Below are 57,537 nucleotides of genomic sequence, written 5' to 3' on the forward strand. Positions count from 1 at the left end.
GGCAGTACCAACAACAATGGCGCGCCCATCAGCTACACCGTGGTGGCGACCACCAATGAAGGCACGGCCAGCAGCAGTGGCACGGTCACTATCGGAGTGGAAGGGGATATCAGTGTCAGCGCCACCAACCTGGTGCTGGCAGAAACGGATGCACCGGTGTCGGTATCGCTGGCGGCGCAGCTGGGTGTCAATGCGACCGACGCGGATGGTTCGGAGCAGGTGACCGGTGTGACGGTGACCCTGAGCAATGTGCCGGAAGGTGCGGTGATGGGGGCAGGCTGGGTGGCTGGCGCGGTGGCGGGCAGCTACAGCTGGAGCGGTGCGAGCACAGCAGGAGTGCCGGCCTTCACCTTGCCGGCGGACTGGAGCGGGGTTGTGAATGGCAACGTGGCGGGGACCACGGACGAGGGCGGGGCAGACAACAAGCCCTTCACCGTGACCGTCAATGCGACCAACGACGCGCCCATGCTGACCGTTTCGGATCTGCGCATATCTGAAGAGGGTTTGCTTGGAGCCAATCCGGATAACTCACCCAATCCGAGCGATACCACTGATAGCACATCCGCAGAGGCCACGGCAGGTGTGACGGATATCGACAGTAGTGCCTTTACCTTCACTCTCTCTGCACCATCAGGCTTGAGCTCCGGTGGGCAGCCTGTTGTGTGGAGCGGTATGGGATCTACAACCCTGGTAGGTTCTGTGGGAGGTAATCCTGTTATTCAAGTTTCTGTGGATCTCACAGGCAAATATACAGTCACCTTGTTGGGCCCTGTCGACCATGCGTTTGGAGACGATCAGGAAGGATTGAAGACATTTACCTTCAATCTGTCGGTCAGCGACGGTGACTTGAGTGATACCAAGCAGGTCAACGTGGTGATTGAAGACGATATGCCCGTGATTACCGGCATTGAAAGTCTGGAGGTGATGAATGTCGCCGCCATCACCACCGGTGGGCTGTTTGGCGTTTCTTTCGGTGCAGATGGTCCCCTGGCTACCGGTGGATTGAAATTGACCGGATGGCCTGATTTGGTAGGGATCACCGAGACCTTGTCAGCAGATGGCAAGACTCTGGTGGCTACTATCGATGACAGCGGGCTGCCACCTAAAGTGTTCTATACCTTGACACTCAATGAGAACAATACCTACAGCTTCAATTTGGTTACACCCCAGCCAACGCAAACATTTGCGATCGGCTCACAGTTTGGTGCCGGTGGGCCGGTCGAGACTATCGGGGTGACTGCTGGCGGCATTGGAGTTCTGTTTGATGGTTTGCTGTTCAATGGCAGTGTGAACAACCCCCAGAATCTGCCGAGCGGTGATCTGGATGATCTTAATCCGAACAATAACGGGTTCGGGATCAAGAATGGCAATCTGGACAATAACGAAGGGTTCAAGGTATCCACCACAACGGCTGTTGACGGGCTCTCTTTCAATGTCTATGGGGTCGGTAACACCAATACCAGCACCATACAGTGGGTAGCTTATGCCGCCGATGGAGTGACCGTCATTGACTCCGGCGAGCTTGTCCTGTCGGGACTCAAAGGAGCTATGCAGTTGGCCAGCATAGAACCAGATGGAGAGTTCAGTCAGCTCTATGTGCGCTTTGTGCTGGATGGCAATGACTCGGTGCGCATCGAAAACTTCGGGGTGATAGACAAGATAACTCCCCCCGACATTGAACTCGACTTCAGCGCTACCTTGACGGACGGTGATGGCGATCAGGCCAGCGCCAACTTCACCGTATCGGTCAATAGCAATGAGCCCCCTGTTGCCTCAAACATTCTGGTGGTTGGCAGCAATACCTCGGATATCCCAGACAGTACGGGGACGCCGACGACCGGGGATGATCACAAGGTACCCAACTCGGATGGTAGTGTTGATGGTGTTGTGGCTGGCGGTGCAGGTCACGATATTCTGGTAGGAGATGTGGGTGGTACCACCACCAATTTCATTCCAGGTCAGAACTACAATATCGCCCTCCTGGTCGACGTATCTGGCAGCATGGCTGGGGCCCGCCTGAGCATGCTCAAGGCATCCCTGACCCATCTGGCCAATCAGCTTAAGGAGCATGATGGCGAGATCAATGTCACCTTGATCAGTTTTGCCACCAATGCCAGTGAACGAGTGACCATTGTAGGTCTGGACGCCAGCAACGTGATCAATCTGACCAATGCCATTGATGCCCTGGTTGCCAACGGCGGGACCAACTATGAGGCAGCCTTCAATCAGGCCGTGCAGTGGTTCAACAACGGCACTCAGGCAGATCCCGACTATGAGAATCTGACCTTCTTCGTCACGGATGGCAATCCGACCTACTACATCAACGACAGCAATCAGGTTGCCGGTCCGGGCGATAGCACGACCTACACGGTGATCAAGGAGTCTGTCGATGCGTTTGAATCGCTAAGTGGCATCAGTCAGGTCAATGCCATCGGGGTAACCAGCAGCGTCAACCAGGAACTGCTCAAGTTCTTTGACAACACAACGGAAACCGGCTCACAGTTCTACTCTGCCGGCAGTTACCTTGATTTGGCTACTTTTGGTTCTGGAGGCAGTGGCATCAATGCGGCTGCTGGCTGGGTGCGTAGCGGTGATCAACAGGGAACGCACACGGTTACCGACGGTTATTTGCGAATCCGTGAGGATCGCACAAATTCCGATACGGATCGCACTGTGCTGGCGCTGGCCGTGGCCAATGCGATCCAGATTTCAGCTGCGCAAGCCGGAGCAAGCCTGCAGTTCCAGTACGCATTGAGTTCTGTCAATGCGAGTGACAGCTTCACATGGAAACTTGTAAGGCTGAATGGCGGGGTCTGGGATCTGGCCAACCCTCTGCAAAGCGGTACTGTCACAGGTATCAGTAATTCTGGTACTACCTCTTCCAGCACCATTACTACCAATGGGTTGGAGGTTGGGCAATACGGGTTTGTGTTTGAGCTGCTCGATAGCTCCAGCTCACGGACTGCTGAAGTGCGGATAGACAACATCCGGATCGAGCAGGGATTCAACGCCCCGATTGGAGAGGCCCAGATTGTGACCAGTGCAGAGCAGCTGACGGCAGCTCTGACCGAGGGGGATCAGATCACTGTGTTGCTGGGGGCTGGCAATGATGTAGTCGATGGCGGTGCAGGCAATGACATCCTGTTTGGTGATGTGCTCAATACAGACGCACTGGCTACCCAGCTTGGTTTGAGTCTGCCAGTTGGCTCCGGTTGGCTGGTTTTTGAAACCTTGGAAACCAATCATGGCTGGACGCGAGCACAGACTGTGGATTACATCCGAACCCATCTTACCGAGCTGAGTGAGGAGAGTGGTCGTAGTGGCGGCAATGACACTCTGTCAGGAGGCAGTGGCAATGACCTTCTCTTCGGTCAGGAAGGGAGCGATATCCTCGATGGGGGTGATGGAGATGATTACTTGGATGGTGGATCAGGAAATGACTCTCTGATTGGGGGCGCGGGCAACGATATCCTGATCGGTGGGCTGGGGAGTGACATCCTGCTCGGCGGTCTGGGAAGCGATATCATGACCGGGGGGGCTGGCAGCGATACCTTCAAGTGGCTGGCTGGGGATGTGGGGGGGACCGATGTGATCAAGGACTTCACCACTGGAACTGGAGGAGATGTGCTGGATATCAGTGAGTTGCTCACTGGCGAACATGCCAGTAAGGAGTCGCTAGATGCCTATCTCACTTTCACCAGCGGTCCGGGTACTGGCAAGTCTACGCTCACGATCGACCTTGATGGCGCGGGTAGTGGCACAACGACCCATGTTATCCAGTTTGACAACATCGATCTGACGCTGGGAGGTACACGTAATGATCAGACTATCATTGAAGACCTGTTGAATCAGGGCAATCTGAAGGTCGATCCGTAACCTTGTCTCGGGGCCGGGCTGGCCTGGCCCCTGTTTTTTCTCAAGGTGGATGGATAAGATAGCGGCTGTAGAGGAGAGGGTAATCATGCAGTCATTCAACTGGGTCGACATTGATGGCATCCGTTATAGCTGGGATGGACAGGGGAATATTACCTGCGCAGGCCAGTTTGGCTATCAGGCCTCGATCGCGGGAGACAGGCTGGATGGGATGGAGATAGAGAATGATGCCGGAGATGTAGCCGGATCACTCTATGTTGATTTTGCCTCTGCATCTATTTCCTATGTGCCCTTGATGGGGGCCGAGTCAGCTCAGAACATGATTCTGGTTGGCCATGATCTGGGGCAGCAGGAGTATCCATTGAGCAGTTTTCATGCTCCTTTGTTGCAGGATTTGCTGGGCCAGTCAGATACCATTGCTTGGTCCACAGAGGGATATCGCGGTGAAGGCCGTGACTGTAGCGCAGGGGGACAGGGACATGTTCTGTCGTGGGATTCCTTCCATTTTGATGATGAGGTGCTGGTCTGTGGTGCGACATCACCACTGGATAAAGTAGAGCAGACCCCAGATACCGGCAGCGTGGTCACCATCAGTCTCGATTTGACCAATCAGATACTGGATCAGCTCCCGCCCTTGCACGATATATGAATCCATTGGCTGCACGGGCATAATGACCTCAATCTTTCCGATAGAGGTTTTTTCTATGTGGCGTCCCCTTCTTACTCTTTCCGCTCTGATTGTCAGTGCTCCGGTGCTGGCGATTGAAGTTCCGCAAGCGCCCCATCTGGTGGTGAGTGGTTATGCTGAACAGAAGACCGAGCCCGATATGCTCACCCTCAATGTGGCTGTGAGTGCGTTGGACAAGCAGGGCCTCAAGGCCAAGCAGCAGGTTGATACCAAGGTGGCCGCCTTTTTTAGCAAGCTGGAAGGGTTGGGCATCAAGCGCAACGATGTCGAAGCTGGTAACCTGATGGTCTCGCCGGAATATCAGTATGGTGATAACAAAAAGCCGGTCTTGCTGGGGTACCGTGCCCAGCGACAATTGGCGGTGAAGCTCTATCAGCTCGACAAGTTGAGCCCCTTGATGGACACCGCACTCAAAGCTGGGTTGGAGTCCGTATCCCAGATTGAATACGGGTTGAAATCTCCACAGGTTATCAAGGAACAGGCTCGACTTAATGCCGTTGAGGATGCAAAAATCAAGGCTGAATCTCTGGCCAAGGCATTCGGGATGAAGCTTGGCAAGGTGTACAGCGTGGAGTATCGCAACACATCGCCCATCACCGGCTATAGTCGCAACTTCAAGATGGCACAACCCATGGCAATGGCGGCTGCTCCGGTGCCGGATATGGCGGATAGCAGTTATCAGCAACAGCAGATTACGGTCATTGACAATATCGAGGCTGTTTTCCTGCTGGAGTAACCCCTTCCCTCTTCAGCAGATGAACACTGTAGTGGGACAGAGCCATAAAAAATCCGGCCAATGTGCCGGATTTTCATTTTACAAGTCAGAGATCGAGTTTATGGACAGGGTACGGGAGTGAAGGAGTGATCTCCCAGGCAACGCCAACCCATTTCCGCTCCTCTCATTTGCCAGAGATTATCGCTGCGATAAAGAGTCAGAATATAGAGCATGTCGCTTTTGCCTCCATCGAGCGCAACCGAGAGCACCAAGTCATTATCCAGTTGCTGTGCATGGATGCGACTGGGGATGTCGCTATGGCCGACAAAACGGAGCGCTACCTCACGGTAGTCATTGACCCATTTTTGATGTTGCTCGCTCGCCTGACGTATCTGCTGGTTGAACTGCTGCACTGGCGCCGAGGCTAGTCGTCCAAAAACGGCTTGTGCTTCGGCATGTGCTGCTGTCACGTTCGCCAGGAGGAGAGTGGTAAGCATACCGATTTTGTACATGAGAATATCCGGCTAACAACGACTGCTTCTATGACAACAGAAAAGCCCATTTGGTTCAACGCACAACCCACGGAGGCATATGTCCCTGTGGGTGTGCTTTTTCAGTTGCGTTGCAGCGAGAAGGTGGGCAGTGACAGGTGCCAGTAGATGGCTGCCACCCGCAAACCGAATACGGCCGTCATGCAGATGAGCATGGCTGTTACCCTGTCCATGTTTGCCTCTAGGGCCAGAGTGTAGAGGATTCCACCCAGAATACAGGCTGTTGCATAGATCTCTTTTTGCAGCACCATAGGCACTTCACGTGCCAATACATCCCGGATCATGCCGCCAGCTACTCCAGTCATGGTCCCCATCAGCACCGCGATTAGCCCCGAGGTGCCAAAATTGAGAGCTTTTTGGGCTCCGATCACCGTAAAGAGAGCCAGCCCGAATGCATCTGCGACGGGCAGTACATACCAGGGCATTCTTCGGGGCAGTTTGACCATCCACATCCCGATCAGCGCCGTTGCAATGACCACCCAGATATAGAGAGGATCCCGAACCCAGAACACCGGTGTTGCTCCCAGGATCATGTCACGTATGGTGCCACCGCCTATGGCGGTAACTGCGGCTAATACCATGACACCAAACCCGTCCATTCTGAGCCGGCCCGCCACCAGAACCCCTGAAAACGCGAATACCGCAGTACCAAACATGTCGCTGATGTAAACAATCTGCTCAACCAGTGTCTGCATGGAAAACAACTCACGCCAAATTGTTGATGGGGCCGCGATTTTAGGGGCTGGAGAGCCCAATCGCCAACTGTGCTCGACAAAATTGAGAGTCGACACCGCTTTTTTCTCGCATCATGGACAGGGAGGGGCTCGAGTGTGCCTGTTTACCTCCTTGTTGGAGGAGGGGCGCGATGAGTTTCTGCCACGTTTTAGTGGGCGTTTTTTTCCTTAAGTTTATCCCCGACCTGTCGATATATAGGGTAAGCGGCGTTAATGCGATGAAGCGTTGAAAAAAATGCTAAAGACATCCAAAAACGAGCCGTTAAATAAGACGCATCGGGCACAGAAAATAATAAAGCCTGAGCAAATAGAAGAGTAAATTTAATAGCTTAGGAGAATAGTCATGGGCCTTTATATCAACACTAACGTTTCATCACTCAACGCTCAGCGTAACCTGATGAATACGACAAAATCACTGGATACATCCTACACCCGACTGGCATCCGGTCTGCGTATCAACAGTGCCAAAGATGATGCTGCCGGTCTGCAAATCTCAAACCGATTGACCTCCCAGATCAACGGTCTGGATCAGGGTAACCGTAATGCCAACGATGGCATCTCTGTGGCGCAGACTGCTGAAGGGGCCATGGAGGAGATCACCTCCATGCTGCAACGGATGCGGACGCTGGCTCAACAATCAGCTAATGGCTCTAATAATACTGATGACCGAACCGCGTTGCAGCAAGAGTATACCCAGTTGATGACAGAAATTGACAGGGTAGCCAAAGATACCACTTTTGGTGGTCAAACCTTGCTTAATGGTGGTTATGTTGGCTCTTTCCAGGTGGGGGCTGATGCTGGTCAAACAATTACTTTCAGGATGACCACCGCTTTTAGTATCTCCGGTATGGCATCGGCTACGAAAGGTAATGCTACGGTAACAACAACTACAACGGGTGAGCCCTATTCGATAGCGAAAAATGCGAGCGGGACAGTGACGACCACAAGCATTGGTACTATTACCACAGCCAAAGATGCACAATCCGCCATGGCTAACCTTGACTACATGATCAAGGTGGTGGACAGCAAGCGTGCGGAACTGGGTGCTGTGCAGAACCGGTTTGATTCAACTATTCGCAACCAAGCGAACGTCTCTGAAAACGTCAGTGCTGCGCGTTCACGTATTCGTGATGCGGACTTCGCCACCGAGACTGCAAACCTGACCAAGCAGAACATTTTGCAACAGGCTGCCTCGACAATCCTGTCACAGGCGAACCAGCGTCCCCAGTCAGCCCTTTCGTTGCTGCAGGGCTAACAAAAGAAAACAGGGCGGTTGTTCAGGCCGCCCTGGTCAAGAGATGGAACAAAGGGGTGTTCGGTTCGCACTCTGTTCTATCGGGAGAGATATAATTCTCTACTAGTAATGCCAAGTGTTGTCCAGCTGTTCAGTTCTGTCACGCTTGGTCATATTCTCCTGAGCATATGCTCATCTTTAGGCCGGTTTACCGGCCTCTTTTTATTGTGTCGCCAAATTGACGTCACTCTACACAACCTAAGCACAAACCGTGCCACATACATAATTCGGTCATGCCATCCGGCAATTCCTCTCTCTCCTCTTATGCTGTGTTGGCCATCTGGCTTTTCCTTGCCATATACCGGAGAAAAATTGCCGCGTTAGGCAACAATTTTCCTAAAGCTTGTCTCTGTACTGCCGTTAAACAAAGTGAAGCAATCGAGGGGTGTTCGGAATCCAACGTTTGCACTACTGCGGGTGACCTGTCCGTTCAAACAGACACCCGCCAGAAGGATCAGGCTTGTTCAACCTGTTCTTCTAACGGTGGGATGCCGCTTTGCTGGCGCAACCCGCAGTCGCATGTTCTTCGGGAGAATATTTTATGGCTATGTACATTAACACCAACGTTTCATCACTGAACGCCCAGCGTAACCTGATGAACACCAACAAGTCGCTGGACACCTCCTATACCAGGTTGGCATCCGGTCTTCGTATCAATACAGCCAAGGATGATGCTGCCGGTTTGCAGATTTCTAACCGTTTGACTTCACAGGTTAACGGGTTGGATCAAGGTAACCGTAACGCTAACGATGGTATTTCAGTAGCACAAACTGCAGAAGGTGCGATGGATGAAGTGACCACCATGTTGCAACGGATGCGCACTTTGGCTCAGCAATCGGCGAACGGTTCAAACAACACGGATGATCGTGTTGCTTTGCAGCAGGAATATGACCAACTGACGACTGAGATAAATCGTATCTCTGGCGATACCACTTTTGGTGGTCAAAAGCTGCTTGATGGTACTTATAAGGGGTCCTTCCAGGTCGGTGCAGATGCAGGACAAACAATTACCTTCAAGATGACATCGGCTTTCACCATCAAGGGTATTGCATCTGCGACAAAAGGAAGTGCAACAGTCACGACCACTACCACAGGTGAGCCGTATACGATTGGCAAAGCAACTTCAGCAGTTACTACAACTAGTGTCAGCAGTATTAAAACCGCTAAAGATGCTCAGACAGCCATGGCCAACCTTGATTTCATGATCAAGGCTGTGGACAGCAAACGGGCAGAGCTGGGTGCTGTGCAGAACCGGTTTGACTCCACCATTCGCAACCAGTCCAACGTCTCTGAGAACCTGAGCGCAGCTCGTTCCCGTATCCGTGACGCAGACTTTGCGACCGAGACAGCCAACCTGACCAAGCAGAACATTTTGCAGCAGGCCGCCTCCAGCATCCTGGCCCAAGCCAACCAAAGACCGCAATCAGCCCTGTCCCTGTTGGGTTAACAGGCTGTGATGAGATAAAAAAGGAGCGACGATATGGCCAATGAAATTGGAATTCCGTCATCGGTCACTCCTTCTTCTCTTCAGTCAAGTAGCAAGAGCGGCCAATCGGCCGCTCAAGTGCTATCTGGCACAGCAGAAGAGCAGCGGGGGGCGGCCAAGGATATTGAAAAGCAACAGGGACTGCCTGAGCAGGAGAAGGCGGGCAAGCCGAAGATTTCAGACAAGGAAATTGAGAAAGGGGTACAAAACTTGCAAGAGTTCAGTCAGTTGCAAGGATGGACCGTCAATTTTAGTGTCGAAAAGGAACTGGAGCAGGTTGTTATCAAGGTAATGGATGCCAATACCAAATCAATGATCCGTCAGATACCAAGCGAAGAGTTGCTGGCTATCAGCAAACGAATCCAGGATCTCCGCGAAGGGGATGTGATTGGTGGCGGCTCCCGAGTCGGGTTATTGCTTGATAAAGAGATTTAATAGTTACGTTTGCGAGGAGAGTGAGTATGGCCACTATTACGTCTGCTGGTGCGGGCTCTGGACTGGACTTGGAGTCTGTCATCGCTGCAAGTGTTGATGCCAAGAAAGCGCAGCTTTTGCAGCCAATTACCACCAAAAAGACCAACGCCCAGATCACTCTCTCAGGGGTAGGACAGCTGAAGTCAGCAATCGCGACTTTTGTCACCACTCTGAAGGCGATGTCAAAGGATGATGCGTTTAACAAACGTGCGATAAACATCACCCAGGATAAAGATAATCCGGTCCTGAAGGTGGAGAGTAAGAGCGGCGCTTCAAACGGGCAATATGACATCAGTGTCGAAAAATTGGCGAAGACCAGCAAATTTGAAGGCAGTTTCGCCTCTTCGACCACATCTATGATCACTCAAGATGGCACCCTGACATTTAAGGCTGGCGACAAGACCTTTGATGTAGATGTTAAAGCAGGAGATTCACTCCAGTCCATTCGCAAGCGCATCAACAATGATAGTGACAACTTTGGTCTTAGCGTCAATATCATGAATACCTCCGATGGCAAGGCGGCACTTGTGATTGACTCTGGTGTCAGTGGAACAGGTAAGGATCTGCAGATAACCGGCAGTACACCAGAGCTGGCTGACAATTTCATCTCCAAGCTGACCCAGAAGCAACAAGCCCGTGATGCTGAGATAAGCGTGGATGGCAATAAATTGACCAGTTCGACCAACACCTTCGATGGCACCATTGTGGGTCTCAAAATTACGGTGTTGAAAGAGTCTGATAGCACCACTACCACGAGCCCGAGTGATGGTACCGTGACGACCACTTACAAGCCAAACAGAGTGGATGTGACGACAGACAAGGCTGGCATCAAGACCATGGTGCAGAGCTTTATCGATGGCTATAACGCTCTGGTGAAGAAGAGCAACGATCTGGGCAAACGCAGCTCTATCGTAGCCGGCATCAGTCAGAATGATGGTGGCGCCTTGGCGGGGGATGCAACGACCAAGGCAGTGACCAACCTGATGAGTGGCACCGTCACTGAGCCTTCGAACAACTCCTCAACCTTCTCGACCATCTTTCAGTTGGGGGTCAAGATGGACAACAAGGGAGTGCTCTCACTTGATTCGACGAAATTCGATGAAGCGGTCGAGAAGAACTTCGACCAGGTAGTGGCTGTGTTTGGTGGCAAGGACGGAGTTGCTGGTAAGTTGGCTAGCCAGCTTGAGACCTACTCCAAGACAGGGGGGCTACTTGCCAAGCGGGAAGAGACGCTCAATTCGGACCTGCGTGATGTCAACCGCAAACAATCAGATGTTGCGGCGCAGCTCACCAAATATGAAGAGACGTTGAGGGCCCGCTACGGCAGTCTGGATACCTTGCTGGCCAAGATGAACAAGTCTGCCTCCTATCTCAACCTGCTCAATACCAACACCAAAACCAGTTAATTTGTAGTCAGGAGCGGTGTCTCATATGTATCGAAAAACGATCAAGGCCTATACAACCCAGAGTTTGCAGTCTGAGCTGGCTGTGGCGGATCCCTATCGCGTGATCCAGTTGTTGATGCAAGGGTGTCTCGAGCGTCTCGCTCAGGCCCGCGGTGCAGTCGAGCGTCGCGATTTCGAGGGTAAGTCCCAATCTATCTCCAAGACGCTGGCCATTATCAATGGTCTGCAAGATTCACTTGATCTCTCTTATGGCAAGGTACCCGAAGATCTGTTCGCACTTTATGACTATATGAAAGTGCGCATGATGGATGCCAGCCGTGACATGGATGTAGGCGCTATTGATGAAGTTATGAACCTCATGCTGACGGTCAAGAGCGGTTGGGATGCCATCCCTGTCGATGAGCGCGACAAGGCGCTGGCACAGCAAAAGGTAGGCAGACCGGCATGAATGAGGTCAACGACACTTCTGTGTCAGCCTTGATGAGACTGGGCGAACAGTTGCAGTCTCTACTGGTACAAGGTGAGCTGGTTGCTGCAGAACAGCTGGCTGAACGTTATCTGCATGATCTGGAAGAGGTGTTCGGGTCACTGCCTCGGGAAGAGGCAATCAATGTGGAACAGCGGCAGGCACTGCTGCAGTTCCAGCTTATTCATGATTGGGTGGGTCAGGAAAAGCAGCAGGCTGAAGCACAATTACGACAATTCTCCCAGGCTGGACGTGCATCCGGTCTCTACAAGCTGAATGCAGGTTAGTTTGACATGGATATCCATCACAAAATTCATGATGTAGAAAGTGAACTGGCACGCCTGGCTCTGCAAAAGCAGCAGGAAGCCGCCATGCTGGAAGTACTCCCTGTTCGTTATGATCTCAATATGGCTGCATTTGCCAAATTCATGCCCGCCATTCATGACTTTTTCAAAGCATACCAGCCTGCCAGGCCTTTTCGTTTCTTCTGTAATGAAAATGGCGTTCCCAATATTCTGTGGCTTGACGAGGGCGTCTCGCTTTATGGGGACGATCCATTTAGCGAGGTTCAGTCGCAGATTGCCGAGGTCATTGAACAAAGCGTTTTGCAGTGCATCGATTTTGTGCCTCAGTGGTATATCGACGGCCAAATCCATATCAAATACAACAATGAAATCTCCAAATTAAAAGAGAAGTCAGCGCTGGAAGGATTGCGTCTCAACGCGGCATTACATTCCGATATTCCTCTGGCACTGATGTATGGCATTGGTTTGGGCTACCAGCTCGGTTGCTTGTATGAACAGTGCAAGATCAAGAATCTGTTTGCTTTTGAGCCCGATCTTGACATGTTTTATGCCTCGCTTTTCTGCTTTGACTGGCATCAGCTGCTCGCCTACATGGATGAGGAGTCGATCAGCCTTCATCTCTTTATCGGTGTTGACGAGCAATTACTGGTCGCTGACATGATGGAGGCGCTGCATCGCAAGGGCGCATTCTGGTCGGCAAGCTATTTCTCCTTCTGCCATTACCACTCTCCCAAGCTAGACGCCTTGATAACACAGGTAGAAAGGGAGTTTTATCTGCTCAAGACGGGGTGGGGGTTCTTTGATGACAACATCTATGCACTTGCCCATAGCCACACCCATCTGCAAGATGGCACCCCCTTTTTGAAACGCTGGCGGGATAGCAGCCCCTTCGAACAGGTCCCGGTCTTTGTGGTTGGCAATGGTCCCTCACTGGATCAGAGTATCGAGTTCATCCGGCAGCATCAGCAGCAGGCCATCATCATCGCATGTGGTACGGCGGTCAGTGCGCTGTATAAAGCTGGCGTCAAACCGGATATCTACGTTGCAGTGGAGCGAACTAAAAGCTCTGCGGATTTTCTGAATATTCTCAATGCCGATGACTTTATCAAGGATACGGTGTTTCTGAGCGTTGATGTCATCCATCCTGAATGCAAGCGTTTTTTTCGCAAAACAGGATTGGCATTCAAGCCCAATGAGCCGATGTTCTCCATGCTGATTAGCGCGTTTGGTCAGGCATTCGAGTACGATAATATCGAATTTTCCAATCCGTTCGTTGGTAATACCGGCCTCAATTATGCGGCCTTGCTTGGCTTCAAGCAGGTGTATTTGTTTGGTATCGACAATGGCTATAAAACAGCCGGACAGCATCACTCCAGCCTGAGTCTCTATTACAACGACAAGCAAGAGGCTAAATACCAGGAAAACTTAAAGAATACTTTCCCGGCACCGGGTAACTTTGGCGACGAAGTGCGTATCAACCATCTATTTGGACTGGCCATTCATAATATGGCCCGTGTATTGCGTGATTATCCCGAGATGCAGTGCGTCAACAGTAGTGACGGCGCTTATATCGAAGGGGCGATCCCTCGCCGTGTTGAATCGTTGCAACCAGAATGGCCGGTACTTGACAAGATCTCACTCATGGATGAAGTGATGGCGACTTGTTTCCAGCCTTTTGACATGGCCAGTTTTGATTTTGCCGCTGCGTTGCAGGTGCCGCTGTTCGTTGAGCTTGTGGACAAGTTCCGTGATGACTGGCGCCAGGTAGCCTGTGAGCACAACGCGGTGCTGGCGATGATGCAACGCCATCACGACTATCTGCTTTATCTGTTGATGAGCCGCGAATCCCATCTCTATCGGGTCTTGATCGGTTCAATGAACTATTTCTACGCCAATATCATCAGCCTGATGATGTCGCAGGTGACAGCAGAACCCGAGGTACTGGCGGTCAAGATAAAAGAGGCGCAGGCAATCCTGGAGTTATTTTTCGAGGACAGCAAAGTGATGTATGCCGATGCGTTCGATGGCCATGATACCACCTACTTTACCGGCCTGGATGTGTTCAAGCGCTAGTCCTTGAATCGGATGGGGATGACTCTGTTCATCTCCATTCCCTAACAGTATGATATAGAAGTATTTAATCCTTTCAGGTGCATATATGGCCACCCTTTCCCTGGCATCCACCGCATTTCTCATGCCCGGTAATGTGGCATGGGCTCCTTTGGCCCGACATGCACAGTTGCAATTTTGTCCTCAAGGTCAATGGCAGCCGATGGCCGCTTGTGACGGACATCTGGTGCTCTGGTTTTGGGAGCAACTGCTGACCGACAGCGAATGCCAGCATTGGTACACCTTGGCTGAACCCGCATTGTCCGAGACCATCGACACCTGGTTGGAAGCATTGCTCTCGCCACTGCGGGGGCTCCCTCATCTTTATCTCGGTGCCTGTTCACTGCAAGGCGGCGGTGTGAGTAGCGCTCTTCATCCCTGGATGATGCAGCTGGATGTCTGCTTTACCCGAGCGCTTGCACGTCACCACATTAGGGATTTGGGGCTGGGTCGCTGGCTCTCTGAGCAGGGGCGAGCCCATTGTGTGGACGAGCGTAATCGTTACCTTCTTTCTTGTCCTCTCTCGATGCACGGCTTGACCAGCCTTGCCGACTGGATTGCCGCGCGTTGGATGCTTGATCAGGCGCCAATACGCAAGGTGCTGGTGCTCGATTGTGACAATACCCTGTGGGGGGGGGTAGTGGGTGAAGAGGGGTTGACTGGCCTTTACCTTGGTCAGGACGGTCTCGGCAAACTCTATCAGTCGTTTCAGGATGCGGCGCTTTACTGGTATCAGCGCGGCGTGTTGTTGGCATTGTGCTCTAAAAACGAGCCTGCAGATGTTTGGCTGGTGTTTGAGCAGCATGGCGCCATGAGACTCAAAAGGCGAAATATTGCAGCATCTGCCATTGGTTGGGGCTCTAAATCTCAAGGTTTGCGACATATTGCTGCCAGCCTCAATCTGGGGCTTGAGGCCTTGGTCTTCTGGGATGATTCCCCCCTGGAAAGGGCTGAAGTTCGCCATGCCCTGCCACAAGTCGATGTCATTGAACCACCAGCAGATATTTGGGCATGGCCTACAACCTTGCTCACTTATGGGGGGTTCTCGCGCATCTTCAGTGGTGATGACGCTCTTCGTCAGGCCTCCTATCTGGCATTGGCAGACGCCGCCCGGTTACGTAGCGAGGTTGGCAGTGAACAACATTTTCTCGCCTCCTTGTCGTTGCGTGCGGCGATACAGCCGTTGGCGATGGATAACCTTGCTCGTGCCGAGCAGATCATCCATAAAACCAACCAGTTTAATCTCTCCTGTCAGCGATATGAGGCGAGCGAGCTCAAACGGCTGGCGCAGTTTGGCTGGTGCTGGCTAGTGTCGTTGCAGGATCGCTTTGCCGATCATGGCTTGGTTGGCTTGGTGCTGATCATAAACATCACGCCCAAACTGGCATTGCTCGATACGCTGGCTCTGAGTTGCAGAGTGTTGTCCAGAGGACTCGAATATTGGTTACTGGATAGAGTCTCGGCTGCATTGCGCGAGGCGGGGATCGAGCGTCTGGTTATTGGCTCGAATCGTTGTGCACGTAATGAACCTGCGCTGACATGGTTGGCATCCCTGCCGTTGACCCCCTGTGATAATCCGGATCCCGCCCGTTTTTCCCATGAGCATTACCATAGTCTGGCGCTCGAACAGCTGAATTTGCCTTTTTTGGAGTTTTATCACCATGACTGATCTCTTCACTCTGTTGGAACAGCAGTTTCCTTCTGCAACCGTCACGCGAGACGACTATCAGTTGGGACTTGGGGCCTTTCCGGAATGGGATTCGCTCGGCCATTTCAATTTTCTGTTACTGGTTGAACAGACGTTCTCGGTACGCTTCGAGCCTGAAGAGCTGGCGACGATGAAACAGCTTCAGGATATTCGTGAGGCGCTGTTGCGGCGTGGTCTTGTGCTGTGATTGAAGCTCTCTCTCATGTTCTTGGCTCCCTTGGGATCGCGCGAGGGAGCGCTATAATGGTTCACTCTGACGCCATGGCTGTGGCCCAGTTTCCAGGACGGGGCAATGAAGCCGGCATACATGCTTTTTGGCTCGGAATGCAGGAGTGGCTTGGAAACGAGGGCACTCTGCTGGTGCCAACATTCACGTATAGCCTGACTCGTCAGACCTGTTTCGACAGGGCGACGTCTCCCAGTGAAGTGGGCCTGATGACGGAGCTGTTTCGCACTCTGCCAGGGGTTGCGCGGACCCGCGATCCTATCTTCAGCGTTGCGGTATGGGGAGCGGGGCGTGACCAGGTGGTTGCAGCAGGGGGTCATGACTGCTTTGGTGAAGAGAGCCCCTTCGCCTGGTTGGCGGCTCACGATGGCTGGATTGCCGGTTTTGCCTGTCATCCCGATCGCATTACCTTCACCCACTATGTCGAGCAGCAACTAGGTGTTGATTATCGCTTTATGAAACGTTTTGAGGGGGATGTCCGCGAGCAGGGAATGGTGCGCCCCTGGTATTGTGACTACTTTGTGCGAAGACTCGATCTGGCCAGCGAGATAGATCTTTCCCGTCTGGTTGAAGCCCTTAAAAATCAGGACAAATGGCACCAGGGGTTATTTGGCCGGTTACCTGTCTGGGCAGTTCGCTGCGCCGACTTTGCCGCGGTGGCAAAAGAGCTGATCGCTGTCCATCCCCATGCGCTTATCAGGGAGGGGAGATGAAACTGCACCATATTGGACTGGTGGTGGCCGAACTGGATCTTGGCGTACGTTATTGCTGCGAGACCCTCGGGCTTTCCCGCTTTAGCGAGCCGGTGCTCGATCCTTTGCAGCGGGTGCATATCTGTTTTGCCTATGATGATGCGGGGATTTGCTATGAGCTGATTGCTCCTGCCAGTGATGATAGCCCGGTTAGCCAAGCGTTACGCACGCGCCATAACCTGCTTAATCATCTGGCTTATGAGGTGGCAGACCTGGCAATGGCTGCCGAAAAACTGCGGGCCCAGCGTCATCTTCCCCTCGGGCCCAGCCAGCCGGCCATCGCGTTTGGCGGCGCCCACGTCCAGTTTTTCCTGAGCCCCCTTGGCCACATTGTCGAATTGATCGAGGCACCCACCCCATGAGTTTTCTACCCAAGAGCGGCTATCTGCCCACCGACTGGGACGACCAGGCACAGGTCGGTGAACAGCTGCATCGACTGCTCACCCTGCTGTTTCCGCTCAACCGCAGCCTGACCGGGGACGGGGTTCGACAGTCGTTGGCCCTGTGGCGCGAGCACTGCCTGCCCGGGCTGCAGATCCATGAAGTGGCCAGCGGCACCGAGTGTTTCGACTGGACCGTGCCTGACGAGTGGAACGTGCGGGAGGCTTACATAGTGGGGCCGGATGGACGCAGGGTGGTAGATTTCCAGGACCACAACCTGCATCTGGTCGGTTACTCGGAGCCGGTGCGCTGCACCCTCTCACTGGCCGAGCTGCAGCCCCATCTTCACTCTCTGCCCGAGCAGCCGGACGCCATTCCCTATGTGACCTCCTACTACAAGCGCCGCTGGGGCTTCTGTCTGCCCCATCGGCTGCGAGAGGCGCTGCCGGAGGGGGAATATCAGGTGGTGATCGATGCCACCCTGGCACCGGGCTCGCTCACCTATGGCGACTGGGTGCTGCCGGGGGAGAGCGAGCAGGAGATCCTGCTGTCGAGCTACACCTGCCACCCCTCCATGGCCAACAACGAGCTCTCCGGCCCCTGCGTTGGCGTCTTCCTGATGGCCTGGCTGGCGTCACTGCCAACACGTCGCTACAGCTACCGGCTGATGCTGGTCCCTGAAACCCTGGGGGCCATCGTCTATCTCTCCCGCCATCTGGACCAGCTCAAGCAGCGTACTCTGGCCGGGTTCAATCTGACCTGCCTTGGCGATGATCGTGGCTACTCCTTCCTGCCTTCCCGCCAGGGCAACACGCTGGCGGATCGCATCGGTCGCCATGTGCTCGGCCATCTGGCACCGGGCTATAAAGCCTACAGCTTCCTGGAGCGGGGCTCCAACGAGCGGCAGCTGTGCGCGCCCGGCATCGATCTGCCGGTCACCTCGGTGATGCGCAGCCGATACGGCTGTTATGCCGAGTACCACACCTCGCTCGATGACCTCTCGCTGGTGACGCCGGCCGGTCTGGCGGGCGGCTTCATGGCGCTGCGCCGGGCCATCGAGTGTCTGGAGCTGGACGAGCGCTGCGAGGTCACCGTGCTGGGCGAACCCCAGCTCGGCAAGCGGGGGCTCTACCCGGATTTGTCGACCCGCTATTCGGGCTGGCAGGTGCGGGAGATGATGAATCTGCTGGCCTACAGCGACGGCAAGCTGACCCTGTTCGAGATCGCCGAGACCATAGGGGCGCCGTTCTGGCGGGTGGAGCCGCTGGCGCGGATGCTGCTGGAGGCCGGGCTGCTGCGTCGCCTCAGCCCGCAACCGGACTACTCGATCACCAGATAGGCCGGTCCCGGGTTGTGCGGGGTGCGACGGATGGCGTAGCGATCCAGCCCCAGCACCTCCTTGAGGGCCAGGGTCTCCCCCGGGAAGGCGGGCCAGTTGAGCTCATCGAATGCCAGCACCGATCCCTTGGTCAGGTGCGGCTTGATGAGCTCGAGGCAGCGGCGGGTCGGCTCGTAGAGATCAAAGTCAAAATAGGCCAGCGCAACCATGGTCTCCGGCTGACGAGCCAGATAGGCCGGCAGCGTCTCGGTCACATCTCCCTTCACCAGCTCATGCTTGACGATATGGTCCAGCGGACTTTCCGCCTCATGGGCGGCGAGCAGCCGGGCCAGATGCTGCTCATAGCCCGGCGTCACCCCGTAGGCACCGGGCTGGATGGCGGCGTCGCTGCCATCTTGCGGGGCGTGGGAAGGGAAGCCGCTGAAGGTATCGAACCCCACCAGCTTGCGGTTGTAGTTGTAGGGTTCATACATGCCGCGAAACGAGGAGAAGAGCGCCAGGTTCTGACCCCAGCGGGTGCCGAAATCCATGATGACGCCGTGGACCGGCACGATCTTCTGATACAGCTCGTGCATGAACAGGATGCGGGAGAGCGACTGGCGCTTGAGGTAGAGGCCCAGGTTGTTCTGCAACTCGGCCGCGGGCAGCGGGCTGGTGTGCAGCAACTCGCTGAAGGTCTGGCGGCGTGACAGCTCTTCATCGGAGGCGTTGGAAATGGCCTTGATCATCAATGGTCTCCTGTGGTGGTGTCGCCGGCCGGGGTCGACAGGCAGTGCACCACTTCATATTCGAGGTAGTCGGCCAGCCCCAGCCAGTCCTGGCGTTCCTGGCACTGCAGCAGGGCGGCTACCAGTCCGGGCGGCAGGTTGCCCTGCTCGGTGAGCACCTCTTGCAGCAGTTCCGGCAGTGCCTGACTCGCGGCGACCGACTGCCCCAGCCGAAACTGGTGCGCCAGGGCGGTGAGACGGGTGATCTGGCCGTTTTTCATTGCACGTACTCCGGGTGATAGTGGCAGCCGGCGATCTCCGCCCCCTCCCTGCTGCAGTTCCAGAATTGCACCTCGGGGTGGCGCGCTATGTAGCGCTCGAGCTCGGTGCGGTAGGCGGAAAAGTTCGGATTGGTCTTGACCCGCCGGCCATGGCCGTCGAGGGCCCAGCTGAGTGCCAGCGCGGCGCTGGGGCCGAGGGCACCGTCGGCCCAGCCCGAGTGGGTGAGCTCGCCGGGAAAGGCGAAGTCGGTGCCCAGCAGGATGACCTGGTGGCAACCCATCTGCACGGCGAGATCCACGGCTGGATGAATGACGCTGCCGCCCGAGTGCAGCACGCCTTTGGGGAGCGTCTGCCGCAGTTGCTGATACATGGGGCTGCGGGAGTAGGCGGTCTTGCGCGGCCCCTGCCAGGCCAGCAGGGCTGCCGTGGGAACCGTGGGGTAATAGACCAGGGTGGTCTGGGCCGACTGGGCGGCGGGCAGCCGGTTGCCGTGGATGGCGTCATCGATGGTGACGACGATGTCGGGCCGGATACCGTGGCTGAGCAAAAACGCCAGCGCGGTATCGACGCTGATCAGCAGGTAATCCTGCCGACGGCGCTGCAACTGGGCCTGCAGGGTGGCCAGGTTGTGCTGCAGGGTTGGGCCACTCGCCACGATCAGCGCCTGCTTGCCCTGAGCCAGACCGAACAGGGAGGCCACATCGCCGTCGCCGGCCAGGAGATCGCGGTTTTCGGCCAGCCGCCGGGTGATGTCGGGGTGCTCGGCGTCGAACCTAGCCCGGGCGAACGGCAAGTCGATTTCACTCACCAGCCGGTCGCGGATGCGGGCGGCGGCATCTTCCACCAGCAGCAGCTCGGGCGGCAGGGCGAAGAAGGGCAGCCGCACCTCCCCTTCGTCGCCGGCCATCATCAGCTCGACCCTGGGGTCAGTCAGCCAGTCCTGCTGGTCTAGCAGCCGCAGTACCAGGGCAAACAGGGCGCCATTCATGATCTTCACTTCCAGCCGCTTGAGGCTGCTGCGCCCCAGCAGAGCGCGCGGCAGATCGCCGAGCCCGGTGCCGTAGAGGTGCAGCACCGGCTGCTCGGGCAGGCTGGCGGCCTGCTGCTCGGCTTCTTTCACCCGATCGTGCCGGCTGGTGAGCTGGATGCCGTGGAGGCTTAGGGTGGAGCCGAGCCCTTCGGTCAGCTCGGCCGGCAGGCTTTCAACGTCCTGTGCCAGCAAGCGGGGCCAGAGGGCGGGCCAGCGCTGGCTGATGAGCCTGCCGTGCTGGTTGAAGAGATCATCACTCATCGTTATCTATCCACTCCCAGCTCAGCGGTTGATTGGCACTCAGGCTGCGGTTGACCCGCTTGCCGATGAGCCGATCGTAATCGGCCGGGGGCAGGCCGAGGGCGGGGCGCACCGACTTGATATGCGCTGCGGTGAGCTGCTCGCCGGCGGCCATCTCCTTGACCAGATAGAGGGAGCGGCGAAACGCGCGGTTACCCTGTTCACTGGCGGTGAGCTGGTAATCTGCCACACCGAGGGCGGCATGAGCGGTATTGACCGAGGCTACCAGTTCGGTAAGTTCAGCCGGTTCCATGGAGAAGGCGCAATCCGGTCCGCCGTCGGCGCGGGCCAGGGTGAAGTGTTTCTCGATCAGGGTGGCCCCGAGCGCGGTGGCGGCGATGGCGGTGGCAGAGCCGAGGGTGTGATCGGAGAGCCCCACCTCGACCCCGAAGCGCTGGCGCAACATGGGGATGGTACGCAGGTTGTACTCGGCTGCCGGCGCCGGATAGCCGCTGACACAGTGCAGCAGGGCCAGCTGGCCGTTGCCATGCTTGAGCGCAATATCGACCGCGGCGGCGATCTCGGCCTCGTTCGCCATGCCGGTGGACATGATAAGCGGCTTGCCGGTCTGGGCGGCGTAGCGGATGAGGGGCAGATCCACCAGCTCGAAGGAGGCGATCTTGTAGGCCGGGCAGTCGAGGGATTCCAGCAGATCCACCGCACTGAAGTCGAACGGACTGCTGAAGACCGTCAGCCCCAGCTCGCGCCCTTTGGCAAACAGTGCTTGGTGCCACTCCCAGGGGGTGTGCGCCCACTCGTAAAGGTCGTACAGGTTGCGACCATCCCAGAGGCCGCCGTGGATCTGGAACTCGGGCCGATCACTGTTGAGGGTGATGGTGTCGGGCCGGTAGGTCTGCAGCTTGACCGCACTGGCCCCGGCTTCCCTGGCGGCGGTCATGATGGCCAGTGCGCGATCCAGGTTGCCGTTGTGGTTGGCCGACAGCTCGGCGATCACGTAGGGAGCCTGCGCCGGGCCGATGGATTGATGGGCGATCTGCATCTGTGTTCAGACTCCTGTGCCAAGTTGCCAGCCTTGCGGCGCCAACTGCCAGGGGGCAGGGGGCGCTATCTGCGGTGGCTCGGCAAGATAGAGGGGAAATTGGGAGAAAATTGTTCGCAAGCGATGTGCCAGCTCTTGCCACTCCGCTGGTTGCAGTGGCCGGGTGGCCTGCCATGTCAGCCGCTGGCCGTTCAGGGTCAGGGTGAGCAGCGGGCGGTCATCATGGCGTAGTTGCCACTGCTGGCCATCTGGTAACAGCTGATAATCCGATTGTTGCTGCAACCAGGCGGTGAGCCGATCCAGCCCCAGCCCGTCCACCTGCTGCTGGCCGCGGCGGCGGTAGTCGTCTGACTGTTGTTCAAGCCGTTGCAGAACCTGCAGCAGCCGCTCAGGCTCGGCCAGCTCGCTCAGGGTCAGCCGCTCGGCCAGCTGAAAGCGGGCGATCACCTGGTCGTTGAACTGCTGGTTGTCGACGATGGGCACCGCCAGGGTCGGCAGGCCGAGACAGGCCCGCTCCCAGGTCATGCCGCCGGCGGCGCCGATGGCGAAGTCGTGCCGGCTCATCAGGTCGGCCATCTGGTCGCTCTGGCGCAGCAGCACAAGGTCGAGGTCGGCCAGTTCGGCCACTCTCTGTTCCAGCTCGGGCCAGAAGGGATTGGCACCGCCCGCCACCAGAGTCCAGCGTATGGTGCGGGTCCAGGGCAGCCGGGCCAGGCTGTTGAGGGTGATGAGGCAGGCGCCGGCCGGGTCGGCGCCGCCAAAGCAGACAAGCCCCCGTCGCCACTGACTGGCGTGTTGCCGAGCCAGCCGGCGATAGGCGGGGCGCAGCAGGGCATAGTCGGTGCCCAGCAGCAGCCGGCAATCGGCTGGGGTGAGCGGCTGGTAATCGGCGGTGCGGCGCAAGGGGCCCTGATCCAGCAGTAGCTGGCAGTGGTGCGGTCGGTCGGCCAGATCATCGATCACCAGCACGCGGCGGCAGTGGGCGGCCAGCTGGGTTTCGAGCCGCTGGTCAATCTGGTAGTGATCAAACACTAGCCAATCGGGCTGCAAGCCAGGCAACGGGCCAGCGGCGTCCAGCGCGCTCAGGGGATGATGGTGATGGGGCCGCAGCAACGACAGCAGGTGCGCCGGCAGATCGTGGCAGAGGAAGTGGCACTCGGCCCCGGCGGCGTGCAGCCGATCGGCGATGGCCAGGCAACGCATCAGGTGGCCCAGCCCGATCTCGGCGCCGGCGTCGAGCCGGAAGGCAACCCTAAACGTCATCTTGGGCCAGCACTTGATAGAGCAGTTCGGCCAGGTGCCAATCTTCCGGCGTGTCGATGTCGACTACCCTGTGCCTCGGCAGTATGTGGCCGATCCCTTCCCCGCCCACCGGGCTGATCCCCCCCAGCCAGGCAGCCCGCGTCCCCCAATAGAACTGGCCGGCATCCTGATAGGCAGGCTCCAGATCCTGAGAGCGTTTCGCCATCTGCTCCGGCCAGAACGGCGTGACCCTGCCTTGCGCGTCCATGCGCACCGCCCGCTGGATCGGGAAGCCGAATTCGGCCACCGTGTAGACGAAGGGAGCCTTGCTTGCGATCAGCCGCTGATAGGCGGCCTTCAGGCCATCGGCTTGGATAAGCGGGACCGTGGCATAGATGCAGCAGTAGTGCTCTGCCTGGATGCCTAACTGATCGAGCCGCTGGATAGTGTCGATCACCACAGGGGTGGTACCTGTGTGATCATCGGCGAGGCTTGCAGGCCGAAGAAATGGCACTTCCGCGCCCAGTTGACGAGCAACTTCGGCAATCTCCTCATCATCGGTGGAGACCACCACCTTGTTGAAACAGCCTGATTGTTGCGCCGCCAGGATGGCATAGGCGAGCATGGGCTGGCCACAAAAGGGGCGGATATTCTTGCGTGGAATGCGTTTGCTGCCACCCCGGGCCGGGATAATGGCGATGGCCATGATGGGCTCTCTCTGCTGGATTAATGACTGGCCAAAGCCAGGATAATCGATGACAACTCTTTGATTATTTTTGATATTATACTGGTTTTTCTGCTTGTATTATCGATTTTTGCTACGGAATGGCAGCAGTGTGGTCGATAAGAGAGACGGGTCATGGAACTGGATGGCGTTGAAGATGAGTTATGGCGTTGAGCTACGCCCGATAGCGCTGTGGGATCTTCCTGCTTTGCGGCGTTGGCGCAATCAGGATGAGGTGCGAATGCAGATGGTATCCCAGACGCGTATTTCACCGCGGCAACAGCGCCAATGGTTTGCCGCCACCCGTGAGCGGCGGGATCAGCAGCACTGGGTGCTCTGGTGCAAGGGCGTGCGAGCGGGTTACGTCAATCTGAAAGGTGAGTCTCAGGGCGAGCTGCAGGGTCAGGCGATCGCCGATGCGGGGCTCTATCTGGGCAACTCAACCGTGCGGCATCCCATGTTGGCCGTTGCTGCTGCCTTATCCCAGCTTGATCAGGGTTTTGATGAGTTGCATATCGGTTGTATTCGCACTCTGGTTCGGGAGAACAATCGCTCTGCCCTACGCTTGAATGAACAACTGGGTTATAGCCAGATAGGACAAGAGAACGGATTTTTTGCATTGGAACTGCTGCCGGCGAATTACTATGCCGCCCGTGAGCGGCTACGGAGATTTTTCAGATGACAATCGCATTGGAACAGGTTTTTGCCGAGGCGCTGGGTATTGATATCGGCAGCGTCAGCGATGGGTTGGCCTACAACAGCATCCCGCAGTGGGATTCTGTCGCCCACATGGGGCTGATTGCCCAGTTGGAGGATAACTACGGCGTGTTGCTCGACACCGATGACATTATCGACATGAGTTCAGTCGCCAAGGCACGCGAGATCCTGGTCAAGTACGGGGTCGCTTTCTGATGCAGGGGCTGTTGCAGGGCAAGCGGGTGTTGATCACCGGTGCCGGGCGTGGCATCGGTCTTGCCATCGCCCGTCAGTTTGCCTCTCAGGGGGCTGAACTGTGGCTGGGAGGCCGTGATGAGGTGACGATGAGCCAGCTGGCGACCACGATTGGTACCGAGTTTGGCGTGCCCTGCCAGCCTCTCTGTTTTGATGTGGCTGACCCGTCGGCGGTCAAGCAGGCCTTTCAACAACTTTTTACCCAGAGCCGATCGCTGGATGTGCTGGTCAACAATGCCGGCATGCTGGAAGAGGCGTTATTGGGGATGGCTAACCAGACCCATCTGCAAAAGACATTCAGCAACAATACCTTTAGCGTGATCTACTGCAGCCAGTATGCCGCCCGCCTGATGCGGCGCAGTGGTGGTGGCAGCATCATCAATCTCGCCTCCCTGATGGGGCAGGTGGGGGCCGCCGGGCTAAGCTGCTATGCCGGCAGCAAGGCGGCGGTGATCGGTATTACCCAGTCACTGGCCAAGGAGCTGGCCGCCAGCCAGATCCGGGTCAATGCCATTGCCCCCGGGTTTATCGATACCGATATGGCGCATGCTATCCCGCAAGAGAAGTTTGCCGAGCGGGTGGCCAGCATCGCCATGGGACGGATTGGCACGCCAGATGAAGTGGCCAAAGTGGCCCTGTTTCTCGCGTCCGACTTGTCGAGCTATGTGACCGGGCAGGTGATTGGGGTCGATGGGGGGATGGTGATTTGAACCGGCCTGATTTGCTGGCCCATCTGGTTGAGGGTAACAGCGAGCCCGCCTGGCGAGACCCGCAAGAGGGGTGGCTCAGTTATGGTGAGCTGGCTCGGCGTGTGGCGCAGTTGGCCACCATCTATCCTGCTGGCCGCCATTTGGTCTACCTGCCATTTGTGACGTCTACCATGCATCTGCTGCACTACTTGCTGGCCCTGCGGGATGGCCACGCCATCATGCTGGCCGATCCTGCACAGGATGCCCGGTTGCACCATGAGCAGTGCCAGCGCTTTGGTGTTAGTCTGCGGGTATTAGAGGATGGGGCAGTTGCGCATCTTGGCGATGCGCCTTCACTTCACCCTGAGCTGGCCATGCTGCTGCCCACGTCGGGCAGCACGGGGTCCTGCAAATGGGTGAGATTGTCGCGAACCAATCTTGATGCCAATGCCGCGGCCATCGCCGAATACTTGGCGCTGAACGGGCGTGAGCGCGCCATCACCTCGTTGCCACTTTTTTACTCCTTCGGTATGTCGGTGCTCAACAGCCATCTTTTGGCTGGCGCCTCGCTGGTTTCATGTACTGCCAGTCCCCTTGAGCGCCACTTCTGGGATGAGGTAAATCGCCATCAGGTCACCAGCGTGGCAGGGGTACCCTTTACCTTTCAGATGCTAAACCGCTTGCGTTTTGACTGGGCCCGCTATCCCAGCCTGATGACACTGACCCAGGCGGGAGGACGACTTGAGCCAGCACTGGCAAAGCAATTTGCCGAACAGGCAGCTGCGCTGGGACGCCGTTTTTTCGTGATGTATGGCCAGACCGAAGCGGCACCACGCATCGCCTGGCTGGCGCACGATGAAGTGATGATTGCCCCGGATGCCATCGGCCGTGCCGTACCGGGCGGGCGTCTCTCTCTGCGTCATGAGCCCGGCTTTCCCGACGGGGAAGGGGAGTTAGTCTACCAAGGGCCAAACGTGATGCTGGGCTATGCGGAGCTCCCTGAAGATCTGGCTCGGGGGCGTGATATGGATGCGCTCTTTACTGGCGATCTGGCTCGTTGTGATGAGGCGGGCCGATTCTATTTGACCGGACGGCTCAACCGTTTCCTGAAGCTGTTTGGCAAACGGGTGAGCTTGGCTGAAGTGGAAGCCTGGTTGCAGGGGAGGGGCTATTCCTGCGCTGCGACCGGCATCGATGATCGCCTGCTGGTAGCCATCGAGGCAGACGCGTGCCCCAGTGATGCACTACAGCTGGAGCTGGCCCGCTGGCTGATGGTGCCGCCATCAAGCGTTCGCATTTATCGGCATCATTTGCCACGACGCAGCAATATGAAGATTGATTATCCTGCCCTGTTAACACAACTGGAGCAGCTATGAACAGGCTGTTTGATGCGCCGGTTTTCGGGCTGCCCCAACAGGAAAAAAGTGGGCTGCTCCTTGCTCGCCTGAATGAATTGACGCAGCGCCATGCGCAGGGGTGTCCAGCTTTTGCCAATATTCTGTCGGCGTTTGGTTGGGGGCAGGCTTCGACTTATCAAGAGCTTCCCTATCTGGCCGCCCGCTTGTTCAAATTGGACCAATGGCAGAGTGTGCCGCAAGAAGACGTGTTCAAGGTGCTCACCTCCTCTGGCACTACCGGAACGCCGTCACGCATTGTGCTGGATCGGGATACCGCCGCGTTACAGAGCAAGGTGCTGGTGAAGATCCTGCAAGAGTTTGTCGGCAAGCAACGGTTGCCCATGCTGCTGGTGGAGCAGCCTGCCCTGATTCAAAACCGCAGCGGCTTTTCAGCCCGCGGAGCCGGTGCGCTGGGCCTCTCCTTCCTTGGCCGTGACCATACCTATGCTCTCGATGAGCAGATGCGGCCCAACTGGCCGGTCATCGAGGCGTTTTGTGACAAATATGCGGGCCAGCCGGTCCTGTTGTTCGGCTTTACCTTCATGGTATGGCAATGTTTGCTGGAACCGCTGCGTGAGCGCGGTCTGCAATTGCAGCTGACGCAGGGCACGCTTTTTCACAGCGGTGGCTGGAAGAAGCTGCAACACCTCGCGGTGGATAATCCTGCCTTCAAGCAGCGCTGCCATGAACAGCTGGGGCTGAAGCGGGTGCATAACTTCTACGGCATGGTGGAGCAGGTGGGGTCGGTGTTTGTCGAGTGTGAGCAGGGCCATCTGCACGCCCCCCTTTTTGCCGATCTGCTGGTGCGGGATCCGCTGACTCATCGACCACTCGGGGTCGGCCAGCCAGGCTTGTTGCAGGTGATCTCCGCCATTCCCCAAAGTTATCCCGGCCACAGTTTGCTCAGCGAGGATCTTGGTGTGCTGCTGGGGGAGGATGATTGCCCCTGCGGCCGTCGTGGCCGTTATTTTCAGGTATCAGGACGTCAGCAAGGCGCAGAGGTGAGGGGATGCAGCGACACTTTCCAGTGAGCCGGTCAGATGTAGAAGATGCCGTGTGGCAAGCGGGGCCAGAGGTTGCTTTCGCGGCTCCCGTCAGCGGCTGGCAAGGTTTTGTCACTCGCCCGCTGCCAAGCTTTGCGCCCGTCATCTGCGATTTTGTGGCTGCGCTCTCTGCACGTCTGCTGAAGGAGGGGCGAGAGAGCCCGGATCTGGTCGCCTTTGGCTTTTGGTTGCGGCCACGCCAGATTGAGGTACAGCACAAACGCATGGCAGGGCGTGCACCCTTGGGGATGGTTTTTCATCTGGTCCCCTCCAACGTGCCGACCGTTGCATTCTACTCCTGGATCATGGCGCTGCTGATGGGCAATGGGTCCGTGGTACGTCTCTCATCGCGCATCGACCCGGTGCAAGAGGCTATGTTGGCCATCCTGAACGAGCTCTTCTCTCTGCCCGAGTGGCAAGAGATTGCCTCCCGTACCCGTTTTATCCGCTATGACCACGACGAGGGCATCACCGCCTGGCTGTCGGCCCGGTGTCGGCTTCGTATTATCTGGGGAGGTGATGAAACCATCAGCCGGGTACGGGCTATTCCGCTCTCACCCCGCGCTCAGGAAATCGTGTTTCCGGATCGCCGCTCCATGGCGGTGTTGGATAGCCAATGGCTCGCCAACCTGGATGCTGCTGCGTGGCGGCAAGTGGTCGCGGCTTTGCAACAAGACTTTACCCGTTTCAATCAACAAGCCTGCGCCTCACCCACCACCATTTGCTGGCTGGGCACTCCCACCAGTGCGTTGCGCCGTTGTCTGCTTGAAGGGATCTTCGCTCCATTTGCAGATAATCCCTCCCTGATGATGGAACGCCTTATCAATAGTCAACAAAATGCCGCCCATGATGGCCAGATGAAGCTGGAGACCTTTTCTGGCGTCACCTTATTGACTCCCACCGCCTCTTTGCGGCTTGCACACATCGGAGGAGGTACAGTCGCCGAATTTGTTGCCGATAACCTTGATGAGTTGCTGCTACAGCCTTGGGATATGCAGACTTGTGTCTGGGTTGGCCCGGATAAAACGCAGCTTGAGCATGCGCTCCTGGTATCGCCAGGCTGTCGTATCGATAGGGTGGCAAGTCCGGGACAAGCGCTGGCATTCGAATGGCTCTGGGACGGCATCGACATGCTGGTGGCCTGCAGCCGTCAGCTTGCCCGCATTGAATAGTGGATTCCAGGTCACATAAATCAAGTCATATCAATCAATTAGCTTGGTCAGGCACAGCTCTTGCAGTAATTATTGTGATGAAGGACAGGAAAGGTTGACAGAGACCGTGCGGTAGCCTTGTCCATTTTCTTTGTTTTGCTTCTTTTTTACTCAAATCCTGGGTTTCCTTATGAAAATCAGCGTACTGGTGCCGGTATACAACCTCGGGCGCTTCATTGAACCTTGCCTGCTTAGCCTGCTGGAACAAAAAACGGATTTCGAATTCGAGGTGATCGCCATTGATGACGGCTCGAGCGATGACTCCTGGGCCATTATGCAGCGGTTGGCGTCACAGTGGCCTCGGCTACGGGCACTCCAGAACGCGCAAAATATGGGGTTGGCTAAAACCCAGAAACGCTTGTTGAGAGAGGCGGACGGTGAATATATCGCCTATGTCGACGGGGATGATCTGGCTCTGCCGGGCAAGCTGCAGCGTCAGGCCGACTATCTGGACGCACACCCCGGCTGCACCCTTTGCTATCACGAGGCGGAGATGTTTGATGATGAGACCGATGCGCGCATCAAGCTCTTCACCCGCGATTACTACAACGCCCGTTACCTCGAATCCGTGATGACGCGGGAGGCACTTATTCGCTTCGGGGTATTCGTCAATGCCAGTTCCATTATGTTTCGCCGTTATGAAGGGATGGAGAACGCCATCGATGAGGGGTGCAAGATCATCCTCGATTATCCCTGGCACATCTTGAACCTCTCCCACAATCCGGGGACGCTGGATTTTATCCCCGAATTATTGGGCCGCTATCGCTTCCATACCCAGAGTTTTGGCGGGCAAACCCGCAAGTCGACTGAACGTCGTGAACAGTCGCTGCGCGATCTGCTGCGTGCCTGTGACAATGCGGCTGCGTTTGGCGCTGATCCCGTTGTCATTGCTCAGGGGCGTGCCCATCACTACTACTCTGCCGCTCTCTACTTTTTGCGGCAGGATGATGTCGCCCGCTTCACGCAGCTTATCGAGCAGTCGGTCGATGCTGTGGCCAGGCTAGCCCCCGGTTGGTTCTTCGATGAACGACATCAGTTGGCATGGGCAGAGCGGGCCCATCCCGCGCGTGTCATGCAGCAACTGTTTGGAGATAGAGCGTGAGCTATCAGGCGATCGTCATCGGCGCCGGGCTTTCGGGCGCCGTCATGGCTGAACGAATGGCCAGCCAGCTTGGCTGGAAGGTGCTGGTGCTGGAACAGCGCGACCATATCGGTGGCAACTGTTTCGACGAGTATGATAAGCATGGCGTGCTGATCCATCGCTATGGGCCGCACCTCTTCCATACCGACAGCAAGGAAGTGTGGGATTACCTGTCGCAGTTTACCGAGTGGTTGCCTTACGAGCATCGGGTGCTGTCACGTATCGACGGGCAACTGGTGCCTATCCCGTTCAACCTGACCAGCATCGAGCGCTGTTTCCCCGCAGACAAGGCCGGCGCCATGATTGAGGCCCTGCGTACTCGGTTTGGTGATGGTGCCAGAGTGCCGATTCTGGAGCTGCGCAAAGAGCAGCATCCCCTGCTGGGTGAACTGGCGGATTTCATCTATCAGAAGGCTTTCGTCAACTACACCAGCAAACAGTGGGGTGTGCCGCCCGAGCAGATCTCCCCCGAGGTGACGGCGCGGGTACCCGTGGTGGTGAGTCGGGATGATCGCTACTTCACCGATCCCTGGCAAGCGGTGCCGGCCGCAGGCTATACCGCCATGTTTAAGCGCATGTTCGCGCACCCGTTGATTGACGTGAAGCTGTCTACCCCCATGGCACAGCATGTCAGGCTGGATTGGCAGCAGAAGTTGGTGTGGTTGGATGGTGCACTTTTCGATGGTCCACTGATCTATACAGGTATGCTGGATCAGTTGATGCCGGCGGAAGGGAATTGCTTGCCATACCGCTCACTGCGTTTTGAACATCGCCATCTGGCGCAAGAGCAATTTCAACCTGTCACCACCGTCAATTATCCGAATGAAGAAGCCTTCACCCGGATCACCGAGTTCAAGCATTTCAGTGGGCAGGTGCATCCCGGTACCAGCATAGTGTACGAATATCCCTGTGACTATCAGCCAGAGCAGGGGCTGGAGCCTTACTACCCGTTGTTTACCGACGCAGCCAAACAGAACTATCAGGCTTGCCGCGATGAATTGGCACAGTTCCCGCAACTAATTGCGCTGGGCCGCCTTGCCGAGTATCGCTATTTCGATATGGATGATGCGGTGAGTAATGCATTAAATATTTTTGGTAAAAATATTGAGAAAATACCAAGTAACCCCTTGGTTTCGGTCATTATGTCTGTTCATAACTGTGCTAATTATATCGAAGATGCGCTAGATAGCATATTGAAGCAGACCTATAAGAATCTGGAAATAATAATATTTGATGACGGATCAACTGATGAAACTGGAACCGTCATTGGCAGGATGGCAGCAAAAGACAGTCGAATCCTTCATTATCACCGGCGGCAGCAGGGAATAGCCAATTGTCTGAACGAAGCGCTATTGCTAGCTCGGGGAGAATTTATAGCCAGGATGGATGGGGATGATATTTCGTTACCAGAGCGGATAGAGAAACAGATGGCGTTTTTACACGAACATCCGCATATAGATCTGGTGGGGTGTTGGCTCAAACTGTTCGGTGCCCGTGATGAGGTATGGCATTACCGACCTTATGATAACTTTATCAAAAATGCGATTCTGCTATTTAGTAATGGAGTTGGACACAACGCGATTCTGGTGCGTGCTGATGTTTACAAGCGTTTTCGATATGACCCCGAATTTACGGATGTTGAAGATACCGAGTTGTGGACCAGAATGGCTATCAGCAAGCCCGAAGTTCGTTTCGCCAACTTGCGTGAGGTGTTGGTGCTGTATCGTATTCATGGCGCCCAATCGTCCATATTGCGCAAAGTCAGACAACGAGAGCTTTACCGGCGTATTGTCAGCAAGTATCTGGATTCGCTAGGTGTTTCAGCTACTGAGCAAGATATGGAGGCTCATGAATGGCTGGTGGATCAACCGACTAACTTGTCGGATTCGCAGCTATATCGCTTGGCCAATTGGCTGAACCATATTGCGGTACTCAAGCATAGTGCGCTGCCAGATGAGTATGGTGTATTGGCCGAGCGCTGGCATCAACTGTGTCAAAAGAACCGAGCCCGCCTAGATATTTATAAGCGCTATCACGCAGAGTTCGATATTTGCTGGCTTCCACCGATGTCTGCGTAATGAAGGGAAGATGGACATGGTCGTTAAAAACATCCCCCCAGGATCAGAGATAGCTATGGTTGGGGGTTGCCATGAGATTTGAGATCGTCGGTCGGCAAGGGGTCTGCTCATTATCTATTGCTGAGCTGCCTTCATCAGGGTACCTGTTGGCTGGTATGGGAAATTACAGTCAACTGATCCTGCAACGGTTACAAGAGATGCAGCGTCCACTGCCTGTTGCCCTGATCGATACCATGACGAGCGATTGTTCGGAAAAGTTCGGTCTTCCGGTGATCGATATGACGCAGGCGAGCCAGCATGATCTGAGCATCATCATTGGTTCTTCTCCCTATGACTATGAGCAGGAGGTGATGGCCAAATTGCGGCGACATGGCTGTCATAGGCTGGTGGCTCTTGAGCCGGAAGAGATCCTGCCACCCTTACTTGATCCTTTGGCCGATTCGTTGGCCGATACAGAGACTTGGCCGGTGTTGTTACTTGTCTGCATGTTGGATCACCATGTTCAGCAGTTGGCTAGTCTTATGATTTGGCTACATCAGCGGCAGATTTTGTGCAGAGTAGTCCGCTCTTATGATGCGCATGCGATTATGGCTATTCCCCCTTCACGCCTACTTGGCGCCATCATCTGGAATGGTACACCGGCCTACTATGACAGCGTAAAACAGTATCTTCAGGATATGGGGAAGCAATATCTCTATGCCGAACTGGGTTTTTTCCCGCAAAGGGAGCATGTTTATCTCGATAGACAAGGCGTCAACCTGGGGCGATGCATGGGGCTAATGCCATGCCAGAAAGATGACGCTGAGCAGGAGTTGGTGAGAGTGAGGGAACGGCTTCTGGGCGGGCGCCTATGGGTTCCTGGGGATGCTGTTCTTGTGCCTTTACAGATTGCTACTGACACCAATGTGCGTCTCTATTCCAACTATGGAGACAAAATGCAGCAGTTTATTGACGATGTAATCCGCGATTACGGAAACGAACGACTGCTCTTTAAGCCCCACCCGTTGGATCCTCTGGGAGACACATATGATTTTCATGGCCGTGAAATTGTTAGTGGCGATTTCATGACGCTGGCGCTATCGAGCAAGTTTATTTGCGGTATCAACTCCAGCACTCTGTTTGAGGCTCGTCTGGTTGGAATTCCTGTGCACTTTTACGGTCGTTCATTGTTAAGCGAGTGTCCCGATGAGCAAGAGGTGATGCTGCAAATGGTTCAAAACCAGTTCCGGGTTGATGGGAGCGATTTAGTACGAAAAATCGGGCCTTACATGCAGCAGTTTGGAATTGAAATATAACGATGTTTATTCAATATCGGACAGTTAAAGGATGTATAAAATGAGAACGCTGGTGGTAACCCGTGCAACCTGTGGGCAGGTCACTCTGCGGGTCGAGGGACAGTCCGAGGTGAGTTGTCCGATCCCTGAAATTGCACATCAGTTGGATAGCGAGTTTGAGTTGATCCAAGTACTGGATTTGCAATTTTTGACCAGTATGGAAGCAGATACACTGTTAACACGTCTAGTCGATAAACTTGCAGTTAATGGTCACTTACAGGTTACGGTCCCCGATCTGGATTACGTCGTGGGCCAATGGCTACAGGCTGAGTGGGATGAAGGGACTTTACGCGATGTGACCTCAGTCGCTCGTCAGAGCTTCGCCGGGCTCTTTGGCCCCCAGCACGATGGTAATCCCATGCTACCGGGCTATTCGACGCATTATTCGGGCTGCAACAAGTCTGGTTATAATAGTAAACGACTGGCTTTTTTGCTTGCCCGCCAGGGGTTGGTTGACATCAACATCGTGACTGATGATACCCACCTATTACAGGCTTCGGCTCGGCAGTCGATGGTGCGTGGTGAGCGACAAGTGGCACCGGATTTGCGTAATATCCGCCAGGACCACCTGAATCGTTATCGGTTCGCGGCAGAGTGCCTACGCGCAGCTATGCCACAACGAGTGCTCGATTTGGCATGCGGGATCGGCTACGGCAGCCAACTGCTGGCTAACCAGCTTAATTGTCAGGTCACCTCCGTCGATATTGAACCCGAAGCGCTTGCTTATGCGCGAAAACACTATAGTTCTCCGAAGATTACTCATCTGTGTGCCGATGCTAGAACTCTGCAGCTGGATTCAGCTTCCTTTGACGCGGTTGTCTGTTTTGAAACCATTGAGCATGTGACGTTTGATGAAGCCCTACTGGGTCAGTTTCATGAATGGCTACGTGCTGGGGGCAAGCTAGTGATGTCGACGCCGAACGAGAGTGTCATGCCTTTTAGTGCCGCACAATTTCCCTATCACGTGAAGCACTATACCTATGCCGAATTGGAGTCGATGCTGACGCGCTGTGGTTTCCGCCTCCAGCAAGTCAGCAAGCAGCAAAACCTCCAGAATCCAGAGATTGTTCCTGGCAGCGATGGCTGTTTCATGATCGTTATCGCGGAAAAGGTGTGAGGTCGGGATGAGCGCAGCATTTGTGCGGTTTAGTATTATTATTCCGGTCTATAACCGGGATGAGCCGTTACAGCGGGCGCTGGATTCACTTTCTCGGCAAACATTCGGAAACTTTGAGGTCATCATAATCGATGATGGTTCAACTCCCGAGTTTGGTGAGCGAATACAAGCTTTAGTGACCACTTTATCTGATTCTCGCTTTTCGCTGATCTGCTACCAGCCTAACCGAAATGGCGCTTATGCGCGTAATCGTGGCATCGAGGTTGCTCGAGGCGAGTATCTATGTTTTTTGGATTCGGATGATGAGTGGTTACCGGAGAAACTGGAGCGCATCGACCAGATATTAGCGATTGAGCCACATTGGCAGGTGATTCATCATCCGTATCAGAACGTGAGCCATGGTGAGCGTAGTGCACCCTTTCCTCGGGAGGCCCGCCGCACCGATGAGAGCGTTGCTGAATACTCGTTCTGTACTAATCGTGTCGGGGGTATTCAATCGAGCTGTCTCATCGTCAAGCGTGAACTCGCGCAGAGGGTACGTTTCAATGACAAGTTGCGAGGGCATCAGGACTGGGATTTTGCATTGCGGCTTGGCGCAGAAACGGATCGCTTCTTGTTTATCGATCAGGTGTTGACGCTGCGTCATGTCGCTGACGCAGCGACTGGCATGGTGTCCCGTTCTCTTGACTACGCATACTCGTTGGCCTTTCTACGTGAGAACCAACACTATTTTTCATGGCAAGCTCAGGCCGGGTATGCGGCCCATATCTTGTTACCTAAAAAAATGACAGCTAATGTTCAAGCATTTAATCGCTATGAATGGCTGGCTATGCTGTTTTACCCAATTTTGATCGGAAACTGGAAAATAAAACAGCTGCATCTACATTGGCGCTGTATACGGTTGGTTTTGTGGTGTCGCTGGCACAACAAAAAGAATATTGCGTTAATGGGATGCAATGATTACACATGCTTTTTTATCAAAAACTATGCTTCGTATTTATCAATTCAAAGACTGATTGATAAAAATAAGCATGGAGAGTATTTTTATGGTTGGAGTGTATTTTCCGTGAAAGATCTCGCTCCAGTATTATGGGAAAGTTTAGATTGCGTGGTAACTATGACTGATAAACATCATGAAAGCATGAGTGGTGATATAAAGGTATATGCAGAAAATATACCTGTTGTTGCTTTTTGATGAATTTTATTGTCACTTTTATGCCCTTGCATGATTAAGCCATTGCGGCGGAATTTTAATTATGGTGGTTAATTGATAATGAACAAGCTTCTGGTTTTTAGAACTCATCTTCTTCCATATTCTGAAACATTTGTCTTGGCTCAGGTTTGTCATTTGAAACGTTGGCATGCAGCCATCTTGGGAGAGGTCAGATTAGATAACGGCTTGTCGCTTCAGGGGCTGGAGGTTGATACGTTGCTGAAAAACGAGGAGCATTATAAAAATTTATCAATGAACCGGGCTGTAAATGAATTTGTTCGTTCGTCCCTGTTGTCAAAGGCTAATTCATTTAAGAATGCCGGTTATAAGCTAATTCATGCGCATTTTGCTGTCGATGCACTGCGCGTTTATCCATTAGCTAAGGAAATGGATGTTCCGTTGGTTGTAACACTACATGGTTATGATATTAATAGAAATCATGATTGGTGGCAGAATGGGCTCGGTGGTCGGAGCATGATTACTTATCCCGAAGAACTGGTGAAAATGTCCACAGACCCCAAAGTAAGGTTTATTGCCGTCTCAAAGGCTATCCATCAGAGAGCCATAGAGTTTGGTATATCTCCATCCAAAGTGACCCATATCCCGATAGGGGTGGATGTTTCGTATGCTGAAAAATTTAATCTTAAGTTCAAACAGCACAACAAGGAAGTTATATTTGTTGGTAGACTGACAGAAAATAAAGGCTGTATTTTTTTGTTAAGGGCCATGCGCATCTTGCAAAAAAGGATTGATGGTGTGCATCTGCGAATCATCGGTGATGGTCCTCTGCGTAATGGATTGGAAGAATTTGCCAAAATATACAATCTAAATGTTTCTTTTTTAGGCGTGCTACCTAGTGCTAATGTGATGAGAGAAATATCAGAGTCAAAGGTTTTATGCTTGCCCAGTATCACTATCGGTAATGGGGAATCGGAGGCATTCGGGTTGGTTTTGTTGGAGGCTCAGAGTTTAGGGGTGCCTGTCATCACATCATCCAGAGGGGGGAAGGGGGAGGGACTGATTCATGGGGAGACCGGATATGCGTTTGATGAAAGAGATGATAAATCGTTAGCAGAATATTTATATCGGCTTCTGATGGATGATGAGCTAGCCCATGCCATGGGGAAAAAAGGGTATGCTTTTGTAAAGAATAACTTTGACATCGTCAGGCAGACCGAAATTCTAGAGTCATTTTATGATGACGTTGTTAGTGAGTTTAATCGGGGGTGATATGGAGGAGTTTAATTCAAAACTATATTGGGAAAAAAGATATGCAACTGGTGGAAATTCTGGCGCTGGTTCATATGAAAAATTTGCCGAGTTCAAATCTGCAGTATTGAACGAATTCGTAAAGGTTAACAATATTGATAGCGTTATCGAACTTGGGTGTGGCGATGGGAATCAATTGTCGTATGCAGATTATAATTTCTATATAGGTGTTGACGTCAGTCCGTCAGCTATAAACATCTGTAAGCAAAAATTCATAAATGATGTAAGAAAAAGTTTTTTAATCTCTGATGAGCTGAAAGAACATCGGGCAGATTTGGCTATATCGCTTGATGTAATATTTCATTTAGTTGAGGATGTTGTGTTCTTTAATTACATGAAACAGCTTTTTAGTGTAGCAGATAAATATGTTGTTATATATTCTAGCAATACGGATGATAACGAGTCATCCCCGAAGCATATTAAGCATCGAAACATTGAAAAATATATTTCCGGGCATTTCCCGAATTGGTTGCAGACTAATAAAATAAATAATATATATCCATATACAGGAGACCATTTAACTGGTTCGTTCTCGGACTTTTACATCTACCAACGTAGATGAGTTTGTTTTCCATTTGCACAGATTTAAATCTTATCAAAGTTAAATGGTGGTTGAAAGATGCCAAAATTCAAATGCTATGTTGGTGTTCCTGTTTTCAACGAAGAAAAATATATAGAGCAGACTCTACTTTCTTTAATTAGGCAAGATGAAGACAATGTTTGCTTTCACGTGTCTGATAATTGTTCAACCGACAATACATGGAACATTATCAATGATATCTGTGCTCGCGATAAACGATTTATCCTGACTAGGCAAGAGAAAAATGTAGGTGCATTTGAAAACTTCAAACAGTTATATGATATTTCTGACTCACAATATTTTATGTGGCTTGGGGGGCATGACTATATTTCGGATGGTTACCTGTCTGCGATGAAAGAAACCCTCGATCATGATGAATCACTGTCAATGGCATTTGGTATACCACATAAGATCCTGGATGGCATCGATTATGGTCGAATGGAAAAGGCTATCCATACGTTTTCAAAAAGACGAATTGCTCGTTTTCTTCAAGCGACAAAAAACATAACTCTGTGTGCTATGTGTCAGGCTTTATTTAGACGAGAACTTTTGCAAAACTTTGATTTCAGAATGAAGCTTGGTGCGGATTTCGTAATGATTTGTCACTTGCTTTGGTATGGAAATATTAAATTTGTTGAAGGGCATAAATATTATGCCCGCTTTTTTTCTGCAACGTCGGAAACCTCGAATGAGCGAGTTACTGGTCAAAAAGATATATATTTGAGTAATTATGATTTCATCATTTACCAGTTAGATTCATTAGCTAATTTATATGATGGAGACCCGCGAATAAAGCAATATCTAGAATATGAAATCATCCATGCCTTGCAGCAATACCGAGGTATACATAGCCTGATGATTAACGATGATCGGTGAAAATAATGAAAGCAATTATTCTAGCGGGTGGTTTAGGCACCCGGATCAGCGAAGAGTCTCATCTTCGACCTAAACCCATGATTGAAATTGGTGGTAAACCGATCCTTTGGCATATTATGAAAATATATTCTCACTATGGTGTTAATGATTTTATAATATGCCTTGGTTATAAAGGCTATGTGATAAAAGAATACTTCGCAAATTATTTTTTACATATGTCTGATGTCACGTTTGATATGCCGAATAATCGAATGGAGGTCCATCATAACCATGTAGAACCCTGGCGAGTGACATTAGTCGACACCGGTGAAGATACGCTTACAGGTGGACGATTGCGGCGTGTCGAAGAGTATGTGAAAGGTGAATCGGCTTTTTGCTTTACCTATGGTGATGGTCTCAGCAATATTGATATTGGAAAACTGATAGAGTTTCACCATAGCCACGGCAAGCTGGCGACTGTTACCGCTGTTTCACCGCCAGGTCGTTATGGGGCTTTGACTCGAGACGGAAATTTGGTGACAGGTTTTTCTGAAAAACCGCGCGGTGATGGGGGCCTGATTAATGGCGGTTTTTTTGTGCTTTCTCCTGACGTGTTCAAGTTGTTGGATAGCGACCACTGTAGCTGGGAAGGAGAACCTTTGGTTGAGTTGGCCGATATGTCGCAGTTGATGTCATTTGAGCATCAAGGTTTTTGGCAGCCGATGGATACGTTGCGCGAGAAAAATCAACTGGAGGAGCTATGGGCCAGTCACAAGGCTCCCTGGAGGGTTTGGGAATGAGACGAGGTCTCGATGCATCCTTTTGGTCAGGAAAGAGAGTGCTCGTTACCGGGCATACAGGGTTTAAGGGGAGTTGGCTGACTATATGGTTGCATCGCCTCGGGGCGGATGTGACGGGAATTAGCTTGCTGCCCCATTCAACGCCAAATCTGTTCGAGGCTGCAGAGGTTGCGAAGATATGTCGACACCATATTTGTGATGTCTGTGCACCGGAACATTTCGTGCCACTGGTTCAGGAATCGCAACCTGAAGTGGTATTCCATCTGGCGGCGCAGTCATTAGTGCGCGAGGGGTATCGTGAGCCTGCGCGGACATTTGAAACCAATTTGATGGGGTCTGTTTATCTATTAGAAGCGCTCCGTACGTTGGATTCGGTTAAGAGCGTTGTCATGGTGACCACGGATAAAGTCTATTACAACCAGGAGTCCATCTGGCCGTATCGCGAGACCGACCTATTGGGAGGACATGATCCCTATAGTGCGAGTAAGGCGGCCAGCGAACTGGTTATTACCAGTTATCGTGATGCTTTTCTGGCAGCACGAGGCGTTGCGATTGCAACCGCGCGAGCAGGCAATGTTATCGGTGGAGGGGACTGGTCCGTCGATCGTTTGATTCCTGACGCAATACGGGCCTGGCAAGGCGGTCAGACTTTATCCATTCGGCGCCCTGAGGCTGTTCGGCCGTGGCAGCATGTCTTGGAGCCTGTTGCTGCCTATATGGTGTTGGCACAACGTCTGTATCAAGAGCCTCGGTTGGCGGGGGCTTATAACTTTGGTCCAGATAGCCGGGATGCTGCGAGTGTGGCGCAGGTGGTGGATTTGGCGGCTTTAAGTTATGGGCTCAGTCATAAGGCTTGGCGTTTGGTGGGTGAACCAGGCCCTCATGAGACCAGTTGGCTGGCGCTGGAGACAGCCAAGGCGCGACATACTCTGAACATTTCACCTCGGTGGTCATTGCCACAGGCCGTTGAGAAGACCATGTCTTGGTATCGCGACTGGTATCAGGGGGGGAGGGCCCGAGACTTGTGTGAGCAACAAATTAAAGCCTACGAGGCTCAGCCATGAATCGTTTTACCCTATTGTCAGAGCCGCTTGGTGCCAGATTGTTGCAGCGTGAAGTGCATGGTGACTCACGCGGTGCTTTGAGCAGACTCTTCTGTGTCGAAGAGTTGTTTGTGCTGGGGTGGGGGGCATGCGTGGCACAGGTCAATCTGACATGTACGTCCCGTTGCGGCACTGTCCGTGGTCTTCACTTCCAATATCCACCGCATGCCGAGAAAAAGTTGGTGACTTGTACTCGAGGTCGGGTTTGGGACGTAATTGTCGACATTCGGGCTGGTTCACCGACTTTTCTGATGTGGCATGCGGAGGAGCTTTCGGGTGATAACCATCGTTCTTTGCTGATTCCAGAAGGATTTGCGCACGGTTTTCAGGCTCTGAGTGATGATGTCGAAATGCTTTATTGTCATTCGGCAGCCTATGTTGCAGCAGCAGAAGGAGGACTCGATCCGTTGGATCCGTATCTTCAGATTTCATGGCCGATGCCGATAACAGAAATCTCCGCACGAGATCGCCAGCATTCTGCATTAAACGACAGTTTTCAGGGAGTGATAGTTCGATGAGATGCCGACACTGCGGTACCCTGCTGGTCCATCGTTTTCTCGATCTGGGCTTTGCTCCGCCATCGAATGCCTATCTGTCTGCCAGCGATCTCTCCCGACCAGAAGTAACCTACCCATTACGCTTGTGCGTGTGTGACCGGTGCTGGCTGGTACAAACGGAGGATTTTGCTTCGGCAGATCAGCTTTTTTGTGCAGATTATGCATATTTTTCAAGTACATCGACCAGCTGGTTAGCTCATGCAGCCCGTTATTGTGCGCGTATGATTGACGAATTGTCTCTTACGTCCAAGAGTCATGTGGTTGAGATTGCAGCCAACGATGGGTATTTGCTGAAGAACTTTGTCGCCGCAGAGATTCCTTGCCTAGGAGTGGAACCTACCGCTGGTACTGCCGCTGCGGCTGAATCGCTGGATATTCCGATTATCCGGGAGTTTTTTGGTTCCGAGTTAGCTCAACAAATGAGAGGAAAAGGACAAGGGGCGGATCTACTGATCGGTAATAATGTTCTAGCTCATGTGCCGGATATCAATGATTTTTGTCGTGGCTTGAAGTATCTGCTTAATCCTGGTGGAACGCTGACGCTGGAGTTTCCTCATCTGCTGCAATTACTGCTGCAGGTTCAGTTTGATACGGTTTATCACGAGCATTTTTCGTATCTGTCGCTGCAGACGGTGCAGCGGATGTTGGCTTCGGTTGGCCTGAGAGTGTTTCATGTCGAGTCATTAGCGACCCATGGTGGAAGTTTACGGGTATTTGCCTGTCATGCCGATGAACAACGACCGGATACTCTGGCTGTCGCAGATTGTTTGTATCAGGAGGCTGTAGCTGGATTACATCAGTTGAACCTCTATCTGGAATTTCAAGCGCATGTGGACAGAGTAAAAAATTCACTACTTTCTTTCTTATTAACACAGTATCAAGCGGGGAAGACGGTGGCAGCCTATGGTGCTGCTGCTAAAGGCAATACATTGTTGAACTATGCCGGTATTCGTCCAGATCTGCTGCCCTATGTTTGCGATGCAGCCGGCTCGAAACAGGGGCGATTTATGCCTGGCAGCCATATTCCAATCTTGTCGCCAGAAGTACTGATGGCTAATCCACCAGATTTTGTCCTGATTTTACCTTGGAATTTGGCTGATGAAATCAGCCATCAATTGGCGCACCTGAGGGCAGCAGGAACTCGTTTTGTCGTTGCGGTTCCTCATCTGGAGTTCCTATGAGTGAGCGTATCTTATATACCAAACCATCTATCACCGAGCTAGAAATTGGCTACGCCACAGATGCGGCGACTAACGGATGGGGTGAGCGCTGTTACGAATATATTGACCGCTTTGAACTGCTTTTTCGTGACTATTTGGGGGTGAAATATGCGATTGCCACGTCAAGTTGTACCGGCGCCTTGCATATGGGGATGGCTGCGTTAGGAATAGGTGCTGGCGATGAAGTAATATTGGCTGATAGCAACTGGATTGCCAGTGTTGCACCCGTCGTCCATCTGGGGGCGACGCCTGTTTTTGTCGATATCTTGCCGGACTCTTGGTGCCTTGATCCTGAATTGGTTGAGGCGGCAATTACGCCACGCACCAAGGCCATCCTAGCAGTACATCTGTATGGTAATCTCTGCCATATGGATCAGTTGTTGGCTATTGGTGAGAGATATGGCATTCCGGTGATTGAAGATGCCGCTGAGGCGATTGGCTCTGTGTATCACGGACGGCGAGCTGGCTCCATGGGTTGTTTTGGTGCTTTCTCATTCCATGGAACCAAAACCCTGACTACTGGGGAGGGCGGCATGTTTGTTACCAACGATGCTGACCTCTATGAACGTGTGTTAACGCTCAGCAACCACGGCCGGGCTCGTGGACAGACTCGTCAGTTCTGGCCTGACGTTGTGGGTTATAAATACAAGATGTCGAACATTCAGGCTGCGATTGGCTGTGGCCAGATGGAACGAATCGAAGAGTTAGTTTCGCGGAAGAGATATATTTTAGATTGCTATCGGCGTGAATTATTGTGTGTCGATGGAGTCAAAATGAATCCAGAACCGAGCGGTACGATTAACGGTGCCTGGATGCCAACTATTCTGATTGAAAAATCAGGTTCGGAGGCAGTTGAACAGCTGAAATTTAAATTCAGCACTGAAAATATAGATGCGCGAGTATTTTTTCATCCATTGTCATCTCTGCCCATGTTCATGCAAAATAACTGTAATGCTCTCGCGAAATTTATATCTAAAAGTGCGCTAAATCTTCCAAGCTATCATGATATGAGCGATGAATCTCTAGAGAAAATCATCAAAATCATTCGTTCCGTGCTGAAGAGTAATTAGAGAGATGAATAATCAAAAAATTAGTCAGTTGTTATGTGAACACTATTCAAATACATTCATTAAGCATGGCCGAAACTCCAAAGGGGTTGATTGGGGTGATAATAAAAAAGGTCATTTATTGCGCCTTGAGAAAATGCTGAATGTCATAGATGTGACTAGTGTTTCAACCGCCAGCTCAATCTTGGATGTCGGCTGCGGATATGGAAGTTTGCTTGAGTTGATCAGACAAAAAAAAATGCCCGTAAAATACACTGGAATCGATATCAGTTTGCCCATGATTAATTCAGCAAAGAGCCTCCATCCTAACGATGAATGGAGGTGTATTGATATATTGAATGATTCGTGTTCTGGGCAATATGATTATGTCGTTTGCAATGGTATTTTGACGCAAAAACTGAATGTCAGTCATAAACTAATGGATCGCTATGCTCATGAACTAATAAAAAAAATGTTTAGCTTGTGTCGTGTTGGGATTGCCTTCAATGTCATGACAACCCATGTTAACTTTCAAGTTGATAATTTGTATTACCGAAACCCGGCGGAATTGCTCGCCTGGTGTATGAGTGAGTTATCATCGAAAGTTAGAATTGATCATTCTTATCCTTTATTCGAATACACTATTTATTTATATCGGGATGTGGATAATAAAGATAAGGATTGTGATATGAAATATAATTCGGCGATAAGTTCAGTATGATGCGGCTTGGTATTATTGCTTCAAGCGGTGGTTCTGTATTCGCGACAGGCATTAACTTGCTAAAGTCGTGTGGCTATGAAGTATCTGCATATGTGGTTACGGATCGTGAATGTGGGATAGAAAGAGCCTGTGACGAGTTAGGTGTCTCTTACACTAGAATAATTGATAATGATAATGTTGGCTTTTCATGTAAAGCCAGCCAGTGGTTATTTTTTGAAAATAATGTCGACTGGGTTTGTCTTTTTTTTACCAGGCTGATCAGCTCGTCGATATATTCATTTAAACCGTGCATAAATATACATCCTTCTTTGTTGCCTGCGTTTCCTGGATTTAACTCTCTGCAGCGGGCCTTTGAAAAAAAGGTCCGATTTGTTGGCGCAACAGCTCACTTTGTTGATGGAAGTACGGATGGTGGCGAGCTCGTGGCTCAAGTGGTTGGATCTGTAGTCAATATGCATGATATACAGCAATTAGAGCGGCTCTCTTTTGCGCAGAAGCTATATATATTTCTTGTTTTGTGTGAGTCAGTACTTCTGGATGGCGTTAGTTATTTATACAAGTCTAAAGACAACTTAAACACATACCCCGCGCATTCATGGAACAGCCAGTCTCTCAGGAGTAAAAAATTAGCAGATGCCTTCGAAGACTTTTTGAAAAGTGAGAAAATATATTGGATACGGTAATGGTCGATAACAAACGAGTTGTCATATCACAATCCATGTACTTCCCATGGGTTGGATTGCTTGAGCAAATCCGTCTAGCTGATATTTTTGTACACTATGATGATGTTCAGTTTTCTCGTGGTTTTTTCAACCGTGTACAAATTAAAACGTCAAGAGGCATTGTCTGGATGACTGTTCCTCTAAAAAAACATCATCAGAAAGAAAAAATAAATGAAATAGAAATTGACAACTCAATAGATTGGCAAAGACAACACAAAATCCTTCTCAAGGAGGCATTTTCATTTGCTCCCTATTGCCAAGATGTTATGGATATTGTAGATGGAGTTTTCTCTTTACCCTGTAATACATTAAATGACCTATCAAGACGTTCGACTATCGCATTGGCCGAGTACTTTGAACTCGTTCCATCCACTATTTTTTATGAATCTAGCCAATTAAATGTGTCCGGCAATAGCACTGACAGATTACTTGGAATTGTTAAAAGACTTGGTGGAAATATATATGTCACTGGGCACGGTGCTAAAAATTACTTAAACCATGAGCAATTTTTAACATCTGGTATTTCTGTTGAATATATGAACTATCAGAAAGCAGCATACCCCCAATTATTCGGAAACTTTACTCCTTACGTGTCAGCTCTTGATCTGATTGCAAATTGTGGGGCTCATGGGAAAAAATTTATCCATTCTGGAACTATACCTTGGCAGGAGTTTGCTGATGAATCATAATGATCTATTCAAAGAAGAAGTTGAGACAAATATTCGCTCTCTCGCGTCAGATATGGATCTACAAGCTTTATCAAGGATCTGGATTAGGGAGATAGCCCCCCATAAATGGTCATATAACTTTCGATGGATGGGAAGGCCTGCTATACAGTTTCCGAATGACGCATGGGCAATGCAGGAGTTGATTTGGGAAATACGTCCAGATCTTATTATTGAGACCGGCATTGCTCATGGTGGATCACTTATATTTAGTGCTTCGATGCTGGCACAACTAGATTTGTGCGAAGCCATTGAACGTGATGAAAAATTTGATGCTAAACGATCAGAACGGAAAGTCATTGGAATTGATATTGATATTCGGAGTCATAATCGAGAAGCGATTGAAAAACATCCAATGTCATCAAGGATTCACATGATTCAAGGATCAAGTACGGATGAAAAGGTGATTTCTGAAGTCAGAGAGCTTGCACGGAAATATAACAGAGTACTCGTTTGTCTAGATAGCAACCATACGCATGACCATGTTCTTGCCGAGTTAAACGCGTATGCATCATTGGTCAGCGTCGGTAGTTACTGTGTTGTATTTGATACCATCATTGAAGATATGCCAGATAGTCTGTTTCCAGACCGACCGTGGGGGAAAGGTAATAATCCTAAAACAGCTGTTTTCGAGTTTATGAAAAACTGCTCTGATTTTTGTATCGACGAGAATATTGCCCATAAGCTGCTTATAACTGTAGCTCCAAGTGGATTTTTGAAGCGACTCAAATAATCAGCGACACTACAACATCAGATATAAAATACAGGAGCTATATGTATAAAAGAATTTATTTCGACATTTCTGGGGTTTGTAATGCACACTGTCGATATTGTGTGAGTGGTAAAGATTCAATATCTGGCTCTGAACATCGTAAGCAGGGAAAGTTTATCGATATTGATACCTTTTCTGGGGCCATCACTCATATGCTGAGCAAAAAAATAATTGCTCCTGACTGTGAAGTTATTCTATATAGCTGGGGGGAGCCATTCTTACACAAAGATCTAAAAATGATAATAGATATTTTAAATCGCAATGAGCTATTTTATAGCCTCAGTACTAATGCATCTATATGTATATCATTTAATGAGGAACAGATATCTCGTCTAAAAAATATAACCTTTTCAATGCCTGGCTTTAGTCAGGACTCATACGATAGGATTCATGGTTTCAAATTTGACAGGATCAAAAACAATATCTCTGATATGGTTTTATCTCTTCGTTCTAGTCGCTATACAGGCCCCATAAATCTTGCTTATCATATATACAAGTTTAATCTGCATGAAATAAGCTTGGCAGCAAATTTTGCAAAGGAAGTTTGCATAAATTTCGTTCCGTCACTTGCATATTTAAATGGTTACAACATGTTTCGCCACTTTCTGACAAAGGCTATGAAACCTAACCAAATTGAGGTGATTTCGACGGAAGTTTTCACAGAACATCTGGGGAAGATGCAGCGACAAAGACCTACCGATTATATTTGCCCACAATTCGAACGACTTTCGATCGATGAAAGCTGCAATGTACTTATGTGTTGCGGGATGGAAAAAACATGTGGCGATAGGGGACTCGTTGGTGATTTATTTAAGATGGATTTCAACGACATCCAAGAACGAAAGAGAGAGATGACCATTTGTGATGAATGTACATCCCTTGCTATTGATTATATAGGCCATAATTCGATTGGGATTATTGATTTCCTCAGGCTGTATGGCGAGTTGTTCAGCATTGTTGATTACGATAGCAACGAGAAACAGATGGGGGGGGATATATATGTGTATGGCACGGGTGAAACTGCCGATGCCTTATTTGGCTCATTTTTGAACAATAAATTGTTTAATGTGAATGGTGTAATTCATGGGCAGTCTGTAGAAAAAAATATATTTTTTAGAGGTCATAAAGTTGAAAATATTGATGTGCTAAAAAATAATCCAAGTCAAAAAGTATTAATAGCTTCGTTGTCATCCAAGTCAATCGATGAGATATATCATATGCTTCGTCGTGAATTTAAAATAACTAACCCTATTATAAAATTCGAAATCAACATATAGTTTTCATATTTTTGATGGTATTCGACTTATTTGGATTTGATATTTTTCAAATGGTATATGACCTTCTCCTGTTGCTTGGTCAAATCGGGATAGATAGGGATTGATATACTTTGTTGATAAAATATTTCGGATGTTGGGTTTTTTTTGATTACCATATGGTGAAATGGTTGAGAATAGATTGGCATGTAGTGCACATTAACTCCGAGTCCTGCAGAACGCAGTTGTTCAAAAAAAACCTTTCGATCATCTGCGGGTATCTTTATTACAAACAGATGCCATGCCGAGAGACGCCCCTCTCGGTTGGCTAGGATCTCAAGCCCCAGGCTAGGCAGTTTGGCCTGATAACGTGCGGCAATGGTGCGGCGCTTGGTCAGAAATTCCTCCAAGCGTACCATCTGGCTCACCCCCAGTGCAGCCTGAATGTCGGTCATGCGGTAGTTGAAGCCGAGCATCTGCTGCTCGTAGTACCAGGGGCCATCCGGTTCATTGATGAAGTCTTCCGGTTCGCGGGTGATGCCGTGGCTGCGGAGCATGCGCATCGTCTTGGCGAGCACAGGGTCGTTGGTCATGGCCATCCCCCCTTCACCGGTGGTGATGATCTTCACCGGGTGGAAGCTGAAAACGGTTATATCGCTGTAGCGACCATTACCGGTTGGTTCATCGTGATAGCGAGCTCCCAAGGCGTGGCAGGCATCTTCGATGATCCGAAAGCCATACTCTTGTCCCAGGCGGCGGATCTCCTGCATGTCGCAGGGGAGGCCGGCAAAGTGCACCGGGATAACGACTTTGGGCAACTTACCCGCCGCTTTAGCAACAATTAGTTTCTTTTCCAGCTCCAAGGCGCACATGTTGCCGGTATCTGGCTCAATATCGACGAAGTCGACTTGTGCACCGCAGTAGAGAGCACAGTTGGCGGATGCAACAAAGCTGATGGGGGATGTCCAGACCCAGTCGCCGGGGCCAACGCCAAGTGCCAGACAGGCGATATGCAGTGCTGCTGTACCTGAATTGACCGCAACCCCGAATTTAGCGCCACAGTAATCGGCTACTGCTTGCTCAAAGCGGGGGACAACGGGCCCCTGGGTCAGAAAGTTGGACTTGAGAACATCCACAACAGCATCGATATCTGCCTGGCTGATGGATTGGCGGCCATAAGGGATCATTCAGCACTCCCCTTTTGGTTCATTTTCAAAAGCTGTTCAATGGTAAAAAAGTGAGGGTTGCTGCGAGAGTTATATTCGAAGCCCTGTTCTACCATTTTTCCTTTTTCGCCCGCCGCTGTTTTGGAGAAATCGTTGTTGCGATTATTGAAGTTGATGGTTGGGCCAATCACGAAGAAGTCATCAAACTCGAAGGTGTGATAAGAGTCATCGGCAGGACACATCACTTCATGGAGCTTCTCTCCCGGACGAATACCGATGATCTTGTGTGGCAGGTGAGGGGCCATGGCGCTGGCGAGCTCGGTAATACGGACCGATGGCAATTTTGGAACAAAAATCTCTCCTCCTTTCATGCGGCCAAAATTGTCCAGCACGAAATCCACCCCTTGCTGCAAGGTGATCCAGAAACGCGTCATCTCCTCATGGGTGATGGGCAACGCATCTGCACCCTGGTCAATCAGCTTCTGGAAGAAGGGGACGACAGAGCCGCGAGAACCCACCACGTTACCGTAACGAACCACTGCAAAACGGGTGGGATCCTGCCCCGCGATATTGTTTGCTGCCACGAAGAGCTTGTCTGATGCCAGTTTGGTGGCACCGTAGAGATTGATTGGATTGGCAGCTTTGTCAGTGGAGAGGGCAATAACTTTTTTGACTTGATTGAGCAAAGCGGCCTGGATGACGTTCTCAGCACCATGGATATTGGTCTTAATACACTCCATGGGGTTGTATTCAGCGGCTGGAACCTGTTTCAGTGCTGCTGCATGAACCACGTAATCGACGCCACGCATTGCCATGGTGAGCCGGTTGGCGTCTCGGACATCACCGATAAAATAGCGCATGCAGGGGTCGTTAAACTCCTGCTGCATCTCGAACTGTTTCAGTTCGTCACGAGAATAGATGATGAGCCGTTTCGGCTTATAACGTTCCAGTACTGTCTTGACCAATCGTTGGCCAAACGAGCCGGTGCCACCTGTGATCAGTAGCGTTTTATCGTTGAACATTGTGGGCATCTCGTCATAAAAACAGTAGATGAATCATATGCTAGCAAATAAAGTACCAGCTTTTTTGGCAAAGAGTGTGATCCATTCACAAAAACAGTTTTAAAGATTTGGGCGCACCAGACCACCTCGGATTGGCTCGCATTAGTAGAGCTTTATCAAGATGTGCTGGAGCTCTGCGTGCTTAGCTGAATAGCTTGGCAAACCTCTTCAACCCCCTTGAGGGCTCTTGGGGTGAAGCGGTGCAGTTCATCCGAGTTGATTAAATCGAGTCGTTGATGCTGCACCGCATTGAGATTGGGCCACTTCTGCCAGTGACGCAGGGCGTCAGGATCTTGACTCCCTGCCAGGATCAGCGCGGGGTTCGCTCTGATCACCTGTTCCATGTCCACTTGAGGGTAGGGGGTCTTGGCATTCGCCATGACGTTGATCCCGCCGCAGAATTCGATGGCCTGAGCAGGCCAGGCATTGCCACTGACGCTGGTGAGCGGAGGGTACCAGAGCTGGTAGAACACCTTGACGCCGGTTGGTTGGCCATAGCGCTGTTGTAGCTCATGCAGGCGCGCCAGATAGCGCTCGGCGGCCTCGTTAGCACTCTTTTCCACACCCAGCAATTTGCCCAGCGCCCGCATCTCGGTGGCCAGCGATGCAAAATCGGTAGGCTCCGAGTAGAAGATCGGGATCCCGAGCTGTTCCAGCGGGGCCAGCATGCGAGACTGGGCCGAGCGCCAGCCGAGGATCAAGTCCGGCTTTTGCGCCAGCACTGCCTCGACATTGATGCTGCGATAATTCGCTACCTTTGGCTTGGTTTTGACCTCGGCTGGGTAGTCGGATGCATCGTCAATGGCCACCAGTTTGTCGCCGGCACCGATGTCATAAAGCAGTTCGGTCAGGTGAGGAACAACGCTCACCACCCGGGTCGGTGTGGCGGCAAGCAGGGCACCGGGCAACCAGGCAAGCAGCACGCAGGGCAGCCAGACAGCCAAGCGCAACACTCTACCCATGAAATAACCCCGCTACCGTGACAACCAGCGCCAGTATCAACCAGCCCCAGCCGCACCCTTGCAGAATGTTGAGCACCTTGCGCGGTGTCTCGCTATCTGGATCAGCACCAGTGCCGATGACGGGCCAACGCTGGAGAGCCCCCTGATAGTAGCGAGGGCCACCAAGTCGGATCCGGCACTTGTCTACCAGCAGAGTGAGCAGCATCCCCATGGCGGGATAGGGCCAGAGCGCGCCACTGCGCAGCAGCTGTGCTGCCTGTTTGAGACGGCTTGCCAGCAGTGGCAGCCCCAGCAGCAAAATGACGGAGGCATTGAGCACCTGATAGAGGGCACTGGCGGCGTGACCAAAGTGGTCGAAGGCGGGGTCTTTGCGACTCCAGCTCTGATTCATCAGCTGTACCAGCCGCCAGAGCAGGGCGCCCTGTACGCCAGCCAGGGCATATCCCAGCAGCGGGCCAGCCCATTGGCCGACCAGACGCAGGGCGCTGCTCTCCGTCACCGCTTTGGCGAGCCCCATGGTCGAGAGTTTGCCGGTCTCCCGCTTAAGCCAGGGGGCAGACTGCAATCTCGCCAGCGGCAGGGTCTCCTGGGTGGCGAGCGAGCGGGTGGCATGGGAGAGTTCGCGCAGCGGACGGGATTCGAGCATCAGCAGCAAGAACAGCAGGTCGAAGAGCGGCTCGCTCAGGGCCAGATTGCGAAGCGACCAGAGCCCGGTTGCGCAGGGGAGCCAGACTACCAGCATTGCCAGCAGGCCGGCCTGCATTTGCTGGCCGGGTGAACCATCGGGTCTGTGTACCTTGTGCCCCAGCCGGGTCAGCAGGGGCGTGACGGCCGAAAGACGCAGATGGGATGGCCACGGGATCACCGCCTCCAGCAGGGCAGCACCTACCAGAATGGCCGCCGTCGTCGAGAGGAGGGCGTCGGCCATCAAATCAAGCGAGCCGGTCTCGATCACAGCTTGCCGAGCATCTTGATGATCACTTCGGCGGAGTGCTTGCCGGCCACTTCGATAAAGGCATCGAAGGATTCAACCTGTTCCTTGCCAGCGATATCGGACATGGCGCGCACCACCAGATAGGGCACTTTGAACATGTGGCACACCTGACCGATGGCGGCACCTTCCATCTCGACCGCCAGCATCTGCGGGAAGTCGGCGCGAGCCTTGGCGATGGCGTCCGGTTTGCACATGAACTGATCGCCGGTGCAGATTAGGCCGACCTTGGTCTGGTGCTTGCCCTGCTCGGCGATGCAATCCTGAGCGACCGCGATGAGCTTCTCGTCGCAGGGGAAGGCGGCGGGTTGTTGCGCCATCTGGCCCATCTCGTAACCAAAGGCGGTCACGTCGACATCGTGGAAACGCATCTCGCTGGCGATCACCACATCACCGATATGCAGGTCCTGGGCAAAGCCGCCCGCAGAGCCGGTATTGATGACGCAGTCGGGGGCAAACTTTTCCAGCAGCAGGCTGGTGGCCACGCTGGCGGCGACCTTACCGATACCGGAGCGGGTCAGGATCACCTCTTTGCCTGCCAGCTCCCCTTGATAGAACTCGCAGCCGCCCAGTTGCAGGGTGGTGGGGTTGCTCATCTGGCTGCGCAGCAGGGCCACTTCTTGCTCCATGGCGCCGATAATACCTACTTTCATTGCTGACCTCGTCTTGATAGCCGTGTGGCTGAATTTAAGTTGCTGTAGATCATAACAAAAGATGGCGTCGGCGCCGAGAGGCACAAGCGAAAGGAGAGATGAAGCGCGGCGCTCCATATGGGAGCGCCGCAGGTGACAAAAAGCATTGATGAGGAGGGGAGAGTGCCTTTAGCCGAGCGCAGTATCGAGGGTCATCATCAGGGCAAAGCCTGCCATCAGACCGAGGGTGGCATAGGTCTGGTGACCGTTGCGGTGAGTCTCCGGGATCACCTCGTGCGAGACCACAAACAGCATGGCGCCGGCGGCGAGCCCAAGTCCGATGGGGTAGGCGATGGCAAGGCCACTGGAGAGCCCCACTCCGAGCAGGGCGCCAACCGGTTCGAGCAGGCCGCTGGCGATGGCAACCAGCACCGCGACAGAGGGGCGAAAACCGGCGGCGCACATGGCCAGCGCCACCGCCAATCCTTCCGGAATATCCTGTAGTGCGATGGCAGTGGTAAGCGGCAGCCCCACCGACATATCCCCCTGCGAGAAGCTCACCCCGATGGCCATCCCCTCCGGCAGGTTGTGCAGGGCGATGGCAAAGACGAACAGCCAGACCCGGGAGCAGCTCTCGTGGCCGGGGCCGCAGGGGCCGGTTTTGTCATGCTCGTGCGGGGTGAACTGATCCAGCCCCAGCATCAACAGCACCCCGAGGGTCATGCCGACAACCACCACGGCGGCGGCGCTAAAGCCGTTGCCGGTGATCCCCTCGGCAGCCTCTAGCCCCGGCAGCAGCAGGGAGAAGGCGCTGGCCGCCAGCATCATGCCTGCGGCAAAGCCGAGCATGGTGTCCTCCACTTTTTGCGGTACCGAGCGTAGAAACAGAGCGGGCAGGGCGCCGATGGCGGTGGCGGCAAACCCGGCGGCACCACCTATCAGGCCATAGCGCACGCCGCTGGTCACCTCGCCGGTAGCGAGCATGATGAGACTCTGCAACAGCAGCAACAAGACGGCAGCCAGCGCGATAAAGAGGCCGAGAGCAGTGAGCGGGCGGCTTTGCATCTGGCTGCGCAGTTGCTGTGACCAGGATAACGGAGGAAGAGCTGAGAGATGGTCCATGGCATGACCTCAAGGTGTGCAAAGTGGATGGTGGCATTACATCGATTAGGCCGCCCCTTGTCCATGTCTGCAGGGCGATTGCCGCTATCTGAAAATCTGGAAAGAGTTTATCCAGGCAACCACATGGGAACTCTTATCGGTAGCCAAAGGCGGGGGGCAAGAGGGGTTGTCTGCAAATGGCTGAAGTGGATGTTGAGAGGCAAGTGGGGATGCATCGCGAACTCTTTTAAATCAGCTGTAGATGTCTGCCTTGGTGTTCGGATAACAGATACAAGAAAACCGGCTTGCGCCGGTTTTGTTATCTGTCTGCTCGAAGGCTGGCTTATTTCGCCAGGGACTCCGGCAGCTCTTCACGGATCTTGCCGAGCATCTCTTTCAGGACACGCGGGTTGGCAACCACGATGTTGCCGGAGTTTTCGTAGTTGTGACCACCTACGAAGTCGGTGACGATGGCGCCAGCTTCTTTGGCCAGCAGTTCACCGGCAGCGGTGTCCCAGGGCTTGAGGCCGATTTCCCAGAAACCGTCGACGCGACCGGCAGCCACGTAGGCCAGATCCAGTGCGGCAGAGCCGGAGCGACGGATGTCGGCACATTCGATGAACATGCTCTGGAACATCTTCAGGTAGGACTCGATGTGGTGCTTTTGCTTGTAGGGGAAACCGGTCGCCAGCACGGTGCCAGCCAGCTCTTTGGCTTTGCCGACACGAATGCGGTAGCCGTTCAGCTGGGCGCCGCTACCACGGGTAGCAGTAAACAGCTCGTCACGGATGGGATCGTAAACAACGGCTTGTTCAGTCTTGCCCTTGACACGCAGGGCGATGGAGACGGCAAAGTGCGGAATGCCTTTGACCAGGTTGGTCGTGCCATCCAGTGGGTCAATGATCCATTGATAGTCCGGATTGGTACCGGCAATCTCACCAGACTCTTCAGCAACAATGCTGTGCTCCGGGTAAGATTTTTTGATGGTGTGAATGATGGCCGCTTCGGCTTCACGGTCAACGTTGGTCACGAAGTCATTGCTGCCTTTTTGGATAGCCTCAATGTTCTCGGGCTGGGAGAAGGCTTTTACTACAACTTGACCGGCGTTGCGCGCAGCGCGCACGGCGATATTCAGCATCGGATGCATAGGTTCACCACTGGATGTTAAAGAACGGGGGACAAAAGGACGCGGTATAGTACCAGTATTTTGTGCGATGGCAACTGTTATCACCCTACGACCAATTGATTGTGACTGCCAGATCTGACGGCTCCAATATAGACCAGATCTGCGCTAGTCTTATCCCGGCAGCCGGATACAGGCTGTCATGAGCATAGGGATATGAGCCATGAATTTGTCATTAGTGAGTCAAAACGTGTCTGGCGCCAGTGAAGGTCTGCTGGCCATTTTGCGGTCATCACCCGAGTATGGTGACCATTTTGCCCACATCAGCGTGACGCCACTGACCGAGTGGCAACCGGCCAAGGCTGAAGCGGCGATCCTGCTGATCGATGGCGATACCCCCTGGCAGGATGCCGGGTTTATCCGTGGCGAAGACGATGCCATCGGATTGCCGGTACTGCCGCTGTTGATCCGCAAGGGGGACAAGGATCTCACCATCTGCGGCCCCGATGTGCGCGACCCCCGTTTCTACTTTGTCTCCAACGGCATCGTGCTGGAGGAGTCAGAGCTGGCAGACCCCTCGTGTAGCCGAGTGCTGTTGCGCAAGCTGGAGTCCTACTTCCCGCTGCTTTCCCGCCTGATCATGCTGCGCCAGCGCAAGCCGGTCGCCATGATCAACTAATATTTACCATTGCCAGAGCGCACCAGCGGCGCACTGTGGCCTTGTGTGGCCTACGGTGCGCCGCTTTTTAATGGTCTGGAGCCGGTCACTTGTTGCAAGATGAGGCGGCTATGGTGTTGCACCCTGTTCCAACCGTGCAATCTGGCTATGACCAACAAGGAGTGAATCATGATCGACTTTTACACCGCCGCGACCCCCAATGGTTTCAAAGTGGCGATTGCCCTCGAAGAGCTGGGTTTGCCCTATCGGGTCATTCCTCTCGATTTGTCTGCATTGGATCAGAAGAAGCCCGAGTTTCTCGCCATCAACCCAAATGGCCGTATTCCGGCTATCGTCGATCGGGATAACGACGATTTCGCCGTATTCGAGTCGGGCGCCATCCTTATCTATCTGGCGGAGAAGGCGGGCAAATTGTTGCCGGCCGATCCCAAGCGCCGCTCTCAGGCCATTCAGTGGTTGATGTTCCAGATGGGCGGGGTTGGACCCATGATGGGGCAGGCCAATGTCTTCTACCGCTACTTCCCCGAGAAGATCTCCGCCGCCATCGAACGCTACCAGAAGGAGGGGCGCCGCCTGTTCGAGGTGCTCGATAGCCATCTGGCTCATCACGAATATCTGGCGGACGAGTACAGCATTGCCGATATCGCCACCTGGCCCTGGGTGCGGATTTATGACTGGAGCGGCATCTCCATCGAGGGGTTACCCCATCTGCAAGCCTGGATGGATCGGATGGCCGAGAAGCCTGCCTGCCAGAAGGGGATCACCATACCGCCGCGCAAAGAGCAGCCGGATGAGCTGATCAAGCAGGCACAACAGATGGTAACACGTTGATTTTTAACCTCAGACGGGGTGTATTGCCCCGTAATATTAGAAAAACTAAGGCAAGCCGATTATAAAGATTCGTTCGTTTTCTGTGAGCTGAATCACTATGATGCCCCCATACCACCAAGCGTCCTGTGCGGTGGTCTGGCGGGCTCCCCGCCTACTGTTTCCAACACTGTTTTTGATTGCATCACAGCCTCTGTGATCAGATTCCTCTGGGCCATTTTGTGCCAGAGGGCGGCAGCATTTTTTCGATTTTTTGGGACTGATATGGATCGGCACAGTTTTTATCCGTTGTTTTTACTGACCATTTTGATGGTCGCTGTGGGCCAGATGACCCAGACCCTCTATGTCCCCTCCATTCCCATGATGGCGGGAGACTTCAATGTGGCCTCGGGCCAGCTGCAGGCGGTGATGGCCTGCTACCTGATCCCCTATGGCCTCTCCCAGTTTGTCTACGGGCCGCTGTCGGATCGCATCGGTCGTCGTCCGGTGCTGATCGTCGGCATGATGGTGTTTCTGGTGGGCACCCTGATCATTCAGGTCATCCCCCATTTTGCCGCCTTGCTGGTGGGCAGCTTTATTCAAGGATTGGGTACCGGTGCCGGTGGCGCCATGAGCCGTACCGTGATGCGCGATCGCTACAACGGTGCCGAGCTCAACCGCGCCAACAGTCTGGTCAGCATGGGGGTGATCTTCTCCCCGCTGCTGGCACCGGTGCTGGGCGGCTGGCTGACCGAGCTGTTCAACTGGCGTGCCGGTTACTGGTTCCTGTTCGGTTTTGGTGCTGTAGCAACCCTGGCGATCATGGCCTGGTTTGGTGAGACGCTGCCTGCTGCTGCACGTCAGCCGCTGCGCGTCGGTGCTGCCTATCGCCATGTACTGGGCAACCCCAAGTTTCAGGGCAACCTGCTCTGCCTGATGGCGACCTTTGCCGGATTGGCGGTATTCGAGGCAGCAGCCGGTGTGCTGCTCGGCGATGTGCTGAAACTGAGCGCCCGTACCGTGAGCGTGCTGTTCGTGCTGCCGCTGCCCGGCTATCTGTTCGGGGCCTGGCTCTCTGCCAAGCTGAGCTTCCGTTTGACTCAGGGCAAACTGATGCGGCTTGGCATCGCCTTTCTGGCGCTCGGCTCCCTCATCATTCTGGTGCCGGGGCTGTTCGGGGTGGTGAGTGCTGCCTCGCTGGTCGGTGGTGCGGCCGTCTACTTCATCGGTAGCGGTATTCTCTACCCGACCGCCACCTCCTGCGCCATCGAGCCCTTCCCGGGTCAGGCCGGCACCGCGGGGGCCATTCTCGGCGGGATGCAGAATCTGGGGGCGGGCGTGGTGACCCTGCTGGCCGCCGGTTTCCCGATGACTGGACAGGTGACCCTGGGGGCCATTATGACCCTGATGGTGCTGATCGTGGCGC

Annotated in this window: 57 protein-coding genes and 1 pseudogene (1 of these 58 only partly in view); 43 read left to right on the forward strand and 15 right to left on the reverse strand. The window is 53.1% G+C overall.

Going from position 1 to position 57,537, the window contains the following annotated elements; translation table 11 throughout:
* Positions 1–42 precede the first annotated feature (42 nt).
* The 3 genes from G5171_RS00005 (at position 43) to G5171_RS00015 (ending at position 5,297) form a co-directional block, all read left to right on the forward strand.
* Positions 43–3,876 (forward strand): type I secretion C-terminal target domain-containing protein, encoded by a 3,834-nt coding sequence (locus tag G5171_RS00005; protein WP_421259639.1) that lies wholly within the window; start codon positions 43–45, stop codon positions 3,874–3,876.
* Between the two features lie 85 nt (positions 3,877–3,961).
* Positions 3,962–4,522 carry a hypothetical protein gene (locus G5171_RS00010; RefSeq protein ID WP_236348911.1) on the forward strand — a complete coding sequence of 187 codons (561 nt, stop codon included), beginning with the start codon at positions 3,962–3,964 and terminating at the stop codon, positions 4,520–4,522.
* 55 nt (positions 4,523–4,577) lie between these two features.
* Positions 4,578–5,297 carry an SIMPL domain-containing protein gene (locus G5171_RS00015; protein WP_421250318.1) on the forward strand — a complete coding sequence of 240 codons (720 nt, stop codon included), beginning with the start codon at positions 4,578–4,580 and terminating at the stop codon, positions 5,295–5,297.
* 98 nt (positions 5,298–5,395) lie between these two features.
* Here G5171_RS00015 and G5171_RS00020 read toward each other — a convergent pair whose 3' ends face one another.
* Complete coding sequence (locus G5171_RS00020; protein ID WP_005346723.1) at positions 5,396–5,788, reverse strand: hypothetical protein; 393 nt, start codon at positions 5,786–5,788, stop codon at positions 5,396–5,398.
* Positions 5,789–5,889: 101 nt separating this feature from the next.
* On the reverse strand, positions 5,890–6,522 hold the full coding sequence (locus G5171_RS00025) for a trimeric intracellular cation channel family protein (protein ID WP_033138630.1): 633 nt from the start codon (positions 6,520–6,522) through the stop codon (positions 5,890–5,892).
* 382 nt (positions 6,523–6,904) lie between these two features.
* On the opposite strand from G5171_RS00025, the gene flaA reads away from it, so the two are divergent.
* The 12 genes from flaA to G5171_RS00085 all read left to right on the forward strand — a co-directional run bounded on the left by flaA (position 6,905) and on the right by G5171_RS00085 (position 18,507).
* Positions 6,905–7,816, forward strand: a complete 912-nt coding sequence (flaA, locus tag G5171_RS00030) for a flagellin A (protein WP_005346712.1) — start codon at positions 6,905–6,907, stop codon at positions 7,814–7,816.
* A 580-nt stretch (positions 7,817–8,396) separates the two neighbouring features.
* Positions 8,397–9,302 (forward strand): flagellin B, encoded by a 906-nt coding sequence (gene flaB, locus G5171_RS00035; protein ID WP_005346708.1) that lies wholly within the window; start codon positions 8,397–8,399, stop codon positions 9,300–9,302.
* 33 nt (positions 9,303–9,335) lie between these two features.
* Positions 9,336–9,776: a flagellar protein FlaG gene (locus tag G5171_RS00040; RefSeq protein WP_216978512.1), complete on the forward strand. Its 441-nt coding sequence runs from the start codon at positions 9,336–9,338 to the stop codon at positions 9,774–9,776.
* Positions 9,777–9,802: 26 nt separating this feature from the next.
* Positions 9,803–11,221, forward strand: coding sequence for a flagellar filament capping protein FliD (fliD, locus tag G5171_RS00045; protein WP_421259640.1), 1,419 nt, complete (start codon positions 9,803–9,805; stop codon positions 11,219–11,221).
* Positions 11,222–11,246: 25 nt separating this feature from the next.
* Positions 11,247–11,669 carry a flagellar export chaperone FliS gene (fliS, locus tag G5171_RS00050; RefSeq protein ID WP_005346697.1) on the forward strand — a complete coding sequence of 141 codons (423 nt, stop codon included), beginning with the start codon at positions 11,247–11,249 and terminating at the stop codon, positions 11,667–11,669.
* Entirely contained in the window at positions 11,666–11,974 is a 309-nt protein-coding gene (locus tag G5171_RS00055) for a hypothetical protein (RefSeq protein WP_005346693.1), read from the forward strand. The genes fliS and G5171_RS00055 overlap by 4 nt, the downstream gene beginning before the upstream one ends.
* Before the next feature lie 6 nt (positions 11,975–11,980).
* The gene (locus G5171_RS00060; protein ID WP_421259641.1) at positions 11,981–14,065 is read left to right on the forward strand and encodes a 6-hydroxymethylpterin diphosphokinase MptE-like protein; all 2,085 of its coding nucleotides are present in this window, start codon (positions 11,981–11,983) and stop codon (positions 14,063–14,065) included.
* Between the two features lie 85 nt (positions 14,066–14,150).
* Positions 14,151–15,770, forward strand: coding sequence for an HAD-IIIC family phosphatase (locus tag G5171_RS00065; RefSeq protein ID WP_421250316.1), 1,620 nt, complete (start codon positions 14,151–14,153; stop codon positions 15,768–15,770).
* Positions 15,763–15,996 carry an acyl carrier protein gene (locus G5171_RS00070; RefSeq protein ID WP_216954016.1) on the forward strand — a complete coding sequence of 78 codons (234 nt, stop codon included), beginning with the start codon at positions 15,763–15,765 and terminating at the stop codon, positions 15,994–15,996. The genes G5171_RS00065 and G5171_RS00070 overlap by 8 nt, the downstream gene beginning before the upstream one ends.
* Positions 15,993–16,748, forward strand: a complete 756-nt coding sequence (locus G5171_RS00075; protein WP_419772935.1) for an AAC(3) family N-acetyltransferase — start codon at positions 15,993–15,995, stop codon at positions 16,746–16,748. Before G5171_RS00070 ends, G5171_RS00075 begins: the two co-directional genes overlap by 4 nt.
* Positions 16,745–17,149 carry a VOC family protein gene (locus tag G5171_RS00080; protein ID WP_005346679.1) on the forward strand — a complete coding sequence of 135 codons (405 nt, stop codon included), beginning with the start codon at positions 16,745–16,747 and terminating at the stop codon, positions 17,147–17,149. Before G5171_RS00075 ends, G5171_RS00080 begins: the two co-directional genes overlap by 4 nt.
* On the forward strand, positions 17,146–18,507 hold the full coding sequence (locus tag G5171_RS00085) for a DUF4910 domain-containing protein (RefSeq protein ID WP_421250314.1): 1,362 nt from the start codon (positions 17,146–17,148) through the stop codon (positions 18,505–18,507). Before G5171_RS00080 ends, G5171_RS00085 begins: the two co-directional genes overlap by 4 nt.
* Here G5171_RS00085 and G5171_RS00090 read toward each other — a convergent pair.
* Genes G5171_RS00090 through pseF form a run of 6 tightly spaced genes read right to left on the reverse strand, consistent with a single transcriptional unit; the run spans position 18,489 to position 23,774 of the window.
* Entirely contained in the window at positions 18,489–19,235 is a 747-nt protein-coding gene (locus tag G5171_RS00090) for a crotonobetainyl-CoA--carnitine CoA-transferase (protein WP_421243772.1), read from the reverse strand. The genes G5171_RS00085 and G5171_RS00090 overlap by 19 nt on opposite strands.
* Positions 19,235–19,495, reverse strand: a complete 261-nt coding sequence (locus tag G5171_RS00095) for a hypothetical protein (RefSeq protein ID WP_010635733.1) — start codon at positions 19,493–19,495, stop codon at positions 19,235–19,237. Before G5171_RS00095 ends, G5171_RS00090 begins: the two co-directional genes overlap by 1 nt.
* Positions 19,492–20,787: a motility associated factor glycosyltransferase family protein gene (locus G5171_RS00100; RefSeq protein WP_421250313.1), complete on the reverse strand. Its 1,296-nt coding sequence runs from the start codon at positions 20,785–20,787 to the stop codon at positions 19,492–19,494. Before G5171_RS00100 ends, G5171_RS00095 begins: the two co-directional genes overlap by 4 nt.
* On the reverse strand, positions 20,780–21,826 hold the full coding sequence (gene pseI / locus G5171_RS00105; protein ID WP_216978520.1) for a pseudaminic acid synthase: 1,047 nt from the start codon (positions 21,824–21,826) through the stop codon (positions 20,780–20,782). The genes G5171_RS00100 and pseI overlap by 8 nt, the downstream gene beginning before the upstream one ends.
* Positions 21,827–21,832: 6 nt before the next feature.
* Positions 21,833–23,089, reverse strand: coding sequence for a UDP-2,4-diacetamido-2,4,6-trideoxy-beta-L-altropyranose hydrolase (gene pseG, locus G5171_RS00110; RefSeq protein ID WP_421259642.1), 1,257 nt, complete (start codon positions 23,087–23,089; stop codon positions 21,833–21,835).
* On the reverse strand, positions 23,079–23,774 hold the full coding sequence (gene pseF / locus G5171_RS00115; protein WP_337073752.1) for a pseudaminic acid cytidylyltransferase: 696 nt from the start codon (positions 23,772–23,774) through the stop codon (positions 23,079–23,081). The genes pseG and pseF overlap by 11 nt, the downstream gene beginning before the upstream one ends.
* A 163-nt stretch (positions 23,775–23,937) precedes the next feature.
* Between pseF and G5171_RS00120 the strand changes: the two genes are divergently transcribed.
* The 25 genes and pseudogenes from G5171_RS00120 to G5171_RS00240 all read left to right on the forward strand — a co-directional run bounded on the left by G5171_RS00120 (position 23,938) and on the right by G5171_RS00240 (position 47,613).
* On the forward strand, positions 23,938–24,474 hold the full coding sequence (locus G5171_RS00120) for a GNAT family N-acetyltransferase (RefSeq protein ID WP_041234299.1): 537 nt from the start codon (positions 23,938–23,940) through the stop codon (positions 24,472–24,474).
* Positions 24,471–24,704 carry an acyl carrier protein gene (locus G5171_RS00125; RefSeq protein WP_005346661.1) on the forward strand — a complete coding sequence of 78 codons (234 nt, stop codon included), beginning with the start codon at positions 24,471–24,473 and terminating at the stop codon, positions 24,702–24,704. The genes G5171_RS00120 and G5171_RS00125 overlap by 4 nt, the downstream gene beginning before the upstream one ends.
* The gene (locus G5171_RS00130; RefSeq protein WP_337073751.1) at positions 24,704–25,453 is read left to right on the forward strand and encodes an SDR family NAD(P)-dependent oxidoreductase; all 750 of its coding nucleotides are present in this window, start codon (positions 24,704–24,706) and stop codon (positions 25,451–25,453) included. The genes G5171_RS00125 and G5171_RS00130 overlap by 1 nt, the downstream gene beginning before the upstream one ends.
* Complete coding sequence (locus tag G5171_RS00135; protein WP_421243767.1) at positions 25,450–26,808, forward strand: AMP-binding protein; 1,359 nt, start codon at positions 25,450–25,452, stop codon at positions 26,806–26,808. The genes G5171_RS00130 and G5171_RS00135 overlap by 4 nt, the downstream gene beginning before the upstream one ends.
* Positions 26,805–27,860, forward strand: coding sequence for an acyl-protein synthetase (locus G5171_RS00140; protein ID WP_421243766.1), 1,056 nt, complete (start codon positions 26,805–26,807; stop codon positions 27,858–27,860). The genes G5171_RS00135 and G5171_RS00140 overlap by 4 nt, the downstream gene beginning before the upstream one ends.
* Positions 27,839–29,044, forward strand: coding sequence for an acyl-CoA reductase (locus G5171_RS00145; RefSeq protein ID WP_421259643.1), 1,206 nt, complete (start codon positions 27,839–27,841; stop codon positions 29,042–29,044). The genes G5171_RS00140 and G5171_RS00145 overlap by 22 nt, the downstream gene beginning before the upstream one ends.
* A 169-nt stretch (positions 29,045–29,213) precedes the next feature.
* Positions 29,214–30,185, forward strand: a complete 972-nt coding sequence (locus G5171_RS00150) for a glycosyltransferase family 2 protein (RefSeq protein ID WP_421259644.1) — start codon at positions 29,214–29,216, stop codon at positions 30,183–30,185.
* Between the two features lie 44 nt (positions 30,186–30,229).
* Positions 30,230–31,327: pseudogene (glf, locus tag G5171_RS00155) on the forward strand (UDP-galactopyranose mutase); the annotation flags it as partial.
* Between the two features lie 39 nt (positions 31,328–31,366).
* A complete protein-coding gene (locus G5171_RS00160) occupies positions 31,367–32,302 on the forward strand; it encodes a glycosyltransferase family 2 protein (protein ID WP_419772936.1) in 936 nt (311 codons plus the stop codon).
* A gap of 71 nt (positions 32,303–32,373) precedes the next feature.
* Positions 32,374–33,597 carry a hypothetical protein gene (locus tag G5171_RS00165; RefSeq protein ID WP_337073748.1) on the forward strand — a complete coding sequence of 408 codons (1,224 nt, stop codon included), beginning with the start codon at positions 32,374–32,376 and terminating at the stop codon, positions 33,595–33,597.
* 40 nt (positions 33,598–33,637) lie between these two features.
* A complete protein-coding gene (locus G5171_RS00170; protein ID WP_005346638.1) occupies positions 33,638–34,753 on the forward strand; it encodes a class I SAM-dependent methyltransferase in 1,116 nt (371 codons plus the stop codon).
* 7 nt (positions 34,754–34,760) lie between these two features.
* Complete coding sequence (locus G5171_RS00175) at positions 34,761–35,948, forward strand: glycosyltransferase family 2 protein (protein ID WP_421250308.1); 1,188 nt, start codon at positions 34,761–34,763, stop codon at positions 35,946–35,948.
* 78 nt (positions 35,949–36,026) lie between these two features.
* The gene (locus tag G5171_RS00180) at positions 36,027–37,196 is read left to right on the forward strand and encodes a glycosyltransferase (RefSeq protein ID WP_005346631.1); all 1,170 of its coding nucleotides are present in this window, start codon (positions 36,027–36,029) and stop codon (positions 37,194–37,196) included.
* Positions 37,162–37,797 (forward strand): class I SAM-dependent methyltransferase, encoded by a 636-nt coding sequence (locus tag G5171_RS00185; protein WP_216978531.1) that lies wholly within the window; start codon positions 37,162–37,164, stop codon positions 37,795–37,797. The genes G5171_RS00180 and G5171_RS00185 overlap by 35 nt, the downstream gene beginning before the upstream one ends.
* A gap of 57 nt (positions 37,798–37,854) precedes the next feature.
* Positions 37,855–38,691, forward strand: a complete 837-nt coding sequence (locus G5171_RS00190) for a glycosyltransferase family 2 protein (RefSeq protein WP_421259645.1) — start codon at positions 37,855–37,857, stop codon at positions 38,689–38,691.
* 5 nt (positions 38,692–38,696) lie between these two features.
* A complete protein-coding gene (gene rfbF, locus G5171_RS00195; RefSeq protein WP_216978533.1) occupies positions 38,697–39,470 on the forward strand; it encodes a glucose-1-phosphate cytidylyltransferase in 774 nt (257 codons plus the stop codon).
* Positions 39,431–40,534 (forward strand): CDP-glucose 4,6-dehydratase, encoded by a 1,104-nt coding sequence (rfbG, locus tag G5171_RS00200; RefSeq protein WP_319890029.1) that lies wholly within the window; start codon positions 39,431–39,433, stop codon positions 40,532–40,534. Before rfbF ends, rfbG begins: the two co-directional genes overlap by 40 nt.
* Positions 40,531–41,091, forward strand: a complete 561-nt coding sequence (locus tag G5171_RS00205; protein WP_216978535.1) for a dTDP-4-dehydrorhamnose 3,5-epimerase family protein — start codon at positions 40,531–40,533, stop codon at positions 41,089–41,091. Before rfbG ends, G5171_RS00205 begins: the two co-directional genes overlap by 4 nt.
* A complete protein-coding gene (locus tag G5171_RS00210) occupies positions 41,088–42,311 on the forward strand; it encodes a class I SAM-dependent methyltransferase (protein ID WP_144715574.1) in 1,224 nt (407 codons plus the stop codon). Before G5171_RS00205 ends, G5171_RS00210 begins: the two co-directional genes overlap by 4 nt.
* Positions 42,308–43,420, forward strand: coding sequence for a DegT/DnrJ/EryC1/StrS family aminotransferase (locus tag G5171_RS00215; protein ID WP_144715576.1), 1,113 nt, complete (start codon positions 42,308–42,310; stop codon positions 43,418–43,420). The genes G5171_RS00210 and G5171_RS00215 overlap by 4 nt, the downstream gene beginning before the upstream one ends.
* Positions 43,421–43,424: 4 nt before the next feature.
* Positions 43,425–44,117 (forward strand): class I SAM-dependent methyltransferase, encoded by a 693-nt coding sequence (locus G5171_RS00220; RefSeq protein ID WP_421250307.1) that lies wholly within the window; start codon positions 43,425–43,427, stop codon positions 44,115–44,117.
* Positions 44,114–44,800 carry a formyltransferase family protein gene (locus G5171_RS00225; RefSeq protein WP_216978537.1) on the forward strand — a complete coding sequence of 229 codons (687 nt, stop codon included), beginning with the start codon at positions 44,114–44,116 and terminating at the stop codon, positions 44,798–44,800. Before G5171_RS00220 ends, G5171_RS00225 begins: the two co-directional genes overlap by 4 nt.
* Complete coding sequence (locus tag G5171_RS00230; protein ID WP_216978538.1) at positions 44,800–45,528, forward strand: WbqC family protein; 729 nt, start codon at positions 44,800–44,802, stop codon at positions 45,526–45,528. Before G5171_RS00225 ends, G5171_RS00230 begins: the two co-directional genes overlap by 1 nt.
* On the forward strand, positions 45,518–46,297 hold the full coding sequence (locus G5171_RS00235; RefSeq protein WP_144715584.1) for a cephalosporin hydroxylase family protein: 780 nt from the start codon (positions 45,518–45,520) through the stop codon (positions 46,295–46,297). Before G5171_RS00230 ends, G5171_RS00235 begins: the two co-directional genes overlap by 11 nt.
* Positions 46,298–46,338: 41 nt before the next feature.
* Positions 46,339–47,613 (forward strand): radical SAM protein, encoded by a 1,275-nt coding sequence (locus tag G5171_RS00240; RefSeq protein WP_216978539.1) that lies wholly within the window; start codon positions 46,339–46,341, stop codon positions 47,611–47,613.
* A gap of 26 nt (positions 47,614–47,639) precedes the next feature.
* On the opposite strand, the gene pseC is transcribed toward G5171_RS00240, so the two are convergent.
* The 7 genes from pseC to suhB all read right to left on the reverse strand — a co-directional run bounded on the left by pseC (position 47,640) and on the right by suhB (position 54,649).
* A complete protein-coding gene (gene pseC / locus G5171_RS00245; protein WP_421259646.1) occupies positions 47,640–48,776 on the reverse strand; it encodes a UDP-4-amino-4,6-dideoxy-N-acetyl-beta-L-altrosamine transaminase in 1,137 nt (378 codons plus the stop codon).
* Positions 48,773–49,777: a UDP-N-acetylglucosamine 4,6-dehydratase (inverting) gene (pseB, locus tag G5171_RS00250; RefSeq protein ID WP_005346596.1), complete on the reverse strand. Its 1,005-nt coding sequence runs from the start codon at positions 49,775–49,777 to the stop codon at positions 48,773–48,775. Before pseB ends, pseC begins: the two co-directional genes overlap by 4 nt.
* A 155-nt stretch (positions 49,778–49,932) precedes the next feature.
* Positions 49,933–50,778: a cobalamin-binding protein gene (locus G5171_RS00255; RefSeq protein ID WP_421243763.1), complete on the reverse strand. Its 846-nt coding sequence runs from the start codon at positions 50,776–50,778 to the stop codon at positions 49,933–49,935.
* Positions 50,771–51,733 (reverse strand): cobalamin biosynthesis protein CobD/CbiB, encoded by a 963-nt coding sequence (locus G5171_RS00260; RefSeq protein ID WP_421259647.1) that lies wholly within the window; start codon positions 51,731–51,733, stop codon positions 50,771–50,773. Before G5171_RS00260 ends, G5171_RS00255 begins: the two co-directional genes overlap by 8 nt.
* On the reverse strand, positions 51,730–52,422 hold the full coding sequence (gene mtnN / locus G5171_RS00265) for a 5'-methylthioadenosine/S-adenosylhomocysteine nucleosidase (protein WP_021230869.1): 693 nt from the start codon (positions 52,420–52,422) through the stop codon (positions 51,730–51,732). The genes G5171_RS00260 and mtnN overlap by 4 nt, the downstream gene beginning before the upstream one ends.
* A 168-nt stretch (positions 52,423–52,590) precedes the next feature.
* Positions 52,591–53,523 carry a ZIP family metal transporter gene (locus G5171_RS00270; protein WP_005361496.1) on the reverse strand — a complete coding sequence of 311 codons (933 nt, stop codon included), beginning with the start codon at positions 53,521–53,523 and terminating at the stop codon, positions 52,591–52,593.
* 322 nt (positions 53,524–53,845) lie between these two features.
* Positions 53,846–54,649 (reverse strand): inositol-1-monophosphatase, encoded by an 804-nt coding sequence (gene suhB, locus G5171_RS00275; protein ID WP_005352992.1) that lies wholly within the window; start codon positions 54,647–54,649, stop codon positions 53,846–53,848.
* A 199-nt stretch (positions 54,650–54,848) separates the two neighbouring features.
* Here suhB and G5171_RS00280 point away from each other — a divergent pair, with 199 nt between their 5' ends.
* From G5171_RS00280 to emrD, 3 genes are all read left to right on the forward strand, one after another.
* Positions 54,849–55,304 carry a hypothetical protein gene (locus tag G5171_RS00280; RefSeq protein WP_421250303.1) on the forward strand — a complete coding sequence of 152 codons (456 nt, stop codon included), beginning with the start codon at positions 54,849–54,851 and terminating at the stop codon, positions 55,302–55,304.
* 168 nt (positions 55,305–55,472) lie between these two features.
* Entirely contained in the window at positions 55,473–56,135 is a 663-nt protein-coding gene (locus G5171_RS00285; protein ID WP_421250302.1) for a glutathione S-transferase family protein, read from the forward strand.
* 261 nt (positions 56,136–56,396) lie between these two features.
* Positions 56,397–57,537: the 5' portion of a multidrug efflux MFS transporter EmrD gene (gene emrD / locus G5171_RS00290; RefSeq protein ID WP_005333920.1), read on the forward strand. 56 nt of this gene lie beyond the right edge of the window; only the first 1,141 of its 1,197 coding nucleotides appear in the window; it begins with the start codon at positions 56,397–56,399; its stop codon lies off the right edge, out of view.

Source organism: Aeromonas sp. 600774 (assembly GCF_049175075.1).
Classification (GTDB): Bacteria; Pseudomonadota; Gammaproteobacteria; order Enterobacterales; family Aeromonadaceae; genus Aeromonas; species Aeromonas veronii_A.

Coding starts and splice junctions, on each gene's coding strand:
- G5171_RS00090 (WP_421243772.1), bottom strand. CDS start 19,235: ATGATCAAGGCCATTTCCAACGCCTCCGATGAAGAGCTGTCACGCCGC.
- G5171_RS00100 (WP_421250313.1), bottom strand. CDS start 20,787: ATGAGTGATGATCTCTTCAACCAGCACGGCAGGCTCATCAGCCAGCGC.
- G5171_RS00070 (WP_216954016.1), top strand. CDS start 15,763: ATGACTGATCTCTTCACTCTGTTGGAACAGCAGTTTCCTTCTGCAACC.
- G5171_RS00020 (WP_005346723.1), bottom strand. CDS start 5,788: ATGTACAAAATCGGTATGCTTACCACTCTCCTCCTGGCGAACGTGACA.
- mtnN (WP_021230869.1), bottom strand. CDS start 52,422: ATGAAAGTAGGTATTATCGGCGCCATGGAGCAAGAAGTGGCCCTGCTG.
- pseG (WP_421259642.1), bottom strand. CDS start 23,089: ATGACGTTTAGGGTTGCCTTCCGGCTCGACGCCGGCGCCGAGATCGGG.
- suhB (WP_005352992.1), bottom strand. CDS start 54,649: ATGCATCCGATGCTGAATATCGCCGTGCGCGCTGCGCGCAACGCCGGT.
- G5171_RS00095 (WP_010635733.1), bottom strand. CDS start 19,495: ATGAAAAACGGCCAGATCACCCGTCTCACCGCCCTGGCGCACCAGTTT.
- G5171_RS00040 (WP_216978512.1), top strand. CDS start 9,336: ATGGCCAATGAAATTGGAATTCCGTCATCGGTCACTCCTTCTTCTCTT.
- G5171_RS00160 (WP_419772936.1), top strand. CDS start 31,367: ATGTCTGTTCATAACTGTGCTAATTATATCGAAGATGCGCTAGATAGC.
- G5171_RS00145 (WP_421259643.1), top strand. CDS start 27,839: ATGCAGCGACACTTTCCAGTGAGCCGGTCAGATGTAGAAGATGCCGTG.
- G5171_RS00170 (WP_005346638.1), top strand. CDS start 33,638: ATGAGAACGCTGGTGGTAACCCGTGCAACCTGTGGGCAGGTCACTCTG.
- G5171_RS00255 (WP_421243763.1), bottom strand. CDS start 50,778: ATGGGTAGAGTGTTGCGCTTGGCTGTCTGGCTGCCCTGCGTGCTGCTT.
- fliS (WP_005346697.1), top strand. CDS start 11,247: ATGTATCGAAAAACGATCAAGGCCTATACAACCCAGAGTTTGCAGTCT.
- G5171_RS00125 (WP_005346661.1), top strand. CDS start 24,471: ATGACAATCGCATTGGAACAGGTTTTTGCCGAGGCGCTGGGTATTGAT.
- G5171_RS00215 (WP_144715576.1), top strand. CDS start 42,308: ATGAGTGAGCGTATCTTATATACCAAACCATCTATCACCGAGCTAGAA.
- G5171_RS00120 (WP_041234299.1), top strand. CDS start 23,938: ATGGCGTTGAAGATGAGTTATGGCGTTGAGCTACGCCCGATAGCGCTG.
- G5171_RS00130 (WP_337073751.1), top strand. CDS start 24,704: ATGCAGGGGCTGTTGCAGGGCAAGCGGGTGTTGATCACCGGTGCCGGG.
- rfbG (WP_319890029.1), top strand. CDS start 39,431: ATGGGCCAGTCACAAGGCTCCCTGGAGGGTTTGGGAATGAGACGAGGT.
- G5171_RS00225 (WP_216978537.1), top strand. CDS start 44,114: ATGATGCGGCTTGGTATTATTGCTTCAAGCGGTGGTTCTGTATTCGCG.
- G5171_RS00220 (WP_421250307.1), top strand. CDS start 43,425: ATGAATAATCAAAAAATTAGTCAGTTGTTATGTGAACACTATTCAAAT.
- G5171_RS00180 (WP_005346631.1), top strand. CDS start 36,027: ATGAACAAGCTTCTGGTTTTTAGAACTCATCTTCTTCCATATTCTGAA.
- G5171_RS00025 (WP_033138630.1), bottom strand. CDS start 6,522: ATGCAGACACTGGTTGAGCAGATTGTTTACATCAGCGACATGTTTGGT.
- G5171_RS00150 (WP_421259644.1), top strand. CDS start 29,214: ATGAAAATCAGCGTACTGGTGCCGGTATACAACCTCGGGCGCTTCATT.
- flaB (WP_005346708.1), top strand. CDS start 8,397: ATGGCTATGTACATTAACACCAACGTTTCATCACTGAACGCCCAGCGT.
- G5171_RS00280 (WP_421250303.1), top strand. CDS start 54,849: ATGAATTTGTCATTAGTGAGTCAAAACGTGTCTGGCGCCAGTGAAGGT.
- G5171_RS00190 (WP_421259645.1), top strand. CDS start 37,855: ATGCCAAAATTCAAATGCTATGTTGGTGTTCCTGTTTTCAACGAAGAA.
- G5171_RS00210 (WP_144715574.1), top strand. CDS start 41,088: ATGAGATGCCGACACTGCGGTACCCTGCTGGTCCATCGTTTTCTCGAT.
- G5171_RS00055 (WP_005346693.1), top strand. CDS start 11,666: ATGAATGAGGTCAACGACACTTCTGTGTCAGCCTTGATGAGACTGGGC.
- G5171_RS00235 (WP_144715584.1), top strand. CDS start 45,518: ATGAATCATAATGATCTATTCAAAGAAGAAGTTGAGACAAATATTCGC.
- pseB (WP_005346596.1), bottom strand. CDS start 49,777: ATGTTCAACGATAAAACGCTACTGATCACAGGTGGCACCGGCTCGTTT.
- G5171_RS00060 (WP_421259641.1), top strand. CDS start 11,981: ATGGATATCCATCACAAAATTCATGATGTAGAAAGTGAACTGGCACGC.
- fliD (WP_421259640.1), top strand. CDS start 9,803: ATGGCCACTATTACGTCTGCTGGTGCGGGCTCTGGACTGGACTTGGAG.
- pseC (WP_421259646.1), bottom strand. CDS start 48,776: ATGATCCCTTATGGCCGCCAATCCATCAGCCAGGCAGATATCGATGCT.
- G5171_RS00140 (WP_421243766.1), top strand. CDS start 26,805: ATGAACAGGCTGTTTGATGCGCCGGTTTTCGGGCTGCCCCAACAGGAA.
- G5171_RS00240 (WP_216978539.1), top strand. CDS start 46,339: ATGTATAAAAGAATTTATTTCGACATTTCTGGGGTTTGTAATGCACAC.
- G5171_RS00085 (WP_421250314.1), top strand. CDS start 17,146: ATGAGTTTTCTACCCAAGAGCGGCTATCTGCCCACCGACTGGGACGAC.
- G5171_RS00065 (WP_421250316.1), top strand. CDS start 14,151: ATGGCCACCCTTTCCCTGGCATCCACCGCATTTCTCATGCCCGGTAAT.
- G5171_RS00080 (WP_005346679.1), top strand. CDS start 16,745: ATGAAACTGCACCATATTGGACTGGTGGTGGCCGAACTGGATCTTGGC.
- G5171_RS00270 (WP_005361496.1), bottom strand. CDS start 53,523: ATGGACCATCTCTCAGCTCTTCCTCCGTTATCCTGGTCACAGCAACTG.
- G5171_RS00175 (WP_421250308.1), top strand. CDS start 34,761: ATGAGCGCAGCATTTGTGCGGTTTAGTATTATTATTCCGGTCTATAAC.
- flaA (WP_005346712.1), top strand. CDS start 6,905: ATGGGCCTTTATATCAACACTAACGTTTCATCACTCAACGCTCAGCGT.
- G5171_RS00185 (WP_216978531.1), top strand. CDS start 37,162: ATGATGACGTTGTTAGTGAGTTTAATCGGGGGTGATATGGAGGAGTTT.
- G5171_RS00165 (WP_337073748.1), top strand. CDS start 32,374: ATGAGATTTGAGATCGTCGGTCGGCAAGGGGTCTGCTCATTATCTATT.
- G5171_RS00010 (WP_236348911.1), top strand. CDS start 3,962: ATGCAGTCATTCAACTGGGTCGACATTGATGGCATCCGTTATAGCTGG.
- pseF (WP_337073752.1), bottom strand. CDS start 23,774: ATGGCCATCGCCATTATCCCGGCCCGGGGTGGCAGCAAACGCATTCCA.
- G5171_RS00285 (WP_421250302.1), top strand. CDS start 55,473: ATGATCGACTTTTACACCGCCGCGACCCCCAATGGTTTCAAAGTGGCG.
- G5171_RS00205 (WP_216978535.1), top strand. CDS start 40,531: ATGAATCGTTTTACCCTATTGTCAGAGCCGCTTGGTGCCAGATTGTTG.
- rfbF (WP_216978533.1), top strand. CDS start 38,697: ATGAAAGCAATTATTCTAGCGGGTGGTTTAGGCACCCGGATCAGCGAA.
- pseI (WP_216978520.1), bottom strand. CDS start 21,826: ATGCAGATCGCCCATCAATCCATCGGCCCGGCGCAGGCTCCCTACGTG.
- G5171_RS00015 (WP_421250318.1), top strand. CDS start 4,578: ATGTGGCGTCCCCTTCTTACTCTTTCCGCTCTGATTGTCAGTGCTCCG.
- G5171_RS00230 (WP_216978538.1), top strand. CDS start 44,800: ATGGTCGATAACAAACGAGTTGTCATATCACAATCCATGTACTTCCCA.